Source organism: Nocardia sp. NPDC004604 (assembly GCF_040609795.1).
Taxonomy (GTDB): domain Bacteria; phylum Actinomycetota; class Actinomycetes; order Mycobacteriales; family Mycobacteriaceae; genus Nocardia.
The window spans coordinates 1-56,616 of record NZ_JBEXLC010000021.1 but is presented as its reverse complement, the minus strand read 5'-3'; the positions used below and the strand labels follow the sequence as shown (position 1 = coordinate 56,616).

The 56,616-nt window shown below is 65.6% G+C and carries 55 protein-coding genes and 1 pseudogene (1 of these 56 only partly in view); 30 read left to right on the top strand and 26 right to left on the bottom strand.

What is annotated here, in order from left to right:
- Both ABZW16_RS10695 and ABZW16_RS10690 read left to right on the top strand, forming a co-directional pair.
- Positions 1 to 1,309 carry the 3' portion of a LuxR C-terminal-related transcriptional regulator gene (locus ABZW16_RS10695; RefSeq protein ID WP_354954455.1) on the top strand. It extends 1,301 nt beyond the left edge of the window, so the window shows 1,309 of its 2,610 coding nt (coding positions 1,302-2,610); its start codon lies beyond the left edge, outside the window; it ends in the stop codon at positions 1,307 to 1,309.
- A 10-nt stretch (positions 1,310 to 1,319) separates the two neighbouring features.
- Positions 1,320 to 2,240, top strand: coding sequence for an AraC family transcriptional regulator (locus tag ABZW16_RS10690; RefSeq protein WP_354954453.1), 921 nt, complete (start codon positions 1,320 to 1,322; stop codon positions 2,238 to 2,240).
- A gap of 182 nt (positions 2,241 to 2,422) precedes the next feature.
- On the opposite strand, the gene ABZW16_RS10685 is transcribed toward ABZW16_RS10690, so the two are convergent.
- The 4 genes and pseudogenes from ABZW16_RS10685 to ABZW16_RS10670 form a co-directional block, all read right to left on the bottom strand.
- On the bottom strand, positions 2,423 to 3,175 hold the full coding sequence (locus ABZW16_RS10685) for a DUF427 domain-containing protein (protein ID WP_354954502.1): 753 nt from the start codon (positions 3,173 to 3,175) through the stop codon (positions 2,423 to 2,425).
- Positions 3,172 to 3,556, bottom strand: a pseudogene (locus ABZW16_RS10680) (hypothetical protein); the annotation flags it as partial. The pseudogene ABZW16_RS10680 and the gene ABZW16_RS10685, both read right to left, overlap by 4 nt.
- A gap of 43 nt (positions 3,557 to 3,599) precedes the next feature.
- Positions 3,600 to 4,073, bottom strand: coding sequence for an NUDIX domain-containing protein (locus ABZW16_RS10675; RefSeq protein ID WP_354954452.1), 474 nt, complete (start codon positions 4,071 to 4,073; stop codon positions 3,600 to 3,602).
- A complete protein-coding gene (locus ABZW16_RS10670) occupies positions 4,057 to 4,566 on the bottom strand; it encodes a hypothetical protein (protein ID WP_354954450.1) in 510 nt (169 codons plus the stop codon). Before ABZW16_RS10670 ends, ABZW16_RS10675 begins: the two co-directional genes overlap by 17 nt.
- A 632-nt stretch (positions 4,567 to 5,198) precedes the next feature.
- Between ABZW16_RS10670 and ABZW16_RS10665 the strand changes: the two genes are divergently transcribed.
- Positions 5,199 to 5,369 carry a hypothetical protein gene (locus tag ABZW16_RS10665; protein ID WP_354954448.1) on the top strand — a complete coding sequence of 57 codons (171 nt, stop codon included), beginning with the start codon at positions 5,199 to 5,201 and terminating at the stop codon, positions 5,367 to 5,369.
- Between the two features lie 143 nt (positions 5,370 to 5,512).
- Here the strand turns inward: ABZW16_RS10665 and ABZW16_RS10660 are convergent, their stop codons facing one another.
- From ABZW16_RS10660 to ABZW16_RS10635, 6 genes are all read right to left on the bottom strand, one after another.
- Entirely contained in the window at positions 5,513 to 5,971 is a 459-nt protein-coding gene (locus tag ABZW16_RS10660; protein WP_354954446.1) for a MarR family transcriptional regulator, read from the bottom strand.
- Positions 5,972 to 6,095: 124 nt separating this feature from the next.
- Positions 6,096 to 7,151, bottom strand: a complete 1,056-nt coding sequence (locus tag ABZW16_RS10655; RefSeq protein ID WP_354954444.1) for an acyl-CoA dehydrogenase family protein — start codon at positions 7,149 to 7,151, stop codon at positions 6,096 to 6,098.
- A 138-nt stretch (positions 7,152 to 7,289) separates the two neighbouring features.
- Complete coding sequence (locus tag ABZW16_RS10650) at positions 7,290 to 8,306, bottom strand: acyl-CoA dehydrogenase family protein (protein ID WP_354954442.1); 1,017 nt, start codon at positions 8,304 to 8,306, stop codon at positions 7,290 to 7,292.
- On the bottom strand, positions 8,303 to 9,520 hold the full coding sequence (locus ABZW16_RS10645) for an acyl-CoA dehydrogenase family protein (RefSeq protein ID WP_354954440.1): 1,218 nt from the start codon (positions 9,518 to 9,520) through the stop codon (positions 8,303 to 8,305). Before ABZW16_RS10645 ends, ABZW16_RS10650 begins: the two co-directional genes overlap by 4 nt.
- The gene (locus ABZW16_RS10640) at positions 9,520 to 10,446 is read right to left on the bottom strand and encodes an enoyl-CoA hydratase (protein WP_354954438.1); all 927 of its coding nucleotides are present in this window, start codon (positions 10,444 to 10,446) and stop codon (positions 9,520 to 9,522) included. Before ABZW16_RS10640 ends, ABZW16_RS10645 begins: the two co-directional genes overlap by 1 nt.
- Positions 10,446 to 11,972 carry a FadD3 family acyl-CoA ligase gene (locus ABZW16_RS10635; protein WP_354954436.1) on the bottom strand — a complete coding sequence of 509 codons (1,527 nt, stop codon included), beginning with the start codon at positions 11,970 to 11,972 and terminating at the stop codon, positions 10,446 to 10,448. Before ABZW16_RS10635 ends, ABZW16_RS10640 begins: the two co-directional genes overlap by 1 nt.
- Positions 11,973 to 12,105: 133 nt before the next feature.
- Here ABZW16_RS10635 and ABZW16_RS10630 point away from each other — a divergent pair, with 133 nt between their 5' ends.
- From ABZW16_RS10630 to ABZW16_RS10610, 5 genes are all read left to right on the top strand, one after another.
- The gene (locus ABZW16_RS10630) at positions 12,106 to 13,326 is read left to right on the top strand and encodes an acyl-CoA dehydrogenase family protein (protein ID WP_354954500.1); all 1,221 of its coding nucleotides are present in this window, start codon (positions 12,106 to 12,108) and stop codon (positions 13,324 to 13,326) included.
- The gene (locus ABZW16_RS10625) at positions 13,323 to 14,174 is read left to right on the top strand and encodes an SDR family oxidoreductase (RefSeq protein WP_354954434.1); all 852 of its coding nucleotides are present in this window, start codon (positions 13,323 to 13,325) and stop codon (positions 14,172 to 14,174) included. Before ABZW16_RS10630 ends, ABZW16_RS10625 begins: the two co-directional genes overlap by 4 nt.
- A gap of 544 nt (positions 14,175 to 14,718) precedes the next feature.
- Positions 14,719 to 15,450 (top strand): hypothetical protein, encoded by a 732-nt coding sequence (locus ABZW16_RS10620; protein ID WP_354954433.1) that lies wholly within the window; start codon positions 14,719 to 14,721, stop codon positions 15,448 to 15,450.
- A gap of 38 nt (positions 15,451 to 15,488) precedes the next feature.
- Positions 15,489 to 16,094 (top strand): TetR/AcrR family transcriptional regulator, encoded by a 606-nt coding sequence (locus ABZW16_RS10615; RefSeq protein WP_354954432.1) that lies wholly within the window; start codon positions 15,489 to 15,491, stop codon positions 16,092 to 16,094.
- A 122-nt stretch (positions 16,095 to 16,216) separates the two neighbouring features.
- The gene (locus ABZW16_RS10610; RefSeq protein WP_354954498.1) at positions 16,217 to 17,368 is read left to right on the top strand and encodes an acetyl-CoA C-acetyltransferase; all 1,152 of its coding nucleotides are present in this window, start codon (positions 16,217 to 16,219) and stop codon (positions 17,366 to 17,368) included.
- A 357-nt stretch (positions 17,369 to 17,725) separates the two neighbouring features.
- Here the strand turns inward: ABZW16_RS10610 and ABZW16_RS10605 are convergent, their stop codons facing one another.
- From ABZW16_RS10605 to ABZW16_RS10590, 4 genes are read right to left on the bottom strand one after another with little or no spacing between them, the layout of a single operon-like run.
- A complete protein-coding gene (locus tag ABZW16_RS10605) occupies positions 17,726 to 18,814 on the bottom strand; it encodes a nitronate monooxygenase (RefSeq protein ID WP_354954431.1) in 1,089 nt (362 codons plus the stop codon).
- Positions 18,811 to 19,620, bottom strand: coding sequence for a CoA-transferase (locus ABZW16_RS10600; RefSeq protein ID WP_354954429.1), 810 nt, complete (start codon positions 19,618 to 19,620; stop codon positions 18,811 to 18,813). The genes ABZW16_RS10605 and ABZW16_RS10600 overlap by 4 nt, the downstream gene beginning before the upstream one ends.
- A complete protein-coding gene (locus ABZW16_RS10595) occupies positions 19,617 to 20,489 on the bottom strand; it encodes a CoA-transferase (protein ID WP_354954427.1) in 873 nt (290 codons plus the stop codon). The genes ABZW16_RS10600 and ABZW16_RS10595 overlap by 4 nt, the downstream gene beginning before the upstream one ends.
- Positions 20,489 to 21,277 (bottom strand): enoyl-CoA hydratase family protein, encoded by a 789-nt coding sequence (locus ABZW16_RS10590; RefSeq protein ID WP_354954425.1) that lies wholly within the window; start codon positions 21,275 to 21,277, stop codon positions 20,489 to 20,491. The genes ABZW16_RS10595 and ABZW16_RS10590 overlap by 1 nt, the downstream gene beginning before the upstream one ends.
- Positions 21,278 to 21,330: 53 nt before the next feature.
- Here ABZW16_RS10590 and ABZW16_RS10585 point away from each other — a divergent pair, with 53 nt between their 5' ends.
- The 5 genes from ABZW16_RS10585 (at position 21,331) to ABZW16_RS10565 (ending at position 26,749) form a co-directional block, all read left to right on the top strand.
- Entirely contained in the window at positions 21,331 to 22,128 is a 798-nt protein-coding gene (locus ABZW16_RS10585; protein ID WP_354954423.1) for an SDR family oxidoreductase, read from the top strand.
- A gap of 37 nt (positions 22,129 to 22,165) precedes the next feature.
- The gene (locus ABZW16_RS10580) at positions 22,166 to 23,077 is read left to right on the top strand and encodes an SDR family oxidoreductase (RefSeq protein ID WP_354954421.1); all 912 of its coding nucleotides are present in this window, start codon (positions 22,166 to 22,168) and stop codon (positions 23,075 to 23,077) included.
- A 1,062-nt stretch (positions 23,078 to 24,139) separates the two neighbouring features.
- A complete protein-coding gene (locus ABZW16_RS10575; protein ID WP_354954420.1) occupies positions 24,140 to 25,216 on the top strand; it encodes a hypothetical protein in 1,077 nt (358 codons plus the stop codon).
- Between the two features lie 10 nt (positions 25,217 to 25,226).
- A complete protein-coding gene (locus tag ABZW16_RS10570; RefSeq protein ID WP_354954418.1) occupies positions 25,227 to 25,742 on the top strand; it encodes an ImmA/IrrE family metallo-endopeptidase in 516 nt (171 codons plus the stop codon).
- Positions 25,739 to 26,749 carry a hypothetical protein gene (locus ABZW16_RS10565; protein WP_354954417.1) on the top strand — a complete coding sequence of 337 codons (1,011 nt, stop codon included), beginning with the start codon at positions 25,739 to 25,741 and terminating at the stop codon, positions 26,747 to 26,749. The genes ABZW16_RS10570 and ABZW16_RS10565 overlap by 4 nt, the downstream gene beginning before the upstream one ends.
- A 312-nt stretch (positions 26,750 to 27,061) precedes the next feature.
- Here ABZW16_RS10565 and ABZW16_RS10560 read toward each other — a convergent pair whose 3' ends face one another.
- Positions 27,062 to 27,478, bottom strand: a complete 417-nt coding sequence (locus ABZW16_RS10560; protein WP_011207048.1) for a helix-turn-helix domain-containing protein — start codon at positions 27,476 to 27,478, stop codon at positions 27,062 to 27,064.
- A 362-nt stretch (positions 27,479 to 27,840) separates the two neighbouring features.
- Positions 27,841 to 29,004 carry a steroid 3-ketoacyl-CoA thiolase gene (locus tag ABZW16_RS10555; RefSeq protein WP_354954415.1) on the bottom strand — a complete coding sequence of 388 codons (1,164 nt, stop codon included), beginning with the start codon at positions 29,002 to 29,004 and terminating at the stop codon, positions 27,841 to 27,843.
- Positions 29,005 to 29,145: 141 nt separating this feature from the next.
- Between ABZW16_RS10555 and ABZW16_RS10550 the strand changes: the two genes are divergently transcribed.
- Positions 29,146 to 30,411 carry a cytochrome P450 gene (locus ABZW16_RS10550; RefSeq protein ID WP_354954413.1) on the top strand — a complete coding sequence of 422 codons (1,266 nt, stop codon included), beginning with the start codon at positions 29,146 to 29,148 and terminating at the stop codon, positions 30,409 to 30,411.
- Between the two features lie 122 nt (positions 30,412 to 30,533).
- On the opposite strand, the gene ABZW16_RS10545 is transcribed toward ABZW16_RS10550, so the two are convergent.
- The 5 genes from ABZW16_RS10545 to ABZW16_RS10525 all read right to left on the bottom strand — a co-directional run bounded on the left by ABZW16_RS10545 (position 30,534) and on the right by ABZW16_RS10525 (position 35,180).
- Positions 30,534 to 30,950: a nuclear transport factor 2 family protein gene (locus ABZW16_RS10545; RefSeq protein WP_354954411.1), complete on the bottom strand. Its 417-nt coding sequence runs from the start codon at positions 30,948 to 30,950 to the stop codon at positions 30,534 to 30,536.
- Positions 30,947 to 31,837, bottom strand: a complete 891-nt coding sequence (locus tag ABZW16_RS10540; RefSeq protein ID WP_354954496.1) for a TIGR03619 family F420-dependent LLM class oxidoreductase — start codon at positions 31,835 to 31,837, stop codon at positions 30,947 to 30,949. Before ABZW16_RS10540 ends, ABZW16_RS10545 begins: the two co-directional genes overlap by 4 nt.
- A 137-nt stretch (positions 31,838 to 31,974) precedes the next feature.
- The gene (locus ABZW16_RS10535) at positions 31,975 to 33,144 is read right to left on the bottom strand and encodes a thiolase domain-containing protein (protein WP_354954409.1); all 1,170 of its coding nucleotides are present in this window, start codon (positions 33,142 to 33,144) and stop codon (positions 31,975 to 31,977) included.
- Positions 33,141 to 34,181 (bottom strand): thiolase domain-containing protein, encoded by a 1,041-nt coding sequence (locus tag ABZW16_RS10530; RefSeq protein WP_354954407.1) that lies wholly within the window; start codon positions 34,179 to 34,181, stop codon positions 33,141 to 33,143. Before ABZW16_RS10530 ends, ABZW16_RS10535 begins: the two co-directional genes overlap by 4 nt.
- 9 nt (positions 34,182 to 34,190) lie before the next feature.
- Complete coding sequence (locus tag ABZW16_RS10525) at positions 34,191 to 35,180, bottom strand: OB-fold domain-containing protein (protein WP_354954494.1); 990 nt, start codon at positions 35,178 to 35,180, stop codon at positions 34,191 to 34,193.
- 232 nt (positions 35,181 to 35,412) lie between these two features.
- On the opposite strand from ABZW16_RS10525, the gene ABZW16_RS10520 reads away from it, so the two are divergent.
- Together ABZW16_RS10520 and ABZW16_RS10515 are read left to right on the top strand one after the other, a co-directional pair.
- Positions 35,413 to 36,450: an LLM class F420-dependent oxidoreductase gene (locus tag ABZW16_RS10520; protein WP_354954406.1), complete on the top strand. Its 1,038-nt coding sequence runs from the start codon at positions 35,413 to 35,415 to the stop codon at positions 36,448 to 36,450.
- 70 nt (positions 36,451 to 36,520) lie between these two features.
- Positions 36,521 to 38,071, top strand: coding sequence for an acyl-CoA synthetase (locus tag ABZW16_RS10515; RefSeq protein ID WP_354954404.1), 1,551 nt, complete (start codon positions 36,521 to 36,523; stop codon positions 38,069 to 38,071).
- A 195-nt stretch (positions 38,072 to 38,266) separates the two neighbouring features.
- Here ABZW16_RS10515 and ABZW16_RS10510 read toward each other — a convergent pair whose 3' ends face one another.
- Positions 38,267 to 39,268, bottom strand: a complete 1,002-nt coding sequence (locus ABZW16_RS10510; RefSeq protein WP_354954402.1) for a sigma-70 family RNA polymerase sigma factor — start codon at positions 39,266 to 39,268, stop codon at positions 38,267 to 38,269.
- Between the two features lie 183 nt (positions 39,269 to 39,451).
- Between ABZW16_RS10510 and ABZW16_RS10505 the strand changes: the two genes are divergently transcribed.
- Positions 39,452 to 39,868, top strand: coding sequence for a VOC family protein (locus ABZW16_RS10505; RefSeq protein ID WP_354954400.1), 417 nt, complete (start codon positions 39,452 to 39,454; stop codon positions 39,866 to 39,868).
- A 67-nt stretch (positions 39,869 to 39,935) separates the two neighbouring features.
- On the opposite strand, the gene ABZW16_RS10500 is transcribed toward ABZW16_RS10505, so the two are convergent.
- Positions 39,936 to 40,718 carry a crotonase/enoyl-CoA hydratase family protein gene (locus ABZW16_RS10500; protein WP_354954398.1) on the bottom strand — a complete coding sequence of 261 codons (783 nt, stop codon included), beginning with the start codon at positions 40,716 to 40,718 and terminating at the stop codon, positions 39,936 to 39,938.
- A gap of 105 nt (positions 40,719 to 40,823) precedes the next feature.
- On the opposite strand from ABZW16_RS10500, the gene ABZW16_RS10495 reads away from it, so the two are divergent.
- Positions 40,824 to 42,473 (top strand): acyl-CoA synthetase, encoded by a 1,650-nt coding sequence (locus tag ABZW16_RS10495; protein ID WP_354954396.1) that lies wholly within the window; start codon positions 40,824 to 40,826, stop codon positions 42,471 to 42,473.
- 158 nt (positions 42,474 to 42,631) lie between these two features.
- On the top strand, positions 42,632 to 43,453 hold the full coding sequence (locus ABZW16_RS10490) for a thioesterase family protein (protein WP_354954492.1): 822 nt from the start codon (positions 42,632 to 42,634) through the stop codon (positions 43,451 to 43,453).
- 29 nt (positions 43,454 to 43,482) lie between these two features.
- Here ABZW16_RS10490 and ABZW16_RS10485 read toward each other — a convergent pair whose 3' ends face one another.
- On the bottom strand, positions 43,483 to 44,235 hold the full coding sequence (locus ABZW16_RS10485; protein WP_354954394.1) for a helix-turn-helix transcriptional regulator: 753 nt from the start codon (positions 44,233 to 44,235) through the stop codon (positions 43,483 to 43,485).
- A 6-nt stretch (positions 44,236 to 44,241) separates the two neighbouring features.
- Entirely contained in the window at positions 44,242 to 44,832 is a 591-nt protein-coding gene (locus ABZW16_RS10480) for a TetR/AcrR family transcriptional regulator (protein WP_354954392.1), read from the bottom strand.
- An 89-nt stretch (positions 44,833 to 44,921) separates the two neighbouring features.
- Here ABZW16_RS10480 and ABZW16_RS10475 point away from each other — a divergent pair, with 89 nt between their 5' ends.
- From ABZW16_RS10475 to ABZW16_RS10450, 6 genes are all read left to right on the top strand, one after another.
- Positions 44,922 to 46,067: a cytochrome P450 gene (locus ABZW16_RS10475; RefSeq protein WP_354954390.1), complete on the top strand. Its 1,146-nt coding sequence runs from the start codon at positions 44,922 to 44,924 to the stop codon at positions 46,065 to 46,067.
- A complete protein-coding gene (locus ABZW16_RS10470; RefSeq protein WP_354954388.1) occupies positions 46,061 to 46,960 on the top strand; it encodes an SMP-30/gluconolactonase/LRE family protein in 900 nt (299 codons plus the stop codon). The genes ABZW16_RS10475 and ABZW16_RS10470 overlap by 7 nt, the downstream gene beginning before the upstream one ends.
- A 46-nt stretch (positions 46,961 to 47,006) precedes the next feature.
- Complete coding sequence (locus tag ABZW16_RS10465) at positions 47,007 to 48,140, top strand: cytochrome P450 (protein ID WP_354954386.1); 1,134 nt, start codon at positions 47,007 to 47,009, stop codon at positions 48,138 to 48,140.
- A gap of 70 nt (positions 48,141 to 48,210) precedes the next feature.
- Positions 48,211 to 49,002 carry an alpha/beta hydrolase gene (locus tag ABZW16_RS10460; protein WP_354954384.1) on the top strand — a complete coding sequence of 264 codons (792 nt, stop codon included), beginning with the start codon at positions 48,211 to 48,213 and terminating at the stop codon, positions 49,000 to 49,002.
- Between the two features lie 191 nt (positions 49,003 to 49,193).
- Positions 49,194 to 50,168: a hypothetical protein gene (locus ABZW16_RS10455; protein ID WP_354954382.1), complete on the top strand. Its 975-nt coding sequence runs from the start codon at positions 49,194 to 49,196 to the stop codon at positions 50,166 to 50,168.
- Complete coding sequence (locus ABZW16_RS10450; RefSeq protein ID WP_354954380.1) at positions 50,165 to 50,932, top strand: SDR family oxidoreductase; 768 nt, start codon at positions 50,165 to 50,167, stop codon at positions 50,930 to 50,932. Before ABZW16_RS10455 ends, ABZW16_RS10450 begins: the two co-directional genes overlap by 4 nt.
- On the opposite strand, the gene ABZW16_RS10445 is transcribed toward ABZW16_RS10450, so the two are convergent.
- Positions 50,929 to 51,513, bottom strand: coding sequence for a TetR family transcriptional regulator (locus ABZW16_RS10445; protein ID WP_354954378.1), 585 nt, complete (start codon positions 51,511 to 51,513; stop codon positions 50,929 to 50,931). The two genes, ABZW16_RS10450 and ABZW16_RS10445, sit on opposite strands and share 4 nt — an antisense overlap.
- Positions 51,514 to 51,613: 100 nt before the next feature.
- Between ABZW16_RS10445 and ABZW16_RS10440 the strand changes: the two genes are divergently transcribed.
- From ABZW16_RS10440 to ABZW16_RS10420, 5 genes are all read left to right on the top strand, one after another.
- Entirely contained in the window at positions 51,614 to 52,795 is a 1,182-nt protein-coding gene (locus tag ABZW16_RS10440) for an FAD-dependent monooxygenase (protein WP_354954376.1), read from the top strand.
- Between the two features lie 357 nt (positions 52,796 to 53,152).
- Positions 53,153 to 53,455 carry a hypothetical protein gene (locus ABZW16_RS10435; protein ID WP_354954374.1) on the top strand — a complete coding sequence of 101 codons (303 nt, stop codon included), beginning with the start codon at positions 53,153 to 53,155 and terminating at the stop codon, positions 53,453 to 53,455.
- Entirely contained in the window at positions 53,452 to 54,729 is a 1,278-nt protein-coding gene (locus tag ABZW16_RS10430) for a hypothetical protein (RefSeq protein WP_354954372.1), read from the top strand. Before ABZW16_RS10435 ends, ABZW16_RS10430 begins: the two co-directional genes overlap by 4 nt.
- A gap of 1 nt (position 54,730) precedes the next feature.
- Complete coding sequence (locus ABZW16_RS10425) at positions 54,731 to 55,387, top strand: hypothetical protein (RefSeq protein ID WP_354954370.1); 657 nt, start codon at positions 54,731 to 54,733, stop codon at positions 55,385 to 55,387.
- 9 nt (positions 55,388 to 55,396) lie between these two features.
- Positions 55,397 to 56,616: RDD family protein (locus ABZW16_RS10420; RefSeq protein ID WP_354954368.1), on the top strand; the 1,220-nt coding region annotated here is incomplete at its 3' end.

The following is a 56,616-nucleotide window of genomic DNA, read 5'->3' as shown; positions in this document are numbered from 1 at the left end:
TGCCGAGCGGGCCGATGAGGTGCTCGCGATGTTGCGGACCAAGGTGCGGCATCCGAAGATCGTCGCGACCTTCGATGGCCTGGCCTCGGCGTGTGCGGTCAATGAAAATCGGCTCGAGGACGCGTTTTCCGCGGCCGAGGCGGTGATGGAGTCCAAGGGCGCACCGCCGTGGGCGGTTTGGTGGGCCTCCTTCGGCGGCGGGCTGGCGCTGGCGCTGATGGGCAAGGGCGAGGCGGCACGGCAGTACGCGGCCCGCGGGCATCAGGTGGAGTCGCATATCGACGGGCTCAACCGGTACATCTCCACCCACGCCGAGGTGCTCGCGCTGACCTTCACCGGTGATCTCGAGGCCGCACGCCGTTGTGCCTCAGGGCATTTCGGCTATTCGTCGGCAGGTCAGTACCTGGCTTGGGGCATGTCGAAAATCCTGCAGGGGACCGTCGACGTGGCACAGGGCCGCTTCCTGGACGGGATCGAACATCTCGAACAGGCAGTGGCCGCGCTCACCGCGGAGGGCGCCGCCGCCTGGCACATTCCGGCGAGAATCCGTTTGGCCGAAGCATATTCGGCACTCGGCCGGGCGCCGGAGGCCGCCGAATCCATTGCCGAGGCGATTGCGCGCGGCGGCAGGCACAGCGCGGTCTACGACCCGCAGTTGGAGATCGCACGGGCCTGCGTCGCCGCCGCGGAGGGCACCGTCACCCCGGCCATCCGCCTGGCCTTGGGCGCCGCCGATGCGGCGGCGCGCTCACATCAGCACGCCATCGAGGCCATGGCACTGCATGCGGCCGCCCGCTTCGGCGACCATTCCGCGGCAGGCCGACTCGCCGATCTGGCGGTTCGGGTCGACGGCGGTTTGGTGCAGGTCCAGGCCAGCCATGCGGTGGCCTTGGCCGCCCACGACGGACCCGGCCTGGATGCGGCCGCGGCCCAATTCGAGCGCATCGGTGCCTTGCTCTCGGCCGCCGACGCCGCCGCCCAAGCGGCATCGGCCCATGAACGAGCCGGAGACCGCCGCCGCCTGCTGGAATCTGCCGCCACCGCGAACCGCCTGGCCGCGGCCTGCGGCGGTGCGAGCACCCCCGCCCTGCGCCAAGCCGCCCAGCCCTTACCGCTCACCTCCCGCGAACGTGAAATCGCGAATCTCGTTGCGGCAGGACTGTCCAACCGGCAGATCGCCGACCGCCTGACCGTTTCGGTCCGCACCGTGGAGGGCCACCTCTACCGCGCCTGCATCAAGATGGACGTGACGGACCGGGAAACCCTCGGAGCGCTCATGCGCGGTGAGTCCTCCGGCGGAGCCAGCTGAGGGCGAGCAGGTGGACATCCTCAGCGAGACCATCGCGGCCATCCGCACGGGCAACCCGACCTCCGGGCTGTTCGTCCGGCACGCGCCGTGGGGCCGCGCCTATCCGGTGGTTCCCGGCGCGGGTTTCCATGTGGTGCTGCAGGGTTCGTGCCTGGCAGTGCCCTATGGTTGGGAACCGATCGCCCTCGGTGTGGGCGACGTCCTGTTCATGCCGCGTGGTGCCGACCACGATCTGGTCGACCGCCTCGACAGTCCGGTCACCGAGAAGGCGCAGCCGGGTGAGCCGCGCGAGATCATCGGACCCGGCGTCCGCACCGCATTGCTGTGCGGCGCATACGAACTCGGCAGGCAGCGCAGCCACCCGCTGCTCGACGAACTCCCCGAATTCATCCATCTCCCGGCACGTCCCGGTCGGCACCCGTCCCTGCGCGCCGCCGTCGACCTGCTCGCCGCTGAGGTCGCCGAACCGAAACAGGGCAGCGATGCCGCCGTTCCCGCCATTCTGGAGACCCTGCTCCTGTTCATCCTGCGCGCCTGGTTCGACGAACAGGCCACCGGCGAACCGGCAACGGGTTGGGCTGGTGCGTTCGCCGATCCGGCGGTCGTCGCCGCCCTGCGCGCCGTGCACGAAGAACCCGGCCGCAGCTGGACCGTCCCCGACCTCAGCGATATCGCTGGCGTATCGCGCGCCACCCTGGCCCGCCGCTTCGCCGCCACCATCGGCGAACCGCCCCTGGCCTACGTCACCCGCTGGCGCATGCTCATCGCCGCCCGCCTGCTGCGCGATACCGACAGCCCTCTCGGCGCCGTGGCCCGAAAGGTCGGCTACACCTCGGAATTCGCCTTCGCCAAGGCCTTCAAACGCGAATACGGCCTGCCGCCGGGGCAATACCGCCGCGCCGATGATCAGCCACCGCTGATCGCGGTCTGAAGCTCACCCGGCCTCGGGGCCAGCCCTGTGCGCTGGCGGCGCAGTCGAGCTTCCTCACGAACCTGCGGCGCTCCGGCCGAATCGGTCGGATGTGATGCGGCACGGAGCGACCTGCGCAGCGCGCCGACAGGTTCGGCCAGCAGCACGGATTTCCGCGGCTTCGAGAGCCGGCTCGAGGTAAATCAGCTGAATGGGGTGTGCGGGCGGGGCTGGAGTTCGCCGTCCACGAAGATATCGACCTTTTCGTTGTAGAAGCAGGCCAGGCCCGTGATCTTCTGGCTTTCCGGGAGTGGGGTGCGGTAACCCCAGACAATGTCCGGGTAGTCCTTGTCCGCGATGCGGACGGTCCAGTACTCGGCGGTGCCTTTGTACGGGCAGCTGGTGTGGGTTGTGGAGGGGCTCAGCAGGTCCATGCGGACATCGGTCAGCGGGAGGTAGTACCGCGCGGGAAGTCCGGTTTCGAAGAGGATGCGCGGTGAGTGGGAGTCGGCGACGGTGACACCGTCGATCTCGACGCGGATGTGGCGCGAGCTGGCGAGGATATCGACGCGCGTATACGGATCGCGTGGGTGGACGTAGACCGGCTCGTCTTCCTCGAACCACTCGTCCATCGAATTCCAGTCCAGCCGCACCAGTTCGTCGAGTTCGGGAATCGGCGAATCATGGTGGCGCAGTGCGGCGCCCGGCGCGGTCACACCGTCGAGCAGCACATCGTATTCGGTCGCATCCCCGCGACTGGGGGAATGTTTGGTCCTGCCATTGGGCTCGAGCTTCGCGTGCAGATCCGCGACCGGTAGGTAGTAGGTCGGATAGTGCGGTCCTTCCCATACCAGCACCGGTCGTATGGTGTCGGCGACCAGCTGTCCACGCAGGTACACCCGCACCCGTTTCTGGCCGGTCTCGACCTTCACCCGGCCCCGCGTCTCATCAGTCATACCTTCCGACCGTACTCCGCGCCGGTTACCGGGCAGGTCGTTCGCCGACTGATCGCCTGCGCCTCATCGACGCCGTGCGGCACTGGGGCGTGGTCATCGGCACGGGCCAGCGCGGAATGCCCGGTGAGCAGCATGAGCACCGCCGCCGGGTGCTCGCCGCGCCCACCCAGAACGGCAGGCCAGGTTCGCCGAGCTTGCCTTCCAGGTAGGGGCTGCGGCGCCCCCCAGCGAGGTGGACGAAACTGTACGCGGCGGATGCGGTCGCGCGTTCCACCGGCGCCGAGATCATGACGGTCTCGGTGATCGGGGTGTTGTTGATGCCGAGGAACAGACCCCCAGGACGGTCCCGACGATCAGCACCGGCTTGTCTTCGGATAGCAGGCCAGGTCGGCGGCGAACGATGCCAGCGCGGCCTATGCGTCGCTCATCCCAGATACGGCGTCGAGCGTTGTTCGGCGTGGTGCTGCAACCGGAGCCGAACCGTCTGGTGTACCGGCAGTTTGTCGAGTTCTTCGAGCCGAAGGAATTTCACTTCCGTTGACTCGGAACTAACCTCGATCCGGCCACCGATCACCCTGCCGTAGAACGTGATGTTGAACTCTTGGCGGATCTCGCCGTCCGCGTATGCGATCACGTGTTGAGGGTCGGTATAGATGCCGAGTATCCCGGTGATCTCGATATCCAGTCCGGATTCCTCTTTGGTCTCACGGATCACGCACTGTTCGAGCGTTTCTCCGATCTCCATGATTCCTCCGGGGAACGACCAGTTCCCGGAGTCGCTTCGGCGTTGCATGAGGACGGCCCCCCGGTCGTCGACGACCAGTGCCGAACCTCCGGGAACCAAGCTGTTCGGCCTGGGTGCGTTCGGATCTCGGTAGTAGTCACGCCGTGAGCCCATCGGGATTCACCTCCTGCAGGTACGGGGTTACGGTTCCCCAGATCTGTTCGAATTGGTCTTCGAACGATGCGAACAGCCCATACGGGGAGAGCTTTCGGAGGTAGAGCGCGGGGTGCTGATAACCCCTCGCTCGAACCAGGTACGGCGTCACCAACATCAGGTCATCGAACCTGAACACCGAGTTGTATAAGTGCGTTGTGTGTAGCCCGATTCGGCATCCGGGAGTCTCGGCAAGGGGGCCGATCATGCTCAGCGCGTTTCGTATCCGTCCGGGCAATGTCCCTTGCATCTGTTCGAGCGCGTCACGCTCGGCTACGTGTGCGGACTCCGGGTCTGCGAAGGCCAAGCGGACGCTCGCGCCGGTGCGGCATTTGTCCGCGATCAGATCGGCGGCATCGGGCAACAGCTCGAGGACGAACGGGTAGGCGTAACCGATGATGTCTATTCGCTGAGTAGCGCTGAGCAGCACTGATGTCCAAACCTCGTTGGGCACGTCGGCTCGGTGTGCGTAGGCACCGATGACTTCGGCTGTCGCGGGGGCTCCCGCGCTGATGTCCGGACGAGTGGCAGGCCAGAGACTCGACTCCGATTCGTCGAGCGCACTTGCCACAGCGGCCCGAGTTCGTTTGTGCGGCACCCGACCAGCTAGCCATCGGTTCACGGTTTTCACGTCTACGTTGACGGTCTTTGCGAGCGCGGCGGAGTCGATTTGTGCTCGCAACATCGCCGATTGGAGGCGGTGACTCATACCGAAACGATACCGGGACGTTTAGATGATTTGAAGTGTCCGATGAAACGTCCTCCGCGAAGTTCAGGTGTCTGCGGATTGTCCATAACGTTTGATTCGGCCCCCGTGACATGTGGCGACAACCGGTCACGGGGTGCCTACCAACATCGGACTACAGGAGTCGAGATGGGCAGGCGCACAAGACTGTTCGTGTTCCCAGGCGGGGTATTGGAGGTCGCAGACAACGGCGACGCAGACGGTTCGCTATACCTGGAGTTGACTCCAGTTGATCGTGCTCTACCGCAACGGGTTCCGGGTGCTGCCATCGTGAATCACGCTGCCAGCCCTGCCGACGCCGAGACGTGCGCCAAGGTACTTCGATTGCTCCGGGACCTGCCGTGATCGCGCTCGGCTGGGTTGTCGCGATCGGGCTGCCGCTGTCGGTGATCGTCGGAGTGATCGTGTGGCCCGAGCGGATACCGAAGGATCGTACGGTCTGGGGAATACGCGAGCGGATCGAACACGAGGGCACGGGTCGGATGAAGTCCGATGCGTCACGGGAGTACTGATCGGGCTGGTCAGGGTATTGGAATGGGGAAGACCGCGCGGTACAACATTTCTCGGCTCGGCTCGGCTCGGCGCTGCTGTTGCCCCCTCGGCGCAGCGTTGCCTTGCCTCGCGGCCCCGGCCACGGCGGCACACGTCGCTCACCTCAGGCCGAATAGTGCTGCGGCGCAGCCTTCTTCAGGGCGTCCAGCAGTTCTGTCAGATCTGTCTCCATGCGGGCGAGGCGGGCGGTATCGAATTCGGGCAGTCTGGTCGCGAGTGCGGTGCCGAAGGCGCGTCGCGCGCGTTGCAGGCGGTCACGTCCGGCCGGGGTGAGTTCGACAACGACGGCCCGCGAATCCTGCGGGTCCTTGCGTCGGGTAGCGAATCCGTCCGCGACGAGTCGCCCGATCAGCGCCGTTGCCGCCGGTTGCGAACATCGATCGATGCGGGCGAATTCGCTGACCCGCACGGCGCCGTGTTCATCGAGCACCGCCAGTGCCCGCATAACGGCCCGTGGTAGGTCCTCGCCGCTGATCACCCCGGCCAGCCGGGTCAGCCGACCGGCGGTGACAAGTAGATTGACGACGCTGTCCTCTGCGGATGTCACCGGTGTCTGCTGCACACCGTTATTATTGCATAACCTAACTATCTATCTCGATGAAGTGCGCTACGACCCGCTCTATCTGCGGAAAAGGCAGCGCCCCGGAGAGTGGGAGAGCTCCGTCGGGGCGCTGCCGGTGTGGTGACTACGCGGGCTGGACGACCGGCCGGTGCGGCGTGCCGAACAGCTGGGCGTCACCGTGTGCGCGCTTGAAGAACAGGTGCGCGTCGTGCTCCCAGGTAATGGCGATGCCGCCGTGCAACTGCACCATCTCGGCGACGATCGTGCTGAACGCCTCCGAACAGTGCAGGCGAGCCGCCCAGACATCCTCGGCCGCCGATGACGATCGCTCCGCAACGGCGGTGGTCGCCGCATAGGAGGTGGACTTGGCCGATTCCACCAACACGTACATATCCGCCATGCGGTGCTTGAGGGCCTGGAAGCTGCCGATCGCGCGACCGAACTGCACCCGTGACTTGGTGTACTCCACCGTCACCTCCAGGCAGCGCTCGGCCGCGCCCACCTGCTCGGCCGCGACGGCGGCCCAGGCGATTTCGTGCAGTCGCGCGGTGACGGCGGCGGGATCGCCGGTCCGGAGCCGTCGCCCTGCGACGCCGGTGAAGGTGATTTCGGCGAGCTTGCGGGTCGGATCCATGGTCGGCACCGAATGCCGGGACACGCCATCGGCCGCGGCATCGACCTCGAAAAGTCCCGTCGGCGTCACCACTACGAGAGTGTCGGCGTGCAGCCCATCGAGTACATAATGTGCTGTGCCGGACAGTATTTCGCCATCGGCATGCACGCCGGGCGCATCCCAGCCGTCCGGGCCCGCCCAGCAGAGGGCGATCGTTCTCGCGCCCTCGGCGACCTCCGGCAGCAGCCGCTCACAGGCATCGGCGTCACCGGACAACAGCACCGCCTGCGCACCGAGCACGGCCGAACCGAGCATCGGAACCCCGGCGAGTGTGCGGCCCAATTCGGTGACCACCAGCAGGGATTCGACCAGACTCGCGCCGAATCCGCCGTACTCCTCCGGAATCGCTAGCGCGGCGACGCCGACCTGCTCGCACAGTAGCCGCCACAGCTTCTCGTCGTAGCCGAGCTCGGTATCCATACCCGCGCGCACCGCCGCGGAGCCCGCGTGCTTGGTCAGCAGTGCCCGCACCGATGCGATGAATTCCTGATGTTCAGTGCTGGTCATGCGAAACCTCGTATGGGCGATCGCACGATAGGTCGCGAGCGCGCGAGTCGTTCGAGCGATGGCGGGTCGGATATGGGACACGGCTGCGACGCGGTGTGCGGCCGAATCCGGCGGCGGGTTGATGGATCTCGACGCTGATCACGCGGACCCCCGCAGGTCGCGATCCCGCAGCGCCGCGGCGATCCGTGCGCGATGCAGATCCGGTGTGCCCCACGCCGATCGAAGCGCGGTCACCCTGGTCAGCCACAGCGACAGGTCGTACTCGGCGGTGTAGCCGATGGCGCCGTGTACCTGTAGCGCCGCACGCGCGGCGCGATAGGCCGCATCACCGCAGGCGATCACCGCTGCCGAAACATCGCGGCCGCGGGTGGTATCACCCATGGTCAGTGCCGCCCGGTAGAGCAGCGGCTCGGCCAGATCCAGCCCGATCAGCACATCGGCCAACTTCTGCTTCACGGCCTGGAACTCACCGATCGGCTGGCCGAACTGCTTGCGCTGCTTGGCATATTCGGTCGCGGCGGCCAACAGCGCCCGACCCGCGCCGAGCAGCTGTGCCGCATTGGCCAGCGCCCCGGCATCGAAGGCGGCGGCAATGGCGTCGCGGACATGATCGCCCTCGGCAACCACCGCATCGGCCTCGACTGTGAACAGTCGTCGCGCCGGATCGACCGACCGCACCAACTCCGTCCGGTGCGCGGTGCGCAGCTGATCACCGTCCGCGATCAGCACCACCTCGGCGATATCCGCGTCCAATGCGACCGTGCCGTGCGCGGGTGACGCGAACGCCAGCGTGCCCAGCGTCGCACCGTCGGCGAAGCCGGGCAGCCAGCGCGCGGCCAGTGTGGTATCCGGAAGGGCCTGCAGCAGTGCGGGTATCGCGGCGGCCGTCGCCACCAGGGGGCCGGGCGCGGCGGACCGGCCGATCTCCTGGAACGCGACGACCAGATCGATCGGCTCCGCGCCCATGCCGCCGTGCCGTTCCTCGATGGCAAGGCCGAGCGCTCCCGCACCGGCCAGCTGCTGGATGAGCCCGCGGCCGGGCTGAGGATCTCCACTGGCCCAGGACCGTACGGCCGCGGGGGTGCGTCCGGCATCGAGCAGCTTGCGCAGGCTGGTGCCGAAGTCGAGTTGTTCCGGGCTGAGCGCGAATCTCATCGGCTGCTCCCTCTCGGTAGTCCGAGCAGTCGCTCGGCGATGATATTGCGCTGAATCTCGTTGGTACCGGCATAGATCGGACCGGAGAGCGAGAACAGATAGCCATCGGTCCACGGTCCGGACCGTTCGGCCGCGCCGCCAAGTACGTCCAGTGCGGTTTCGTGCATGGCGATATCGAGTTCGGACCAGAACACCTTGGTGATCGACGATTCCGCGCCCAGTTTGCCGCCCTCATTGAGCCGGGTGACCGTGCCGAAGGTGTGCAGCCGGTAGGCCTCACTGCCGATCCACGCATCGACCACCGCATCGCGCTGTGCGGTATTGGTGTGATCGCCGGTGTCGAGCCACAGGTCGATCAGCCGCTGCGCGGTCGCGCTGAAGCGGCCCGGACTGCGCAGCGACAGGCCGCGCTCATTGCTCGAGGTGCTCATCGCGACCCGCCACCCCTCACCGGGCTCGCCGATCACATCGCGATCCGGGACGAAGACGTCGTCGAGGAAGATCTCCGCGAATCCGGGCTCACCGTCCAACTGCGGGATCGGCCGCACCGAAACACCATCCGCCGAGAGCGGGAACATCACATAGGTGAGTCCGCGATGCCGCCCCCGGCGGTTGCGGTCAGGCCCGGAGGCGGCAGCCTGCGTAACCACGGAGGGCCCCGCATCCGCCGTATCGGGCAGAGCCTCGGGATCACTGCGGAACAGCCCGAAGGCCCAGTCCGCGAACGACGCCCGCGAACTCCAGGTCTTCTGCCCGCTCAGCAGCCAGCCGCCGGTGGTGCGGCGCGCGGTCGAGCGGATACCGGCCAGATCGCTGCCCGCCTCCGGCTCGGACCAGGCCTGCGCCCAGATATCGTCGCCGCGCGCCATCCGCGGCATGATCCGGTCCAACTGTTCCGGGGTGCCGTGCTCGAAAAGCGTCGGCGCCAATAGGAAGATGCCGTTCTGGCTGACCCGCCCCGGTGCACCGGCGGCGTAATACTCCTGCTCGAAGAGCACCCACTCCAGCAGCGAGGCATCGCGTCCGCCGTACTCCCGCTGCCAGGAGACGACCGACAGGCGCGCGTCGGCGAGGGTGCGTTCCCATTCGCGATGTGCCTCGAAGCCGGCCTTGGTATCCATGGAGGGCAGCGGTTTCGCGGGTTTGTTGGCGGCGAGGAATTCGCGAACTTCCTGTTGGAATTCGCGGGTCGCCTCATCGAGATCCAGATCCACTACGTTGTCCCGTTCTGCTCGGACGTCGACTCGGTGGTCACCGAGGCCGACGCGGATGCCGAAGCGGTCGCCGTGCTCTTCATCGACTTGGCGGTCATGCCGCCGAGCGAATCCGCGCCGACCTCGGCATTGTGTGCGTGCGCGAAATGGTGCAGGCCGAATGCCGAATCCATGCCCGCGCGCATACCCATCAGATCCTCGGCCTGGTTGACCGCCTTCTTGGTCAGCGCCAGCCCGAATTGCGGCATGGTGGCGATCTTTTCGGCCAGCGCCAGGGTTTCGGTTTCGAGTTCGGCGCGCGGCACGACGCGATTGACCATGCCCCATTCCTTGGCCTGGGCCGCATCGAAGCGGTCCCCGGTGAACAGGAATTCCTTGGCCGCGCGCGGCCCCATCACCCACGGGTGCGCGAAATACTCCACACCCGGAATACCCATGCGGACAACGGGATCGGAGAAGAACGCGTCATCGGAGGCGATAATGAGGTCGCAGACCCAGGCCAGCATGAGCCCGCCCGCGATACACGCGCCCTGCACCATCGCGATGGTCGGCTTGGGGATTTCCCGCCAGCGGCGGCACATCCCCAGGTACACCTCGGTCTCGCGGGCGAAGCGCTGATCGCCGCCGACCCGGTCCACATGGTCCCACCACAGCGCGGCCTTGTTCTGATAGCGCACATGGTGATCGCGTCCTGGCGTGCCGATGTCATGGCCAGCGCTGAAATGCTTTCCGTTGCCCGCCAGGACGATCACCTTGACCTCGGCGTCTTCGACGGCACGCTCGAACGCGGCATCGAGGGCATAGGTCATCACCGAATTCTGCGCGTTGCGGTAGTCCGGCCGGTTCAGCGTGACGATCGCGATCGGGCCGCGCCGCTCATAGGTGACGACGTCTCCCTCATCGGGAACACCGTTCTCGTCGGACATTACGACTTCTCCTCACGTAGTTGACGCTTGAGCACTTTCCCGGCCGCGCTATAGGGCAGTTGGTCCCGGAATTCGATGAATCGGGGCACCTTGAAATTGGCCAGCACGGTGCTCGCGTGCGCCCGCACTTGCTCCTCGGTGAGCGCGGCGCCGGGTTTGCGCACTACAAATGCCTTGCCCACCTCACCCATTCGGGTATCCAGAACCCCGATGACTGCGGATTCGGCCACGCCGTCGAGCCGGGCCAGCGCCTGCTCGATCTCCGCCGGATACACATTGAAACCGCCGGAGATGTACATATCCTTGAGCCGGTCGGTGATCTTCAGGTACCCGCGCTCGTCGAGCGTGCCGATATCGCCGGTGTGCAGCCAGCCTTCGGCATCAATGGTTTCGGCGGTGCTTTCCGGATCGTTGAGATAGCCGAGCATCACATTCGGCCCGCGCAGCAGTACTTCGCCTTCCGGGCTGAGCCGCAATTCGAAATCGGCGATCGGGCGGCCACAGGTGCCCGCGATGGTGGCGGCATCGTCATCGGCGCGGCACATGGTGCCGAATCCGGCGGCCTCGGAAAGGCCGTAGCCGGTGATGACCACAGTGAAATCGAGTACCGAGCGCATGCGTTCGACCAGTACCACCGGCACCGTCGCGGCACCGGTCACGGCGACGCGCAAGGTGCTCAGGTCGTAGCTGTCCCGGTCCGGGAAGTCGAGAATGGTCTGGTAGATGGTCGGCGGTCCGGGCAGCACCGTGATCTTCTCGTCGCCGACCAGGCGCATGGTCGCTGGCACATCGAAGGTCGCCTGCGGAATGATCGTCGCACCGGTCACCAGGCAGGCGAGTATGCCCGCCTTGTAACCGAAGTTGTGGAAGAACGGGCTGACAACCAGATAGCGATCGGAGCCGGTCAAGGTGGTGCATTCGGCCCACGCCCGCACCACCGACAGCGCCTGCCGATGCGCGACCAGGGTGCCTTTGCTGCGTCCGGTGGTGCCGGAGGTGAACAGGATGTCGGAAATATCCTCCGGGTCGACGCCCTCGGCGCGCTGCACGGCATCGGCCACGGAGGCCGATTCGGCAATACCGGCGAGCTGCGACCAGTTGACGGCCACGGCGTCGGTGGTCTCGGTTCCCGGCTCCACGGGGATCACCACCACCGTGTCGATGCACAATTCTGGTGCGGCGGAGCGTAATTCGGCCAGTCGATCCCGGCCGAGGAAGGTTCCGGCGATGAACAGCGCCTTGGCCTCGACGCGCGCGAGCACATCGGCGGCCTCATCGGCGACATAACGGGTATTGAGCGGCACCAAGGCCGCGCCCGCGTAGTGCGCGCCCAGCGCGGCGACCACCCAGTGATAGGTGTTCGGCGCCCACATGGCGACTCGGTCGCCCGACTGCACGCCGCGGGCGATCAGCGCCCGCGCCACCTCCTGCACCGCCGCGAGCAACTGCGTCCAGTCGAGCCGAACCTCGCCGTCGCCGAGGGCGGGTGCGGCGCCGAAGGTGCGCGCGGCATCGTGCAGTGCCATGGGTGTCGTTTGTGCAGGGGTTGTCACGGTTGTCCTCACCGTCGGCGGGGTCTTTTGCTGCCTTTGCTCGATCAAAGTGGTCAGCCTCTAACAAAGCAAGTGCTTGGTAGGTTATCCTACCGGCGTGGGTGCGATCCAGACATCAGATTTCGACAAGGGGGGCGGGCCCGAAGGGCAGGGGGGTGGGGACAATACTGCCGCACAGGACGCGCGGTTTTCCGCAGAAGTGCGCGAGTGGTTGGCCGAGAACCTCAATGGCGAGTTCCGCGCACTGCGCGGACTCGGCGGACCCGGCCGCGAGCACGAGGCCTTCGAGGAGCGCCTCGCCTGGGACCGGCACCTGGCCGCGTCCGGATGGACCTGTCTCGGCTGGCCCAAGGAATGGGGCGGCCGCGAGGCCTCGGTGCGCCAGCAGGTGATCTTCCATGAGGAGTACGCCAAAGCGAATGCGCCGGCCCGGGTTTCCCATGTCGGTGAGGAACTGCTCGGTCCGACCGTGCTCGCCTTCGGGACCCAGGCGCAGAAGCAGCGCTTCCTGCCCGGGGTCCGGAATGTGACCGAGCTGTGGTGTCAGGGCTACTCCGAACCCGGCGCGGGGTCCGACCTGGCGGCCATCACCACCAGCGCCCATCTCGACGGCGACGAATGGTCGATCAACGGCCAGAAGATCTGGACCTCGCTGGCCCATGTGGCCGACTGGTGCTTCGTGGTCGCGCGCACCGAAAAGGGGTCGACCCGACACAAGGGCCTGTCCTACCTGCTGGTTCCCATGCATCAGCCGGGCATCGAGGTCCGCCCGATCATCCAGTTGACCGGCACCTCGGAATTCAACGAGGTCTTCTTCGACGATGCGCGCACCGCCGCGGACCTGGTCGTCGGCGATCCGGGCGACGGCTGGCGCATTGCCATGGGCACGTTGACCTTCGAGCGCGGCATCTCCACCCTCGGCCAGCAGATCCGCTTCGCCCGCGAACTCGCCGATATCGAGGCGCTGGCCCGCCGCACCGGCGCGGCCGACGACCCGCTCATCGCCGACCGGATCGATAAGGCGTGGGTCGGCCTGCGCGTGCTGCGTGCGCATGCGCTGCGCACCATGGCCGATACGACCGCCGATGATGGCGGACAGGCCTCGGTCTCCAAACTGCTGTGGGCCAACTGGCATCGCGGCTTGGGCGAACTCGCCATGGCCGTGCTCGGTCCCGCCGGACTGGTCGCCGATGCGAACGATCTCAATGAATGGCAGCGGCTGTATCTGTTCACCCGCGCCGATACGATCTACGGAGGTTCGAACGAAGTGCAGCGCAATATCATCGCCGAGCGTGTGCTCGGGTTGCCGCGGGAGGCTCGCCCATGAGTGCAGCATCGCATGGCGATTCCGTGGGGGCTGGCGGTCGGACGACGGGTGGGCGGGGTCCGCTTTCTGTTGCACCCCAGCCGATTCCGGGCCACGGGCTGCTGACCGGACGCACCGCCGTGATCACCGCCGCCGCGGGCACCGGCATCGGCTCGGCCACCGCGCGCAGGCTGCTCGCCGAGGGCGCCGATGTCGTCGTGTCCGACTGGCACGAGCGGCGACTGGCCGAAACCGAGGTCGAACTGAAGGCCGAATTTCCGGATCGCCGGGTCGCATCGATCGCCTGTGATGTGCAGAGCACCGAACAGGTCGATGAGCTGATCCGCGGTGCGGCAACGGCATTGGGCCGCATCGACATCATGGTCAACAATGCCGGACTCGGCGGCGAGACCCCGGTCGTGGATATGACCGACGAGCAGTGGGATCGCGTCCTCGACATCACCCTCAACGGCACCTTCCGCTGCACCCGCGCGGCCCTCGGCTACTTCCGCGACGCGGGCCACGGCGGTGTCATCGTGAACAACGCCAGCGTGCTCGGCTGGCGCGCGCAATACGGCCAGGCCCACTACGCCGCGGCCAAGGCGGGCGTGATGGCCCTGACCCGCTGCAGCGCCGTCGAGGCCGCCGAATTCGGTGTCCGGATCAATGCGGTCGCCCCGAGCATTGCCAGGCACGCCTTCCTGGACAAGGTCAGTTCGACCGAACTGCTCGACCGCCTCTCCGAGGGCGAAGCCTTCGGCCGCGCCGCGGAACCATGGGAAGTCGCCGCCACCATCGCCATGCTGGCGAGTGATTACACCACCTATCTGACAGGCGAAGTGGTCTCGATCAGCAGCCAGCGCGCCTGATCGACCCAACACTACGGAGCGAGTTCGACGCGCGAGGAGTTCGCGGCCGTCGCGCGTTCGTGCGAAGGCGCGGCCATGAATTCGGCCGAGTCGCCAAAGCGTATGCGCCACGGTGCCCTCGCCGGGCGTTCGTCAGGTGCGGAACGATCCGCACCTTGCCGACCCCAACGGAGCGAGTCTTACGAGCGACCGTTCGCGGCCCGTCTCGCGTCCGAGCCGAAGGCTCGGCCATCGAACTCAGCCGAGTCGTCGAAGCGCATGCGACGAAGTCGCGAGTCTCGACGGCTCGGACGCGAGGCCCACCCGTCGCCCGACCGCCACCCCTCATCGAATCGCTGCGCGATGCTGACATTTGGGGGCCGCGAACCTGCCGCGCGTACGCGCGGCAAATTTGACAGAGCGCAGTAGTGCGATCGCCTTTCGGCCACTGCGACCTTGGACCTCTAGTGGGCGTCTGATCAGGTAAAAAAGGTCGGGACGTGGCGCATCCAGGTGTGCCATGCTGGATATGGTCGGATCCCGCACTCCCTAAGGGGCGATGGCTATGGGCCCGGATCGCCCACATGCCCGCGAACAACTGGAACTCGAGTTGGTACGCGAAGTCGTGCTGGCCAGGCGACGGCTGGACAGCTTGGTGCTAGCGGCGCTCACCCTTGGCGCCGAACTCATAGACCACACCTCCGAACGCGCGACCGCGACCAGGGCGGCCCAAATTCTCGAACAGTACGCCATTGACGAAACCGCGGTCGCCCGCGATCCGCGTGGCGCGTTGCGTGCCGATATGGCGCGAGATCACGAGCGTGCCAGCCGAATCGGACTCACCGCCGAATCGGGTGCCGGTTCGGAACAGGACCGGCGACGGCGACAGCAGACGGAATTGTTGTGTGAAGTGCGAGCAGATCTGCTCGACGTTGTTCGCAAATGCCGCAAATTCCGCTTCGATCGCGTCGCATTGGCCGATGAGATCGCGCAGGGTCTCTGCGCCGCCACCGACAAACTGGTCGTCGGCGCGGATATGGACACCTACCGCGCCTGGCAGCGCGGCATGGTCCTCAAACTCATCGAGGAACCGGTCCAGTTCGGTCCACCGCGGGTAATGGCCACCGTCGACGCAGGACCCGATCGCGGCCCGCTGACCGTCGAATGGGACAGCTGCGAGCGCCGACTCGCATTGGTCGCCCGGATGGCGCGTGCGGGGATCTCACCGGTGGTGATCTGCGATCGACTGCTGGCGGATCTGTCCGTGTCCTCACCGCTGCGCTATTCCATGCGCTGATACCTCCCGGGTTCCCCAAGCAAATGCTTGGTTGTATTATGGCCCGTGTGACCGCATCAGACGCCTCGAAATCAGCACGGCGCAATGAACTGCTCGCGCTCGCGGCCCAACTGTTCGCCGAGCGTGGACTGCGTGCGACGACCGTGCGCGATATCGCCGATGCGGCCGGGATTCTATCGGGGAGCCTCTATCACCACTTCGATTCCAAGGAGTCGATGGTCGACGAGATTCTGCGCGGCTTCCTCGACGATCTGTTCGGGCGGTACCGGGAGATCGTCGCTTCCGGGCTGAGCTCGCGAGATACCTTGGAAGCCTTGGTGATCGCGTCCTATGAATCCTTCGACCGCTCGCACGCGGCCGTGGCGATCTATCAGGCCGAGGCCAAGCGCCTACGCGATTCGGAGCGGTTCACCTATATCGCGGACTACAACCGCGAATTCCGCGAGCTGTGGCATCGGGTACTGATCAATGGCGTCGAGGACGGCACCTTCCGGCCGGAACTCGACGTCGAACTGGCCTACCGATTCCTGCGCGACACGGTGTGGGTTGCGGTCCGGTGGTACGAGCCCGGCGGCGCGATCACCGTCGAGAATCTCGCCAAGCAGTATCTGACCATCGTGCTCGACGGCCTCACCGTGCCGTAAGTCCACTTCGGCGGTCGGTGGTAATCCGAGCACCGCCTCCGGGCCCGTCGCTTCCGGCCGGGCAGCACACCAAGTAGGAGTTCTAGATGTCAGCACCATCCGCTCGCCGCCCATACGCCCCGCTGCGGGATGCCTATGTGATCGATGCCGTGCGCACTCCGGTCGGCAAGCGCAATGGCGCGCTGGCCGCGGTGCATCCGGCCGATCTCGGCGCGGCTGCGCTGCGAGGTCTGCTGGACCGCAATCCGATCGATCCGGCGGTAGTCGACGATGTGATCGTCGGCTGTGTCGACAATATCGGCCCGCAGGCGGGCAATATCGGCCGCACCATGTGGCTGACCGCCGGATATCCGGAGGAGGTTCCCGGAGTCACCGTCGACCGGCAGTGCGGATCCTCCCAGCAGGCCATCAATTTCGCCGCGCAGGCCATTATGAGCGGCACGGCCGAGGTGGTCGTCGCGGGCGGTGTGCAGAATATGAGCGCCATTCCGATCTCGGCGGCCATGCTGGCGGGCAAGGAGTACGGGTTCGATTCGCCGTTCGTCGGTGCGCAGGGCTGGGACCATCGCTATGGCACGGGCGAGGTTTCGCAGTTCAACGGCGCGCAGATGATCGCCGATAAGTGGAATATCAGCCGAGAAGAGATGGAGCGCTGGGCATTGCGCAGCCATGAGCGCGCCCGCGATGCCATCAAGAACGGCCGCTTCGATCGGGAGATCGTGCCGGTCGGCGAATTCTGGATCGACCAGTGCCCGCGCGAGACCACACTCGAGAAGATGGCGTCGCTGCCGGTGCTCGCCGAGGGCGGCACGCTTACCGCCGCGGTCGCCAGCCAGATCTCCGACGGCGCGAGCGCGACCCTGCTCGCCTCCGAATGGGCCGTCGAGGCATACGGATTGCGCCCGCGCGCCCGCATCCACCATGTCAGCGCCCGCGGCGCCGACCCGATCATGATGCTCACCGGCCCCATCCCCGCCACCAAGTGGGCGTTGGAGAAGACCGGCCTGACCATCGACGATATCGATGTCATCGAGATCAACGAGGCCTTCGCCCCGGTCGTACTCGCTTGGCTGCGGGAGACCGGCGCCGATCCGGACAAGGTGAACGTCAACGGCGGCGCGATCGCCCTCGGCCACCCCCTCGGCGCCACCGGCGCAAAGCTTTTCGCCACTCTCCTCAACGAACTGGAACGCGTCAACGGCCGCTACGGCCTGCTCACCATCTGCGAAGGCGGCGGCACCGCCAACGCAACCATCATCGAGCGCCTCAACTAGCCCTCCCGGTCACCCCATCGAGCCGAGTCAAATGGTCGCTCGACCCCACACCACAGCAACCTTTTGACTCGTCTCGACTAATAGTGCTCGTGAACGCAACCACAGCCGGTCGACTGGGCTGGAAGCCGTGGGCCTGCGTGCACGAACTGCGGGAGGTAAGCCGGGTACTGCACACAAAGTGCCCAGCATGGCCGGTTGAACCACTGGACGACAGAACATCCTGGGACAGCCGAAACCCGAGATGTCTGTGCAGGACAACAGGACCCACCGCAGCCCAACGAATCCGAACCGGCGTGAAAGGCCGCCCCGGTCAGGAGGACTCGGGGCGGCCTTTGGTGGATCTAGGTGGCGCTTCGGTTAGGGCGTGATCGGGGGTGTGCCGGGATCTGTGGTGAGGGTGGCGATGGTGTCGATTCGGGTGACGGCTTCGGCGACTATGCGGTCGATGAGTTCCTTGCAGGTTGGGAGGTCGTCGATGATGCCGGTTACCTGGCCTGCAGCCAGAACACCGGCCTGGGTGTTGCCTTCGACTAGACCAGCGCGCAGGAGCATGGGGGTGTTGGCGGCCATGATCACCTGGGACCAGGTGAGGTCCTTCGCCTTTCGCATGGCCAGGCCGTCGCGGACCATGGTCGACCACTTCATGCCGGTCATGCCCTTGAACTTCGCCGCGTTCGATACCGCGGCGGTGAGGCCGCGCCAGCGGCCGGAATGTTCCAGACGGTCGACGAGTTCGGTGTTCAGCACGCGATGTGGCATACCGTCGACCTTGAGCGAGACGACGGTGTCCTGTAGTTGCCGCCTCAGGTATTCCTGTTTGACGGCATCGGGGACGGTGCTCTCCTTGGTGAGCAGGAAGCGCGTACCCATCGCGACACCCGCTGCGCCGTAGGCCAGCGCAGCCGCCAAACCACGGCCATCGAAGAATCCGCCCGCCGCTACGACCGGAATATCGACCGCGTCCAGCACCGAGGGCAGCAGCAGCGTGGTGGCCACCGGACCGGTGTGCCCACCGCCCTCGCCGCCCTGCACGATCACCGCGTCGGCACCCCAGGAGGCCACCTTCACCGCGTGTTTGGCGGCGCCGATCGACGGAATCACTACCACGCCAGCATCTTTCAGCTTGGCAATGAGCTCCTGCTTGGGTGCGAGCGCGAACGACGCGACGGCGACCCGCTCGCGGATCAGCAGATCGATCCGTTCGGGTGCGTCCGTGGCGTCCGCGCGGATGTTCACGCCGAATGGCTTGTTGGTATGCGCCTTGGTCTTCGCGATCGCGGCTTCCAATTCGGCGAAGGTCATGGTCGCCGAGGCCAGAATCCCGAGCCCACCCGCCTCGGCGGTGGCCGAGACCAGACTCGGCCCGGCCACCCAGCCCATACCGGTCTGCACGATCGGATGTTCGATGCCGACCAGTTCGGTCAGCGGTGTCCGCAGCACGCTCACGACGGGACCTCCGATTCCCGAACCTTCTTGGGATCGAGCACATCCCGGATCAACCGCAGCTCTTCCGCGGTCGGCAGCCGGGTCTCACCCGCATCGCCGAGACCCGCGATCTCGAACGAGGTGTTCTCGGCGACCTCGGCGGCGGTGACGCCCGGATGTAGACTGCGTGCCCGCATGGTGTGCTCGGGCCCTTCGAAATCGAATACGCCCAGATTGGTGACCACCCGGTGCAGGTGGTGGAACCGATACGCCGGATTGGCCGGATCGACCTTGTCGTAGCCGACGCCGGAGACGATATCGACCCGATCCACGAAGACCCGGCGGGTATGCCGCGAAACCCAGTAGCTGGTCGGATGATTGATGGTGTTGCCCGGTGCGCCGCGCACACCGAACATCTGCCTGGTCGGCTGCTGCAATGGGCCGAATGCCGACAGGTTCTGATTGCCGAACCGATCGATCTGGTTGGCCCCCATCACCACATGGCGGCGACCGGAGGCCACCACATCGAAGACCTTGCGGAACGGAATCCACCCCTCGGTCGGCGCCTTGCCGCCCAGCGGGGGAGTGTCGGCGAAGAACAGCGCTTCGCCATCGGAGAGCAGCAGATCGGGTTCGGTGGTCAACTTGGCAAGGCGCGCACCGATGATCGACATCGGCGACATCGGCGAGGCCATGATTTCCCCCGCGCCGCTGAAGATCTCGGCACAGGCCACCGCGCAGATCTCGGCCCGGGTAACTGTTTCAGTTGTCGGCCCACCCGTCGCCCGACCGCCACCCCTCACGGAATCGCTACGCGATGCTGTCATTTTTGTACCTCCTGTGCGAACTCGCGAACGGCGGCCTGATACTCGTCCTCGGAGACCGCGAGATATTTGTCGACGAACCGCTGCCAGGACTCCGGCGTCTTGGCCGCTTCCGCATAGTGCTTCTGGAACTTCTCGTCCCGGCCGTAGCTGTCCGCGGCCAGCGTGAAGTGCGCGCCGCCGGGCGCCTCGACCACGCCGTCGACCAGCATCCGGTTGAGCAATAACGACTGCAGTGGAACGGCTTTCACCAGTTCCTCGGTCTCCACCACCCGCTCTACCGATACATAGCGACGCTCGGCGGCCAGGCAGTACAGATCGTCGAAGTACGGATCGACACCGGTATAGGCGGCATTGCCGTGCTTATCGCCGATATTCAGATGGACAAGTGCCGCATCGAGATTCAGCGCGGGCATTGCGATGAGTGTTTCGCCGTCCGAGTAGGGCGAAGCGACGGTCTTCAGCTCGCCATCCCAGAAATTGACGACATCGGATCCGAGCCCGGCCCGGATCGGCAGGAACGGCAGTCGTGCGGCCGCGGCCTCCAGTCCGCACTTCAACATGCCCTCGTCCATCTCTCGCGCCACCAGCGCGCCGGAGGTGCGGGCCGTGGCGAACCACGGATCGTAGAACGGCGGCGAATCCAGGGATACGAAGCCGTAGTACGCCTTGCGCACCTTGCCCGCCGAGCACAACAGACCGAGATCCGGTCCGCCGTAGCTGACCACGGTCAGATCCGTGATATCCGAGCGCAGGATGGCCCGCACCAGCGCCATCGGCTTGCGCCGCGAGCCCCAGCCGCCGATGCCGATGGTCATCCCGCTGCGCAGTTCGCCGACGACCTCGTCGAGCGACATTCGCTTGTCCCGCATCAGTTTTCCCTGCCCTCTTCCGTGGAGCTCTCTTCCTTGCGCGCGGCCAGATCGTCGTCGAACCGCGCCCGGATCTCATCCGCCACCCCGGCCAGATTCAGTTCGAAGGTGAAACCCTGTTCGTAGCGGTAGCTGCGGTGCACGTCCTGCACATCGATGCCGTTGAGCGCCCGCTTCGCCGCGCGGATCACCCGACCATCCTTGGCTGCGATGTTCTTGGCGAGTTCCAGTGCGGCGGCATCGAGTTCGGCGCGCGGCACCACCTGATAGACCGATCCGAAGTGCTGTAGCTGCTGGGCGGTGATGGTGCTCGCGGTGTAGAACAGCGCGCGCATCAGATGCTGCGGCACCAGCCGGGACAGATGCGTGGCCGCGCCGAGCGCACCGCGGTCGACCTCGGGCAGGCCGAAGGTGGCGTCATCGGAGGCGATCACCACATCGGCGTTGCCGACCAGGCCGATGCCGCCGCCGAGGCAGAAGCCCTGCACCGCGGCGATGACCGGAACCGGGCAGTCGTAGACCGCCGCGAACGCCTCGAAGCAGCCGTGATTGGCGTCGATCAGTGCCTGATGGCCCGGGGTGCGCTGCATCTCCTTGATATCGACACCGGCATTGAAGCCGCGGTTCTCGGCGCGCAGCACCACGACCTTGGTCTCCGGATCGCGCCCGGCCGCGCGGATCTCATCCGCCAGGGTGAACCAGCCGTCGGACGGTATGGCGTTGACCGGCGGATAGTCGACCGTGACCACGGTGATGCCGGTTGATTCGGAGTGACGGTTGATCCCCATCGCGTATCCATTCGTGGTTGGCAAAGCAAGCAGTTGCTTGGTAGGTTAGCACGGTGGCACTCGAAATCGATCTCACCGGCAGCGTCGTTCTGGTCACCGGTGGTGTGCGCGGGGTGGGTGCAGGCGTCAGCAGGGCCTTTCTCGCCGCGGGCGCGACCGTTATTGCCTGCGCGCGACGTCCAGCGGACGCACCTGTGCGCCATGACGGTCGGGAGATCGAATACCTGCCCTGCGATGTGCGTGACGCCGGCGCGGTACAGGGACTGGTCGATGCGATCGTCGCGCGCCACGGCCGCCTCGATCACCTGGTCAATAACGCGGGCGGCGCGCCGTTCGCCCTCGCCGCGACCGCGAGCAAGAACTTCCACAGCAAGATCGTCGAACTGAATCTGCTCGCGCCGCTGCTGGTTTCGCAGGCCGCCAATGCGGTGATGCAGCAGCAGCCGGGCGGCGGCTCGATCGTGATGGTGTCCAGCGTCAGCGGTCACCGGCCCTCACCGGGCACCGCCGCCTACGGCGCGGCCAAGGCGGGTATCGACAGCCTGACCGCCACGCTTGCGGTCGAATGGGCCCCGAAGGTCCGGGTGAATTCGCTGGTCGTCGGCCCGGTCGAGACCGAACAGAGTCAGCTGCACTATGGCGATCAAGATGGTGTCGACGCGGTCGGCGCGACCATTCCGCTCGGTCGGATGGCTCGGCCCGACGATATCGGCAGCTGCGCCGTATTCCTGACCTCACCGCTGGCCGCCTTTGTCAGCGGCGCGACGTTGCTGGTGCACGGCGGGGGTGAGCGCCCGGCATTTCTGGCCGCGTCGAATGCCAATGTCGCCGAGCAGCCCGCCGAGGCCTGAACAACCGAACCCGAAAACGAAGAGGACACAACAGGTTATGGACACCGAGCAGATCTGCGCCGGGCGCGTCGTCATTGTCACCGGCGCTGGCCGCGGTATCGGCCGGGCGCATGCGCTCGCCTTCGCCGCCGCCGGGGCGCGCGTGGTGGTCAACGATCTCGGCTCCGCCCTGGACGGTGCGGCGACCAGCGAGACCCCCGCCGAACAGGTCGTCGCCGAGATCAAGGCACTCGGCGGGGAGGCCGTGGCCAATGGTGACGACATCGCGGACTGGGACGGTGCGCGCAACCTCATCCGCCAGGCGGTCGACGCCTTCGGCCGTCTGGACGTGCTGGTCAACAATGCCGGATTCGTGCGCGACCGGATGCTGGTGAACCTCGGCGAGGACGAGTGGGATGCGGTGATCCGAGTGCACCTCAAGGGCCACTTCGCGACCATGCGCCACGCCATCGAGTACTGGCGCGGTGAATCCAAGGCCGGTCGTGCGGTCGATGCCCGCATCATCAACACCAGCTCCGGCGCGGGCCTGCAGGGCAGCGTCGGCCAGGGCAACTATGGCGCGGCCAAGGCTGGTATCGCGGGCCTGACCCTCACCGCCGCGGCCGAATTCGCGCGCTACGGCGTCACCGTCAATGCCATCGCCCCCGCCGCCCGCACCCGCATGACCGAGACCGTCTTCGCCGAAACCATGGCCGCCCCCGAGGACGGCTTCGACGCGATGGCTCCGGAAAATGTCTCGCCGATCGTCGTCTGGCTCGGCAGCTCACAGTCCTCTGCTGTCACGGGCCGTATGTTCGAGGTCGAAGGCGGCAAGGTGGCCCTGGCCGATGGCTGGCGGCACGGCACCGCTGTCGATCGCGGCGCGCGCTGGAACTCCGCCGAACTCGGTCCGGTGGTCGCCGACCTGATCGCCAAGTCCGTTCCGCCGGAGCCGGTTTACGGCGCCTGAGTGCACGGAACCGGCATGCTCATGCCGTTCTGACTGGCACGTCGTCGGTAATCAATTCGTCGGCGTGCCAGCTTCGACGCATTGCCCGTCCGGTTGCACCGGTCCGCTGCGCCGCACAGTGCGAGTCCGCCGTGCTGTGGCGAAGTCCGCGGTGTTGTGCTGATTTCGCTGTGCTGTGGCGAGTTCTCGGTGCTGTACTGAGTCAGCTGTGCATTGCGCGAGTTCGCTGTGCTGTGCTTAGTCCGCCGTGCCGTGCGTGAGTCCGCTGTGCCGTGGCGAGTTCGCCACGCCGTCGCGACTTCGCTGTGCCCCGGCGGCTTCGTTGTGCTGTGGCGAGTTGGCCGTGCCGTGCGTGAGTCCGCTATGCCGTGGCGAGTTGGCCGTGCTGCGCTGAGTTCGCCGTGCCGTGGGTGAGTCCGCTGTGCCGTGGCGAAGTCCGCCGTGTTGTGGCGAGTTCGTAGTGCTGTGCTGAGTTCGCTATGCCGTGGCGAGTTGGCCGTGCTGTGGCGAGTTGGCCGTGCCGTGGGTGAGTCCGCTGTGTTGTGGCGAGTTCGTAGTGCTGTGCTGAGTTCTCTGTGCCCTGGCGACTTCGCTGTGCTGTGGCGAGTCCGCGTTGCCGTGCCGAGTCCGCCATGCCGTGCGCGTGCACTGTTTTGTGCGCAATTCCGCCGTGCCGTCCGAATGGCGGTGCCGTCGCTGCGATTCCGCGCCATGACCGGTCGCCGGGGCGCGTCGGCATACGGACTGGTCCGCTGGTTTTCCTGGGGGTGCGCGTAGGGGGATTGACGCGGAAGTGTGTTCGGGATTACACGCGAAGTTCCGAAGGCGCGATCTGGGCGCTCGACCGGTTCCGGGCAGACGGCCGGTCGGGCGTGTCTTATGCCGTGCGTGGCCCGAGCGACTGCGCGGATTTGGGCTGCGGTTTACTATGGGCTCCCGTCCGTCGAAGTCCCGGAATTTGTGAGTTGCGACCGGGCAACAGATCTGCGCTATATCGAATCAGGGGAAGGCTGGCGCATGGCCGTTGGTCGCACGTCGCGTGTGGTTGCAGTGCTTGCGACTGTGGCTGGCTTTGCGCTCCTCGGGGGAGTGCCGGCCGAGGCGCAGCTCGGCAGCGCGTGCCCGCAGTGCGCGGATCCTGATTACCCTGCGTCGGATGCGATCGGCGATGTATGGGAGCCACTGGCGATTCCGGGCCGGTCGAGTGTCAGTTCACCGATTGATCCGACCGATGCCGCTGCGGGTGTCAACCCGGCCGCCGGTTCCGGTTCGGCGGCGGGTTCGGCCGCCGCTGGCTCCGCGGCCCTCGGCGCGACGGGTCTGCTCGGCGCACTCCTCGGCGGCGGCTCGGTCGGCGTGGGCACGATTATCGGCACCGGCTCCGCGGGCGTTGGCGCGATCATCGGCACTGGTTCGGCGGGTGTCGCCACCATTCTCGGCACCGGTTCGGCGGCGTTAGCCGGTACCGGTTCGGCGGCGCTGGGCGCCGGCTCCGCCGTCCTCGGAACGGGCTCCGCGGCAGTCGGTTCCGCCGCTGTCGGTACCGGATCTGTGCTGGGTGGTACGGGTTCGGCTGCGGTCGGCTCGGCTGGTGTTGGTACCGGATCTGTGCTGGGTGGTACGGGTTCGGCTGCGGTCGGCTCGGCTGGTGTCGGATCCGCAGGTGTCGGCTCGGCCGGAATCGGTTCCGCCGCAGTAGGTTCCGCGGCCGTCGGTTCCGCCGCGGTCGGCTCGGCGGCCCCGCTGCTCTTGCTGCTGATCCCACTGCCCGCGCCGCCCGCTCCGGCAGTGCCATCTGTCCCGATCATCGTCCCGCCAGCGCCACTCGCACCGGTGGCGCCACAACTCGCGCCGGTCCCGGTGGCCGCGCCGCCCGCACCCGCTCCGGAGCAGGCACCGCCACCGCCGCCCGTACCTTCGGCCGCCCCGCCCGCGGCTCCGGCCAGGCCGAATCCGGATATCCGGCCGACCAGTGCCGCCGACGACCTGCCCAAGCCCAATGTGCTCGGCGTGGTCGGCGGCCTGATCGCGCTCGCGCTGGCCGGAATCGGTTCCGGCGCAGTGAGTTTCCAGAGCGCATCGGCCGCACAGGCCCGCATCGACGCCGCGCGTGCCGAGTTCTTCGGACCGAGGACGTAAGGGGCGTTCGATGAGTGAGAGCAGAACGCAAACCGGACTCCGGGCCTACCGACGGGTTGCGGCGGCGGTCGACGCGGTGTGCGCCGTCGCCGCGGATTCCGATGCGACCACCCTGGACGAGGTTGTCGCCGCCATTGCCAGCGAGCGGCGTCGCGAGATCGAAATCGCCAGTGCGGAACTGGGTCCGGGCGTCTGCGGCCAGCGCCGATTCTATCCGGACCGCGATGTGATCGTGCTCGCGACCGCACTGCCGAGCCGTGAACACACCCTCGCACACGAACTGGGCCATATCGTCTTCGACCATGCGGGCGCGCCCGCGCCTGAGGTGACGCTGGAGGCCAGTGACGATCTGATCGCCTACATGCTCAGCCAACGAGCACATCAGCAGATCGTCGACGACGGTGCGGACGAACTCGCCGAATGGGAGGCCGAAACCTTCGCCGCCATGCTGATGACCCGACTCCGCGTGTTCAACAGCCGGGGCGCAGGCGTCTCGGTCCTTCGATTCGATGAGGCGCTCGGATGACGCTCTGGTTGACGGCCATGCTGGTCTGGGTCGCCGCCGGTGCGCGTGTCGGTCGCGTACTGGTGAAGCCCGCGACGACCGCGCGGGTGGCGATCGTCGTCGCGGTCGCGGCGGTCGCACTCGGGGCCACCATTGCGGTTCCCGAAATCGCGCTCGCCATAGCCGGTCTGCTACCGCGCGGTCTGCCTTCGGGCCCGCTGTCCGACGGCGTCGTGACCTCGGCCTGGATGCTGTTCGCGACCGCGACCTCGGTGGTCGCGTCGGCGGCGTGGCCGGTCGTCTCACGCCGCAATCTGCGTCAGATCGCGTTCGTGATCTATGGCATCGGCTCGGTCGCGATGGCGGTAAATCTGTTCTGGTCCACCACCTTCGGCTGGATCGCGGTCGCGCTCGGCTGCGTTTTCATCGTCATCACCGGTGTGCGCAATCTGGATTGGACGACGCTCGGTCGCGGTATCGCCATCTATACCGCCGGGACCGCGCTCGTCGCGGTGCTCGCCGTGCTGCAGATCCGCCGAGCCGTCATCGCCGCACCGGCCGCGAAGCCCGGCGAACCGGACTGGGGCTGGCCCGCCTGGGCGGCGGCGGCCATGCTCATCGCGTTCGGTGCGGTGTGGATCGTGGTCGAGCTGTGGATCCGTGCGCGAATCCTGTTGCGGCAGATCAAGGTTCTGCACCGCACCATGGTCGGGCGGTTCCCGGAAGTGGTCGCGCACGAGCAGACGAGTACCTCCACTCAGCTCAAGGCATCCGATCAGGTCGCGCAGATTATGGACGCGTTATATCTGCAATCCGGCGGCGGCGTCGAGCTGGTAAGTGCGGGTCCACCACCGCCGCTGGTGTCCGCGCGGGCCGACCGGGTCGCGCAGTGGGCGCGAAACCCATTGGGTGAGGTGGTAGTCGACGCGCGGTGGATTGCTCCGCCGGAGGGTATTAGTCCCCGCGGGTGGGTCCAGGCAATCGCGCGCGCCTACCAAGCGGGCGCCGCATCGTCGGTCCGAAATTGATCGAGTGACATCAAAACCCATCGGCTCGAGGCATTCCCAAGGACTCGCTCCGGGTATTCAATAAGGTTGACATAGCAAGGAATCCGGCACCGCTTCCGCAGTGCCGGATTCCTTGTGTCTGTTGACGTATCCGCGCAACTGATTTCGTCAGTAGCGGGTCTATTGAGGCGCGCTTTTATCGCAACCCTGTACGCACCACCAAGCCCACAACTTTAGGGGCACTGCGGGTGTGCCCGCGTTCTGGTGAGGCCATACCCATGACGCAGTACGGTGCGACCCTGTGGGTCGCACCGTACTGCGCTGCGGGAGAACCTATTCGGTGCCATCCGGAGGAATTTCGGGCAGACCTTCACTTGCCCGCAATTTCTCCGCCATGGAGGTGAGGAGGTTCTGTGATTCTTCGGACAGGTCGAAAGCCCTACTCGACAGCCGTCGCAGCCCGTAGCCCTGCAGCTGGGACAGCAACTCCAGATCATGATCGATCTTGGCGGCATAGATGTCGTTGAAGAAGTAGTCCGGCTTGACCTTGAAGAACTTGGCCAGTGCAGCCACCGTTTCGTCCGACGGATTGGTCCGCTGTCCCGACCTCAACTGTGAGAGGTACGGTTTCGAGATCGGATGTCCGGAGGCCGTCAGCGCAGCCGCAACCTCCGCGTTGGTGTGCGGCTTGCGCCCCGGGGGATGCACGGTTTCGAACAGCTTGTTCAGCCGCGCCGCGAAATCAGCCATTGTGAGCCGCCCAATTCCCTTCGCTGTACTAACAGTCGTTATCTCGGATACGTATCATTGATATTAGCGGCTCAGTAACTGAAAACCTACGCCTGATTCAGGATTTCCTTGAAGCTTCTAGGTGCCGCTCCCGGGAAGACACTGCGACGGTCGCGTTTGCGGGTCACGCCAACGGCTCTTGGGAAAACGTGGTGTGAACCGGTTCTTGCCCGTCGCGAGCACCTTCCCCGACGGACTGATGATAACCCCAAGATAGCTGACGAGTCATCTAGTGGCGTGTCCTGATGTTTGTGTGGCGTACGACACGTTTTGGGTTCATTGGGATGAACGTTCAACCAAGGCACCGGAATTGGTTGAAACTCTTACAATCTCTCGATGATGGTGCCTGTTGCGAGTGCGCCGCCCGCACACATGAGCACCATCGCGGTGCTGCCTCCGCTTCGCTCCAGTTCGTGCAAAGCCGTTGTGATGAGCCGGGATCCGGTTGAACCCACCGGATGTCCGAGTGCGATAGCGCCGCCGTTTACATTTACCCGGTCCATGTCCGGCTTGTGTACAGAGGCCCATGAAAGTGCAACTGCCGCAAAAGCCTCATTGATCTCGAAAAGGTCGATGTCGCCGATATTCATGCCGGACCGTTCGAGCAGTCGGGTGCACGCCTGCACCGGCCCGTCGAGGTGGAACTCGGGTTCCGAGCCGACCAGCACCTGCGTCACGATCCGGGCGCGCGGGCGCAAACCCGCTCGCTGCGCGGCCTTTTCGTCCATCAGCAGTACCGCGGCCGCGCCGTCGGAGATCTGCGATGAGGTGCCCGCGGTGTGGATTCCACTCTCCAGGACCGGCTTCAGCTTGGCCAGACCTTCGAGTGTGGTTTCGCGCAGACCCTGATCCCTTGTCACGTCCAGCTTCTCGCCGGTGAGATTGCCTTCCTTGTCGACCGCTGGCGCCGTCACGTGCAGCACCTCGCGGTCGAAGCGGCCCTCGGCCCAGGCCTGGGCGGCCAGGCGCTGCGAACGGACGCCGAGTTCATCGATATCGGCGCGAGTGATGCCGCGCCGCTTGGCAATACGCTCGGCCGCCTCGAACTGGTTCGGCAGATCGATATTCCAGGAGGCGGGCCGGCGCGGACCGGCGTGCTCGCCGACGTTGGCGCCCAAGGGAACTCGGCTCATCGCCTCCACGCCGCAGGCCATGCCGATATCGATGGCGTCGGTCGCGATCAGTCCGGCGATGAGGTGGTTGGCCTGCTGCGCCGAACCGCACTGGGCGTCGATGGTGGTGGCGCCGACCTGCCATGGCAGCCCGGCGTGCAGCCAGGCGACGCGGGTCACGTTATTGGACTGCTCACCGGCCTGGGTGACGCAGCCGCCGATAACCTGTTCCACCTGGGCGGGATCCAGATGTGCCTTATCGAGCAGCCCGCGCTGGGCGAGGCCGAGCAGTTCGGCGGCGTGTAGACCGGCGAGCCAGCCGCCGCGCTTGCCGATGGGGGTGCGAGCGGCCTCGACGATGACGGGTGTGCCCATGTCCAACCTTTCTTCAGGGACAGAAAAATGAAACGTGTGTTCATACCTGCGACAGGCGAATCTGTCCTGTTCTTCCCTCATTATGCAGCCTATGCTTCAATGATTGTAGAACGTGTTTCAGTTTGTCGAAGGAGACATCTGGTGGTTGACCCGCGGAATGCCCGGCCGAATCTGCCGGATGGGTTCGATGTCACGGACCCGGACATTTACGCCGAGCGTGTTCCGGTGGAGGAGTACGCCGAACTGCGTCGCACCGCACCGATCTGGTGGAATCCGCAGCCCGCCGAAATCGGCGGCTTCCACGATGAGGGCTTCTGGGTGGTGAGCAAGCATGCGGACGTCAAGGAGGTGTCGCGCCGCAGCGACGTGTTCTCCAACTTCGAAAACACCGCGATCCCGCGTTTCAACGACGACATCACCCGCGAGCAGATCGAACTGCAGCGCTTCGTGCTGTTGAACATGGACGCACCGCATCACACCAAGTTGCGCAAGATCATCTCCCGGGGTTTCACCCCGCGCGTGATCAACGGCCTGCGCGCCGAACTCAAGGCGAGAGCCGAGTCCATCGTGAAGGAGGCAGCGAAAAACGGATCCGGCGACTTCGTCACCCAGGTCGCCTCGGAACTGCCGCTGCAGGCCATCGCCGAGTTGATCGGCGTCCCGCAGGAAGACCGCGGCAAGGTCTTCACCTGGTCGAACGATATGACCGGCTATGACGATCCGGAGAACGACGCCGATCCGGTCGCCGCCTCCGCCGAGGTGCTCGGCTATGCCTACCAGATGGCCGCGGCGCGCAAGGAAAGTCCGGCCGATGACATCGTCACCAAGCTGATCCAGGCCGATGTCGACGGCGATGAGCTGACCCCGGAGGAGTTCGGCTTCTTCGTCATCATGCTGGCCGTCGCGGGCAATGAGACCACTCGCAATGCGATCACCCATGGTATGGCGGCCTTCCTGGAGCATCCGGATCAATGGGAGCTGTTCAAGAAGGAACGCCCGGCCACCGCCGCCGACGAAATCATCCGGTGGGCGACCCCGGTCACCTCGTTCCAGCGGACCGCGTTGGAGGACACCGAACTCGGGGGTGTGCAGATCAAGAAGGGGCAGCGGGTGGTCATGCTCTACCGCTCGGCCAACTTCGACGAGGAGGTCTTCGAGAATCCGGAGCAGTTCGATATCACGCGAAAGGACAACCAGCACTTGTCCTTCGGCGGTACTGGTGCGCACTTCTGCATCGGCGCGAATCTGGCCCGGATGGAGGTCGACCTGATCTTCAACGCCATTGCAGACGCCATGCCCGATATCACCAAGCTCGGTGATCCGAAGCGACTGCGCTCGGGTTGGCTCAACGGTGTCAAGGAGTTCCAGGTCGACTACAAGGGCTCGGGCTGCCCGGTCGCGCACTGAGACGTCGCGGACCCAGGCTTGTGTCGGCGGCCTGGGTCCACACGAAAGGGCCCTCGCACCGGTAGTCCCCTTGCCGGTACGAGGGCCCCTTTCGTGCTGCCCCGAGGGGGGAGGCAGCGTGCTCAGGTAGTGCGCTTCGCGGTCGCCATGGCGCGGTCGACCTCCCAAAATGCCCGCAGCGCAGCGATTTTGCCCGTTTCGTCCACCTTGTAGGTGAACACACCCTCGGCATCGATCTGGTGCCCGCCCATTTTGGTGCGGATCAGGCCGGTGAAGGCGATCTCATTGCCGCAGGCGAAGGAGTCCCCGAAGTGGAATTCGATCGAATCGGTCTTCGCGATCGCCATATCCCAGAATGCCGCGATGGCCTCCTTGCCGCGATGGCCCTTGCCCTCCGGATCGAAACCTGAAGGGCCGACGGGATCTTCGACAATGCCGTCGGTCGCGAACAGGTCGACCCACGCCTGCTTATCCCGCGCTCGCACCGCGGCCTGCGATGCGAGTCCAGCGGCCCGTGCTGAATGTTCGGTGGTACTCATACTGCTGCCTTCGTGACGATGGGTTCCTCGATATTCTTCGCGGCGAAGCGGCGCAGTGACTCCTGCTTGGCCGCAAGTTCACCGTCGAAGCCGATGCCATCGGCCAGCCATGGGATCACGATCGCATCGGTCACCCCGGCATCGGCCAGATCCTGATATCCGGAGCGTCCGAACTTGTCGACGCACACCGCCTGGATCTCGAACGGTACCTGTTCGCGGCCGAATTCGGCGCGCAGCGCGCCGAGCTTGCCGATGGTGGTGCACAGTTCGGCATAGGTCATCATTGCCGAGGTCCAGCCGTCACCGACCTTGGCCGCCCGGCGCAGTGCGGGTTCGGTGTGGCCGCCGATATAGAACGGGACCGGCTGGCTCGGCGCCGGGCTGATCTGCAGCGGATCGAAATCGAAGAATTCCCCGTGGTATTCGACCATGCCACCGCCGAGCACCAACTTGATGACCTCGATCATCTCGTCGACCCGCGTGCCACGCTTGGCATATGGCACCCCGCACCATTCGAATTCCTCTGGTGCCCAACCGATTCCGACGCCGAATCCGAAGCGGTTGCCGGACAGGTTGGCCACCGAGCCGACCTGCCTGGCGAGCAGCAGCGGATTGCGGGAACCGAGCTTGAGCACGTTGGTGTAGAACTGAATCCGGCTGGTCACCGCCGCCATGGCGGTCGCACCGATGAGCGGGTCGACCCATGGTGTCTCCGGTCCCCAGAACCGGCTGCCGTCGGCGGTATAGGGATACTTCGCCGACGCCGACTCCATGTAGAACAGCGAGTCGGGGAGTGCGATCGATGAAAACCCGCACTCCTCAGCAGTTTTCGCCAGTTCGGGCAACTGCTCCAGCGGACTCAGCGCGATGCCGAGGGTGAACTTCAATGTTCCTTGGCTCATATCAGCGGTCCTAGTAGACAAAGTTTGTATCGACGTGGTCATCGAATCGGTATACGTCGACCGGGGGAGCGAAGCGCCCCCGGTCGACCTTCGGAGTCCGTGGGCTCGGAGAGAGCCGAGCGTCAGCGAGGCTGCTCCGAGCCGACAACCCACATGGCGAAGTACTGCGACCCACCGCCGTACGCGTGTCCGAGCGCCTTCTTGGCATTCGCGACCTGATAGTCCCCGGCCCGGCCCATGACCTGTTTGGCGGCCTCGGCGAACCGGATGAGTCCGGAGGCGCCGATCGGATTCGAGGACAGCACGCCGCCGGACGGGTTGACCGGCAGCGTGCCGCCGATCTCGGTCTCGCCCTTATCGGTGAGCTTCCAGCCGTCGCCCGGCGCGGCGAAGCCCAGGTTCTCCAGCCACATCGGCTCGAACCAGGAGAACGGCACGTAGATCTCGGCCACGTCGATCTCGTTGAGCGGGTCGGTGATTCCGGCGGCCTGCCACAGCGCGGCAGCCGCATCCTGTCCGGCCTGCGGACTGACCTGATCGCGTCCGGCGAAGGTGGTCGGCTCGGTGCGCATGGCGGTGCCGTGTACCCAGGCGACGGTCTTGCCGGTGGCCTCGATGGCCTTCGCGGCTTCCTCGTCACCGATCACCACGGCGCAGGCGCCGTCCGAGGACGGGCAGGTCTCGTCGAATCGGATCGGATCCCACAGCATCTGGGAGGAGAGCACCTGCTCCAGCGTGATATCGGGCTGGTGCAGGTGCGCTAGTGGATTCTTCGCGCCGTTGCGGCGATCCTTCACCGCGACCATCGCACCGATATGGCCCGGCGCGTTCGACCGGCGAATGTAGGAGCGCACATGCGGTGCGAAGTAGCCGCCCGCGCCCGCGCCCACCGGCATGGTGAAGGGCACCGGAACCGACAACGCCCACATGGCATTCGATTCCGACTGCTTCTCCCAGGCGATGGCGAGCACCCGCTTGTGCACCCCGGCCTGCACCAGATTGGCGGCGACGATACCGGTGGAGCCGCCGACGGATCCGGCGGTGTGCACGCGCAGCAGCGGCTTTCCGGTGGCGCCCAGTGCATCCGCCAGATACAGCTCGGGCATCATGACGCCCTCGAAGAAGTCCGGCGCCTTACCGACCACCACCGCGTCGATATCGGCGATGGTGAGCCCGGCGTCGTCGAGTGCACGATCAATGGCCTCGCGGCACATGCCCGCCATGGACACATCGGTTCGTTTCGTCACGTGATGGGTTTGTCCGGTGCCGAGCACCGCAGCGGGGAAACTCATCGGCTCGCCTCCGAATCCAGTACGGCTACCAAGTTCTGTTGCAAAGCCGGGCCACTGCTGGCATGGGCGAGCGCCCGATTCGCGGTGCCCGCCATGATCGCCTCGGCCGCGAAGCCGATGCGCTCCAGGCCCGCCGCGAACATCGGATTGGCGGCGAGTGCGCCGCCGGACGGATTCACCTTGGTCTCGGGCCGCAACCCGATCGCCTCGGTGAGGATCAGCTGCTGATGGCTGAACTGCGCATGCAGTTCGGCGATATCGAAGCCGCTGGTATCGCCGCCGGTAACCGACTGTGCCGCGGCCGAAGTCGACGGTGAGACGGTCAGATCGCGGGCGCCGAGGTTGGGTGTGTCCACCCGGTGCGCCATACCGGTGATCCAGGCCGGGCGCTCGCAGAGTTCCCGGGCCCGGTCGCCGACCGCGAGCACAATTGCGGCGGCGCCGTCGGTGATCGGCGCGATATCGTGCTCGCGCAGCGGATCGGCGACATAGGGTGTGGCGAGCAGGGTTTTGATATCGCCCGAGTCACCGGCGGCGACCGCGGCCATATCGCGCTCGGTCCAGCGACCCGCGTCCAGTCCGGCCCGTGCCTGCAGACCGGCAATCGACCAGGCGTCCGGCCAGAGCGGAGTGACCAGATAGGGATCGAGCTGCATGGTGAGCACTTGGCGCAGCGTGCCCGCGGAGGACTTGCCGAAGCCGTAAACCAGCGCGGTCTTCGCCTGTCCGGAGCGCAGTTTCACGAACGCCTCGTACAGCGCCCAGGCGGCGTCCATCTCGACATGCGATTCGTTGATCGGCGGTACCGCGCCGATGGCGTCCACCGCCGAGATGAACGAGAAGGCGCGGCCCGCGAGGTAGTCCGAGGAACCGGAGCACCAGAAGTCGATATCGGACTTGGTGATGCCGAGTCGGGTGTAGAGCTGCTGGAAGACGGGCACCAGCATCTCGACACCGTTGGTGGTGCCGAAGGTCTCCGGCACATGCGGTGCGTGGGCGAATCCCACGACCGCGATGTCGGTGGCGTTGTTCGTCAACGTGGCCTCTCAGAGGTGGTGCTTGTAGGTGTCGTAGTCGGCATCCGGCTCGCCGGTGGGGCGGAAGTGGTCCACATTGCTGAGTCCGAAGCCCCACTCCTCGCGCGGTTTCCACACCGCCTCCACCCGCATGCCCATGCGCACCTCGCTGGCCTCGCAGCCGAGCACCAGGTGCAGCACCGGGATATCGGCGCCGTCGAGCAGCACATAGGCCGCGACATACGGCGGCTTGATGCGCTGGCCGAGGAACGGCACATTCACGATGCAGAAGGTGGTCACAATGCCGCGGTCGGGCAGTTCGACGATCTCGTCGGTCGGCCTGCCGTCGGTCGGATTGGCGCCGCGCGGCGGGAAGTACACCTTGCCCGCGGCGTCGGTGCGCCCGCCGAGCAGTTTGCCCTCGGCCAGGCCGCGCAGGTAGACGGTCTCCTGCGGGGAGGCGCTGTGCATGTAGTTCAGGTCGACCGGTGTGACGAGCATCGTGACCGGCTCGCCGTCCGAACCGGATTGCGATGGTGCGGTGGAGGTTTCGCCCGGTTCGAAGCAGACGATGTCCTTGATGCTGCCGGTGGGCTCGGTCGCCCACCGGGCGACCACGCGCTGTCCGGTGTGGATGTCCTCGGGTCCGGCGACGTCGACGGCGTGCAGCATGGTGGTGTCCGCGCCGTCGAGTTGGATCAGCGCCCAGGCGAACGGGCGGTCGAACGGCTGGCCGGGCAGCGGATCGCGGACCCAGGTCCACGACCGGACGGTGCCGGTATCGGCCACGTCGACGAATTCGGTCAGCGCCGCCGAGGTGACCGGATCGTATTCCGGCGGCGGTACCAGCACCCGGCCGTCCGAGCCGCGCACGCCCACGATCTTGCGGCCGCGCAGCTCGGTCAGGAAGGTGCCGATGACCGGCCCGACCGACCGCGTGTAGTCGAATTGCACCCGAAGGGGTGCACTGAGTACATCGGGCGGTGTGTGCCCACCCGTCTCCCGGCCGCCACCCCTCATCGAGTCGCTGCGCGACGCAGTGTTCAATTCCGGCCCTCTCTCATCCGCGATTGTGCCGGATGCGGTATGCCCACCCGTCGCCCGACCACCACCCCCCACGGAGTCGCTCCGCGACGCTCTATTTTCTTCAGCCACGAAATCGAGTAGAACAGGTTCTTATTCTGGTGGCAAGAACTTGCTGGCCCTTTCGAGCGACCTGCAAGCAATCGCTAGCGAGAGAAAGAGGTCGCGCATGAAGTTCGGATTGCAACTCGGGTATTGGATGGCGCAGCCGCCGCAGAACGCGGGCGAGTTGGTGATCGCCGCCGAGGCGGCGGGTTTCGACGCGGTATTCGCCGCCGAATCCTGGGGATCGGATGCCTTCGGGCCGCTGATGTGGTGGGGATCGGCCACGCAGCGGGTGCGGCTGGGGACCTCGGTGGTGCAGATGTCGGCGCGTACCCCCGCCGCGACGGCCATGCACGCGCTGACGCTGGACCATCTCAGCGGCGGCCGGGCCATTCTCGGGCTCGGCGTCTCCGGGCCGCAGGTGGTCGAGGGCTGGTACGGACAGCCGTTCGCCAAGCCATTGCAGCGCACCAGGGAGTATGTCGGCATCATTCGCCGCATTCTGGAGCGGCAGGCGCCGGTCACCAATGATGGGCCGCAGTACCCGCTGCCCTACACCGGACCGGGATCGACCGGACTCGGTAAGCCGCTCAAGCCGATCGTGCATCCGCTACGTGCGGATATGCCGATCTGGCTGGGCGCGGAGGGCCCGAAGAATGTCGCGCTGACGGCCGAGATCGCCGACGGCTGGCTCGCGATCTACTACGCGCCGCGACTGGCCGGGATGTACAACGACTGGCTCGACGAGGGCTTCGCCAGGGCGGGCGCGCGGCGTTCGCGGGACGATTTCGAGATCGCCGCGAGCTGTCAGGTGGTGATCACCGACGATCCCAAGAGTGAACTCGAGCGGATGCGCTGGATCATGGCGCTCTACATCGGCGGCATGGGTGCGCCGGAGTTGAATTTCCACGCGCAGGTCTACCGGCGGATGGGCTACGAACGCGAGGTGGACGAGATCGGCAGGCTCTTCCAGTCCGGCAAGAAGGCCGAGGCGGCGGCGCTGGTGCCGGATGAGCTGATTCTGGATACCGCGATCATCGGCGACGAGGAGCATGTGCGTAAGCAACTCGAAGTCTGGGAAGCCGCCGGGGTCACCGAGATGCTGGTGTCTGTTCCAGACATCGAGCAATTGCATCGGCTCACACCCCTTGTACAGATGTAGAACACGTTCTAAATTCGTAGAGGTGACTGATTCACCCACCCCGTCGGCTCCGCCTCCTCACCGTCCCCCTGTGCAGGAGTCAGTAGAAATTCTCGGTCTGTGGAACATCGCGAACGCGGAACCCGATCGGATCGCCCTGGTGGATCCATCCGGCCGCGAGGTGACCTATCGCGAATTGGCCACGCTCGCAAACCGTTACGGCACCGGCCTGCGGGCACTCGGCCTACAGCCCGGTGACGTGCTGGTCAGCATGGTGCACAACTGCGTCGAGGCGGTCGCCGCCTACTTCGCGGCCTACCAGGCCGGGCTGTACATCGTCGCGGTCAACTGGCATCTGACCGGCCCCGAGGTGGCCTACATCCTCGCCGATAGCGAGGCCAAGGCCTTCATCGCGAGCGACCGGTTCGCCGCCACCGCGATCGCCGCGGCGGATGAGGCCGGGCTGCCGGCCACCGCGCGCTTCTCGGTCGGCGAGATCGAGGGTTTCAAGTCCGTGGCCTGGCTGGGTGCCGCCGATACCGGTCGGCCCGACAACCGGACCACGGGTGCGCCGATGCTCTACACCTCGGGAACCACGGGGCGGCCCAAGGGCGTTCGGCGTCCGCTCACCGGCACCGACCCGGATGTCGTTCCGGTGGCTTCGACCGCGTTCTTCGGTCTGTTCGAGCTGAAGCCCTATGACGATCACGTGCACATCTGCGGTTCGCCGCTGTATCACACGGCCGTGCTGAACTTCGCGACCATCTCTATTCAGTTGGGGCACAAGCTCGTTCTGATGGATCGCTGGGACGCCGAGGAGATGCTGCGGCTCATCGACAAGTATCGGGTGACCCACAGCCATATGGTGCCGACCCAGTTCCACCGGCTGCTCGCGCTGCCCGCGGAGGTGCGCGCGAAGTACGACGTGTCATCGCTGCGCAGCATGGTGCACGGCGCGGCCCCGTGCCCGGCCGAGACCAAGCGGCAGATGCTGGAGTGGTGGGGACCGACGGTCACCGAGTACTACGCGGCGACCGAGGGTGGCGGCACGGTCATCAACGGCACCGACTGGCTGAAGAAGCCGGGCTCGGTGGGCAAGGCCTGGCCGTGGTCGGTCATCAAGGTGCTCAGCGAGGAGGACGGCTCCGAGTTGCCCACCGGGGAGCCCGGTCTGGTCTATATGAAGATGGGTGCGTCCAGCTTCGAATACCACCACGCCAAGGAGAAGACCGAAGAGTCAAGGGTCGGTGACCTTTTCACCGTCGGCGATATCGGCCACCTCGACGAAGACGGCTACCTCTACCTGCACGACCGCCGCTCCGACCTGATCCTGTCCGGTGGTGTGAACATCTACCCGGCCGAGATCGAGAACGTCCTCACCACCCACCCGAAGGTAGAAGACGTCGCGGTCTTCGGCCTGCCGCACCCGGATTGGGGCCAAGAGGTCAAGGCCGTCGTCCAGCCGGTATCCGGTGTCGACGGCAACGACGACCTCACCGCCGAACTACTGGCCTACGCCGCAACCCAATTGGCGAAATACAAAATGCCCCGCTCCATCGACTACCTCGACGAACTCCCCCGCGACCCCAACGGCAAGCTCTACAAGCGTAAACTCCGCGACCGCTACATCCCGGCCTCATAGCGTCCCGCGAGCTCCGTCGAACGCAGTCAAACGGTGGTCGCCACGCCGTATTCGACGGCCATATGACTGCGTTCGGCGAGCACCTGGGCCCGTGCGGATCGATTGCTCGACCTGTCTATCTACCCGCTGGGCCAGCTAAGGCTCCGAGCCGGCTGTTGTTTCACCATTCCGCCGCGGACCGCCGGCGGCGAAAGCTCAGGCGGGTTCGCGTAACTCCGATGCCAGCCCGAACAACGGGAACAGCTTCTCGGTGTCGAGGAAGAAGTTGAGTCCGGCGATGCTGTCGCCGTCCAGTTCGAGGACCGTGATCGACCACGGAACCCATACGCCCGCTTCGCTTTCGTGCGGTTTGTAGTGGCCGAAGGCGGGGTGGCCGTTGGCGCCTCGCAGGCGGATCATGCGGGAATCGCGGCAGCCGCTGCCGGTGCCGAGCATGAAGGCGGCCACATTCTCGGGGCCCGAGATCCACAGTTCGATCGGTGGCATGGACAGTGCCACATCGGCTTTCAGCAGGGTGGTCAGGGTGTCCATATCGTAGGCCTCGAAGGCCTTGACGAAATCGTCGACGAGTTTGCGCTGATTATCATCGGATTCGTCGTAGGTGTCGGTGTCGGCGGGCTGCACCTTCGACATGGTCGCCCTGGCGCGCTGGAGTGCGCTGTTCACCGATGCGGGGGACATGGTCAGTGCCTCGGCGGTCTCGCTGGCCGAAAATCGCAGTACCTCCCGCATGATCAGGATGGCGCGCTGGGTGGCGGGCAGATGCTGACAGGCGGCGACGAATGCCAGCCGCAGCGTGTCCTTGGCGGAGGCGTGGTCGGCCGGATCCGAGCCGAAGGCAAGCGCATTGGGGATCGGCTCGATCCAGACGTAATCCGGCTGCGGCATGGGCAGCGGCGAATCCGGCCGCGACGGACCGGACAGATCCATCGGCCTGGCCCGGCGCTGTGGGCCGTCGAGCATATCGAGGCAGACATTGGTGGTGATCTTGTACAGCCAGGACCGTAGGCTGGCGCGCCCCTCGAACGAGTCATAGGACCTCCACGCGCGGGTGAAAGTCTCCTGGACCGCGTCCTCCGCTTCGAAGGAGGAGCCGAGCATGCGATAGGCGTAGGCGCACAGCTCCCGCCGATGTCCTTCGAAGGATGCGAGGACGTCCGGGGTGAGGCCGACGGTCGAGCCGGACGAGTCGTTCATGGGTGTCACCCTGCCACAGCCCACCGACACATTCGAGACCCGAAGGCCCTCTACCTGCGGAATCAAGATCACCAAGGCGGGAACGTCGGCTTGGGCCCGAGTCCGCAGGCGTCGCCGCGATGAGTTCGCCGCGGTCGTTCCGTCTGTACATATAAACCGCCGAAGACGACGTTAGGACCACCCATGCCCAGCAAGATGATCTTCATCAATCTCCCCGTCGCAGACCTGGGCCGGTCCAAGAATTTCTACGAGGCCATCGGCTGGAAGGTGAACCAGGACTTCACCGACGAGAACGCCGCCTGCATCGTCATCGACGACAATATCTGCGCCATGCTGCTCACCAGGGACTTCTTCACGACCTTCGCCACGCGCCCGATCGCCGATACCGGCGCGACGGTCGGCGGCGCGTTCGCGCTATCGCTGGCGAGTGCACGCGAGGTGGACATCCTCACCGAAGCCGCGCTGGCCGCCGGCGCCACCGAGGAGCTGCACGAGGATCGCCGCGCCGAGGAGGCCCAGGTCGGCATGTTCGGCCGCACCTTCATCGACCCCGACGGCCACCAGTGGGAGCCCTTCTGGATGGACTATCCCGGCAATTGATCCCGCCGCGGCCGGTCGAATGGTGGCCCGGGTGCCACCATTCGGATCGCCTCGGCGAGAACGTAATTCAGCTGCCGGTGAAGGTGGGCTTGCGCTTTTCGGCGAAGGCCTTGGGGCCCTCCTTGGCATCGGCGGTCCGGAATACCGCCATGCCGAGTTTGGCCTCGATCTGGAAGGCGTCCTCTTCCGGCATGGCCTCGGTCTCCCGAATGGTGCGCAGAATCGCCTGCACCGCAACGGGTCCGTTCGCCGCGATCTGCGCGGCGAGTTCCAGGGCCTTGTCCAATGCGGTGCCGTCCGGGACCACATGCCCGATCAGCCCGATCTCCTTGGCCTCGGCGGCGGTCACATGCCTGCCGGTCAGCAGAATGTCGGCGGCGACGGTGTAGGGAATCTGGCGGACCAGCCGAACGGCCGAGCCGCCGAGCGGGAACAGGCCCCAACGCGCCTCGGACACACCGAATTTCGCACTCTCCCCGGCCACTCGGATATCGGTGCCCTGCAGGATCTCGGTGCCACCGGCAATGGCCGGACCCTCCACCGCCGCGATCAGCGGTTTGGTGAGCCGGCGGCCCTTGAGCAGCGCCTCCAATTTGGTCGGATCAAAACTACCCGCGGTCGAGGCGTCGCCGGGGTGCCGAGCGGACATCGCCTTGAGGTCCATGCCGGCGCAGAACGCGCCGCCTGCGCCGGTCAGGATCGCGACGCGGATATCGGGATCATTGTCCACCTGGTCCCAGGCGTCGCGCATGATCGCCATCATCTCGGCCGACAGTGCGTTGCGGGCCTCGGGGCGATTCATGGTGACGATGAGGACGTGATCGCGCTTCTCGACGAGGCAATCTGGCATTACTCGATCTCCTGACACTCCAGGGGGATGGCAGGCCGGCGGAGCCGGCCGGGGTGGGCAAATTCAGCCTTGTCAGAAACAGTAACACGTTCTATTTTTAGCTTTGTGAGCTACAACATAGCGGACCTAGTCGAACACGCCATCGATCTGATGCCCGACCGCGTAGCGCTGGCCGACGACGGCCGCGAGGTGACTTACGCGCAGCTGGAGGAGCGGGCCAATAAACTCGCCAACTACCTGCTGCAACAGGGTGTACAACCGGGCGACAAGGTGGGCATCTATTCGCGGAACACGATCGAGGCCGTCGAGGCCATGGTTGCGGTCTTCAAGGCCCGCGCCGTGATGATCAACGTGAACTTCCGATATGTCGAGAACGAGTTGCAGTATATTTTCGACAATTCGGATATGGTCGCGCTGATCCACGAGCGCCGCTACAGCGACCGGGTGACCGGAGTTCTTCCGAAGACGCCCCTGTTGAAAACGGTCATCGTCGTGGACGACGATACGACCGGCACCATCCCTACCGCAGCGGATTCGGTGGAATACGAGGCGGCGTTGGCGCAGTCCTCGGGCGAGCGGAACTTCGGTGAGCGCTCCGCGGACGATATCTTCATGCTCTACACCGGCGGCACCACCGGCCTGCCCAAGGGTGTGATGTGGCGGCACGAGGATTGGTGGCGCGTACTCGGCGGCGGCATCAACTTCCTCACCGGCGAATACGTCGAGGACGAATGGCACCAGGCCAAAACCGGCGCGGGCAATCCGCAGATGGTCCGGTTCCCGATTCCGCCGATGATCCACGGTGGCTCACAGACGGCGACCTTCCACAGCCTGTTCGACGGCGGCAAGGCCGTGATGATCCCGGAGTTCACCGGGCACGGGGTGTGGCAGCACATCGACCGACACAAGATCAACCTCATCTTCATCACCGGTGACGCCATGGCCCGGCCGATGGTCGACGCCCTGCTCGAGGGCAATCCGGAAACCGGTGCGCCGTACGACCTTTCGAGTCTGTACCTGATGGCGAGCAGTGCCGCGCTGTTCTCGCCGACGCTCAAGGACAAGTTCCTGGAACTGCTGCCGAACCGGATGATCACCGATTCCATCGGTTCCTCCGAAACCGGTTTCGGCGGTCTGTCCGTTGTCGCCAAGGGCGCCAACCACACCGGTGGTCCGCGGGTGAAGATCGACGCCGCCACCCAGGTGCTCGACGACGACGGCAATCCGGTGGTGCCGGGCTCCGGGCAGGTCGGATTCATCGCGCGCAGCGGCCACATTCCGGTCGGCTACTACAAGGACGAGGCCAAGACCAAGGCAACGTTCAAGGAGTTCAACGGAATTCGCTACTCCATTCCGGGCGACTACGCCCGGGTCGAGGAGGACGGCACCGTCACCATGCTCGGCCGCGGTTCGGTCAGCATCAACAGCGGCGGCGAGAAGATCTACCCGGAGGAGGTCGAGGGCGCGCTCAAGATCCACCCGGAGGTCTTCGACGCACTGGTGGTCGGTGTGCCCGACGAGCGCTGGGGACAGCGGGTGGTCGCGGTCGTGCAGTGTCGCGGCGATAAGCGGCCCACCCTGGAGGAACTGCGCCCGGTGCTCACCCAGGAGATCGCGCCCTACAAGCTGCCGCGCAGCCTGTGGTTCGTGGACCAGATCAGGCGCAATCCGGCAGGTAAGCCGGATTACCGCTGGGCCAAGGCACAGACCGAGGAGCGCCCGGCCGACGAGCATGCCGAGGCGAGCGGCAAATAGGACGGCGGGTACGAGCTGAGACCGGCAGGGCTGCCGCGAAAACGCGGCAGCCCTGTGTTGTGCACGGTCGTGCGGGCGAGGCTCGTTGGGGTGGGCGCGGCGGCATCATTTGTGACGGAGCCGTTCGCGCTGGCATGGAATAGGAGAACGAATTGGCAATGCGCTATGGATTTTTCGAGGCCACCGCGAATGGCTTCGCGCCGTTGCCGTTCGCGGCCAGCGCCTGGTCGCCGAAGATGCTCAACGGTCCCGCCATCTGCGGTCTCATGGCCAGGGCGCTGGAGCGGCAGCACTGTTCGGAAGGGTTCACGCCGGCGCGGCTGACCGTCGACCTGTTCCGTCCGACGCTCAATAAGCCGGTGACCGTGGTGACCGAACTGGTCCGCGAGGGTCGCCGGATCCTGGTTGCCGATGCCGCGCTGATGCAGGACGGCGAGGATATGGCCAGGGCGACAGCGATATTTCTGAAGCGATCCCAGCAGCCGCCGGGCAGCCTGTGGACCCGCGCCCGCGATCCGGAGCCGCCCTCGGTACCGGTCGCGACTGGCCCGACCGCACCGCTGTGGGGCAGCGACGCACATGCCGATGGCTGGTCGTCGAGCATGGGCGAGCATCAGAACGACAGTCGAAAGCGCATGTGGCAGGTTCCGATGCGGGTAGTGGAGGGGGAGACCCCGTCCGGATTCGTCGGCGCCGTGGTGATCGGTGAGTCGACCAGCCTGATGACGAACTGGGGCAGTGCCGGGATCGGATTCATCAATACCGATATGACGCTGGCACTGGCGCGCACGCCCGTCGGACTGGAGATCGGCGTGGAGGCCGACAATCACATCAGCGCGGACGGAATCGCCGTCGGCAGTGCGACACTATTCGATCGATCCGGGTCCTTCGGCACCTGTGTGGTGACCGCGCTGTCGAATGCCGAGCGTCAGGTGGACTTCTCCGACGATTCGGTGCTCCGGGCCAGAGTTGGGATCTGACTTTCGGTCAGCACGGGGTCGCGATGCCGTTACGCGGCCGTTTGGTCCCCGATCAACCCGACGAACAGCTGCCGGATCGGCTCGGGCGGTGTGGTGCGGAATCGTTGGACGTGAATTTCGAACGGCTTGCCGGTCTTGCGATTTCGCAGCCGGATCGTCGGGTCGCGGCGGCCGATGTATACCCGGCCGGCGTTCCACAGGCGGTGGAAGTCGGGCTGTGTGCCCAGCTCGTGCAGTAGCAGCTGGACATCGGCTCGGTCGCCGGTGTGGCCCGCGTAGCCGCGAAAACGCCCGACCATCAGATCGGCCTCGCGTTCCCATTCCTCGATCACCAGCCGCGCCCGCGGATCGGTGAACATCCAGCGCAGCACGTTGCCATTGGGCCGCAGGCCGGGAAATGCCTCGTCGAAGGCCGCGTTGCAGTCGATGACGTGCCAGCCGTCATCCAGAGCGGCGGCCAGATGCGGTGTCAGGGCGTCGAGTGTCCTGCGGACCGGCGGGCCGGGCTGCTGCGGCCCGGACTCGGTGAACCGTTGCTGCGCAAGGTGATACAGATGTACTCGCGCATCCGGATCCAGGCCGAAAACCTGGGCCAGGGCATCGAGTACGGATGGGCTCGGATTGAACGCCCCGCCCTGTTCGATCTTGGCGAGGTAGCCGACGCTGGAGTGGATCGCCTCGGCCAGTTGCTGTCGACTCAGGCCGCCCGGATTCGCCGCGGTCGGTTGCAGCCGTCGCGCGCGCACGAATTCGGCAAGCGTCGGCACCCGTAGCTCATCCATAGGACCTCAATCTTTTTGTGCCGCACCGCTTTGCGCAACCTCGATCAGTGCCAGCGCGGCACGGCTGATCCGCGCGGCGGCATCGTCGAGATCCGGTTGACCGACATCGAGCCAGGCGATCACCGCGTCCAGGATGAAGGCGGGAATGACCTGCGCCGCCCAGTCCTGCCACGGTCCGTCCGCGATCGCGGTGGTGAGATACCGCTGGGCCAGCAGCGTCGAATAGCTGCGGACCAGATCGGTGACATCGCGGAATTCGGGCTCGCGAACCGCGTGCCGGAACAGCAGGCGAAAGGCCTCCGGATCCGCGGCGGCCGCGGCCAGCAAGGCGGAAATGCTAGTGCCGTCGATATTTTCGGTGCCGACCGCATCGCCGAGTCGGCTGTAGGCCCGTTCGAGCACGGCTCCGTACAGATCGGCCTTGGAGGCGAAGTGCCGGTACAGGATCACATGGGTAATGCCCGCTTCGGCGGCGATGTCATCGAGACCCGTTGCGCTGAAGCCATTTCGGGCCACGGCGCGGGTGGCGGCGGCCAGGATCTGCTCGCGTCGCTCGGCGCGCGGCATGCGTCGCGCGGGCGTCGGGTCCTTCGGCAAGACATCACCTCCTTGTTCAAGTGGAATGATACAAGTGATTATGTTTAAGTTGACTTGTACAAGCTAGCGTGAAGCTCGAGGAGTGAGCCATGACCGCAGATTCGCCGGAACTCGTCTGCCCCTTCACCGGCGGCGATGCCACGCCCACCTCGATCAGCCGGGTCCGCACCGCCACCGGCGACGAAGCCTGGAAGGTCACCGGCTATCGCAAGGTCAAGGAGTTGTTCACCGACGTGCGGCTCGGACGCTCCCATCCGACGCCGGAAACCGCGGCACGGTCATCGGAATCGGTGTTCTTCGGTCGGCCGTTCGGCAACTTCGAGACCGAGCCCGCCGATAACGCGCGCATGCGCGGACTGCTGAATCCGATGTTCTCGGCCAAGCGGATGCGCGAACTGACGCCGCGGGTCGCCGCATTCACCACCCAACTGCTCGACGATATGGCCGACCAGGGCTCGCCCGCCGACCTGCACAAGGCATTCGCCGAACCGCTGCCCCTGCTGGTCATCAGCGAACTGCTCGGTGTGCCCTACGAGGATCGCGCACAGTTCCGCGCCTGGAGCGAGGCGCTGTTCGACACCAGCGACGGCGCGAAATCGGGACAGGCCGGGGCCGAATGGTTCCTCTATTGCAAGTCGCTGGTCGAACGGCGCCGCCGCGAGCCGGGCGAGGGCGTGATCGCGAAGCTGTGCGAGGTGCCGGACCTGCCCGACGATGCCATCGCGACGCTGTCCATGGGGTTGCTCTTGGCCGGGCACGAGACCACGGTCGTCGAAATCGGCCTGTGCACCGTGCAATTGCTGCGGAATCCGGCGCAGTGGCGGAAGCTGGTCGAGCAGCCGGAGCTGATACCGGGCGCGATCGAAGAATTGCTGCGAGTACACGACTCCACCGCCTTCGCCCGCTATGCGCGCACCGATATGGAGATCGACGGCGTCACCATCCGGACCGGCGATCTGGTGCTGCTGGACGTCGATTCGGCCAACCACGATCCGGAGATCTTCAGCAACGCGCGCCAACTCGACGTGACCCGCGCGGAGGGACAGCATCTGGCGTTCGGCTATGGCCTGCACTATTGCACCGGCGCACCGCTGGCCCGCATCGAACTGCAGGTCGCCTTCGGTCAGCTCATCTCCCGCTTCCCGACCCTGCATCTGACCGTGGATCCCGACACCCTGCCGGTCCGGGAGAACGTGGTCACCAAGGGCCTGACCGCATTGCCCGTCGCATGGTGAACGCGGCACGGATCTGCACCGCGATCGCCTGCCTCCTCGTCGGCGTGGCGGCTCCGACTTCCGCTGTGGCCGAGCCGGTTTCGTGTGCACCGGCCGCCGCGACCATTGCCGCCGCCGCGGTCGTGCGGGATGAGGACTGGGCGGAGGGCCTGGCCTATGACGCGCGGGGCGACCTGTGGGTCTCGCGGGTACGGCGCAATGAGGTGGTGCGCTATGACCCGTCCGGCCGGGTGACCGCCACCGTGGCCGTCCCGTATCCCGGCGCGGTGAAACTCGGTCCGGGCCAACAGATCTACGTGACGTACGGCAACTTCCTCACCAATCTGGTGCCCGGTGCAACCGGCGGCGGAGTCGTCCGCATCGACCCCGAAGCCGCGATACCGGAGGCCGAGACCTTCGTCTCCGGACTCGGGATGGCCAATGGCGCGGCCTTCGATGCGGCGGGCAACCTGTTCGTCGCCGATACTTCGACCGGCGTCATCCGGATCCGGCCCGATGGCAGCCTCGATACCGAATGGTCCGACCGGGCAAAGCATTTCGGTGCCGACGGCATTCTGGTCGATGGCAATGCCCTCTACGTCACGCTGTATCTCAGCCCGAACGGGCGCATCCTGCGCATCCCGCTCGACGACCCGGCACATGCCACCGTCGTCGCGGAGCTGGCCGCCGGACCCGGCGCACCACCGCTGCCCGACGATCTGGCCATCGGCCCGGATGGTCTGCTCTATGACGCCACCACCTCCGGGCGACTGGTGCGCATCAATCCCGCAGACCACTCGACCTGCACCATCCTGACCGGCGAGCCGATGACCTCGCTCGTGGTAACGCCCGAGCGTGAGTTCCTGGTCGGCACCGCGAGCGGAAACCTGCTGCGGGTGCGTCCGTCCGACTGAAATCGACTGTCCTGCCCGAGAACTCAGACACAGTAAGGAGTGCGCCATGACCGTCGAATCAACGCATGGCTGCCCGGTCACCGGTTCGGTCGACACCATCCGCCGGACGCGGACCGCACTGGGCGACGAAGGCTGGCTGGCCACCAGTTATGCGCAGGTCCGGACGCTATTCGCCGATCCACGGCTCGGCCGCGCGCACCCCACCCCGGAAACCGCAGCGCGGGTGTCGGATTCGGTGTTCTTCGGCGGTCCGCTCGGCAATTTCGAGACCGAGCCCGCTGATCAGGCGCGGCTGCGCGAATTGGTGGTGCCGTTCTTCTCACCACGGCGGATGCGCGATCTCGGGCCGCGGGTGGACGAGCTGACCACGCGGTTGTTCGACGAGATGGCCGCACAGGGCTCACCCGCGGATCTGCACACCGCGGTGGCGCTGCCATTGCCGCTGCTGGTCATCTGCGAGCTGCTGGGTGTGCCCTACGCGGACCGCGATCAGTTCCGCGCCTGGACCGAAGCGCTCGGCGACCAGCAGGACGGCGCGAAGGTGCAGCAGGGTGTCGCCGGGTTGTTCGAGTACTTCATGGCATTGGTGCAGCGCAAACGCAGCGATCCCGCCGATGATGTGCTGTCGCATCTGTGCGCGCGGGACGATCTGTCCGATCAGGGCATCGCGACCCTCGGCCTCGGATTGTTGTTCGGCGGCCATGAGACCACGGTGGTGCAGATCGGGGTCGGCGCCAAACGGCTGCTGGAGAATCTGACGCAATGGCAGGCGCTGGTCGACGATCCCGGCCTGGTGCCGACCGCGATCGAGGAACTGTTGCGGGTGGCCGACGCCACCCAGATGCCCCGCTACGCGCGCACCGATATGGAGATCGACGGCAATGCGGTGCATGCGGGCGATCTGGTCCTACTGGATCTGACCGCGGCCAACCATGATCCGACGGTCTTCGCCGATCCCGACCACGTCGATGTGACCCGGAAGAACGGCTCCCATGTGACCTTCGGATACGGCGCGCGCCACTGCATCGGCGCACCGCTGGCCCGCATCGAACTGCAAACCGTATTCACTCAGTTGGTGACCCGCTTTCCGACCATGCGGCTGGCCGTCGATCCGGCCGCGGTACCGATGCGCACCAATTCCTTCACCGGCGGTGTCGAGGAGTTGCCCGTGAAGTGGTGAAAAACGTTGGCGTAACCGGATCTTGTTAGGCTGCTCCCTTTGGGGGATGCAGGCTGACAGGAGTACGGTTATGCCCTTCGTAACCTCCGCTGGCGCGAAAGTCCACTTCTTCGACAGCGAAGGGACGGGGCCAGCGGTGGTGCTGGGGCATGCCTTCCTCATGGATCACGAGATGTTCGCGAAGCAGGTTGCCGCGCTGGCACCGAAATACCGTGTCATCTCGATAGATGCGCGCGCGCACGGACTGACCGAGCACGACGACAGCGCCTTCAGCTTCTGGGATCTGGCCCGCGACGCCTGGGCGGTACTCGACCGGCTCGGCATCGACCGGGTGGTCGTCGGCGGCGCCGGGCAGGGGGGATTCACGGCGCTGCGCATGGCATTGCTGTGCCCGCCGCGGGTGGACGGGTTGGTCCTGCTCGGCTGCTCGGCGCGGGCGTACAGCGAGGTGCAGCGCATCGGCTACCGGCAGGTCACCGATGCCTGGACCGGGACCGCGCCCTTGGCGGCGATCGCGAAGATGGTCGCGGGGCTGGTCATCGGCAGCGATCGGGCCGATCATCAACCGTGGCTGGCGAAATGGCTGAGCGGTGATCGGGAACGCATCGCCGCGGCGGCCGACTGTCTGGTCAATGTGGATGACATCACCGATCTGCTCGGCGATATCGCCTGCCCGGCATTATTGGTACGCGGTGCCGCCGACCCCGCCTTCGACCATGACGTCATGGACGCATTGGCACAGGGACTCGGCGGCCGGTCGGAATTGCACACCGTCGAGGGTGCGGCGCATACGCCGAATCTGACCCACGCGCGCGAAATCGATGAGCTGATGCTGGAATTCCTCGGTCGACTCTGCCGGTAGTACTACTGGCCGGTGGTACCACTGGCCGTGGGGTGACCAACGCCTGGTCCGGCGAAACTCTTGCCCATAGCGCGGCGCGCTTGTTGTATTCGATATGGCGGCGCCGCCAATTCCGTTCCAGTAGAACGTGATTCACATAATCGCTCTGGGGGTGTCGCCGTCGTGCGGCCCCGGCGTGGGTAGGAAATGCAATGAGGGTTTCTTTTCTGTTCGGTGGCCAGGTCAGCCTGACGGCAGAGGTCATCGATGAGTTCTGCGTGCGGTGTCCGGCCATCGCGTTCGCCTATGACGAGGCCGCCGCGGCGACCGGACTATCGGTGGATCGCCTGCGTGCCAGGGAAATGGCCGAAGAGCTGGCCGGCGCACCGGAGGATCGGCACAGTCTCGGCGCACTGCGCCAGGCGGCATTCGCGCTCGGGCTGGCCGAGGAGCTGGCCGCACGCGGTTTCGAGCCCGAGGCGGCCGGTGGTTTGAGCCTCGGCGCGCTGATCAGCACCTGTGTGGCCGGAGCCGTATCGCGACATGAGCTGTTCGGCATGCTGCACCACCGGCGACTGGTACCGGAATCGCCGGAAGGCGTTACCGCACACGGGATGGGACTGATGTACGTGCCGATCGAGGACGATCCGGCGAATTATTACGGTGCGCGACGCCCCGGTGTGCACCTGGCGGTGGATACCGGTCCGATCGATGAGGTGCACCGATCGTTCGTGCTGTCCGGCTACCTCACCTCGCTGCAGGAGATATTGGCCGAGGTCGAGGCGTCGTCCGATACCCGGCAGATGTTCGTCCTCGATGCATACAAGGGTGCGTTCCATTCGCCGCTGCAACGGCATGCCGCGGATTTCATGCGCGGTTTCGTCGACGGCATGACCTTCCTCGATCCGAAATTCCCGGTCTGCTCGCCGGTACGTCAGCGCAGCCTGACCACCGCCGACGATGTCCGGGATTTCGTACTGCACAACAACTTACTGCCCGCTCGGTATGAGCCGTTGATCCAGGAGATGGATCGCATCGGCGTGCGCGGCGGCCTGATCCTCGGGCCGGGCCTGCCGCAACCCGCGGTTCGCCCCTTCCCGGTCGAATTGGTCGCCGAGCCAACCGATCTCGACCGGCTGCCGGAATTGGCCATACTGCTCGGCGAGCGGGATGTGCAGAGCGTATGAAGCGTTTCGAACAGCGCCGGGTGCTGGTGACGGGAGCGGGTTCCGGAATCGGCCGGGCGATCGTATTGCGGCTGCTCGCGGAGGGCGCGACGGTGGTCGGTATGAGCCGGACCGGCGATGGCCTCACCAAGACCGAGCAGCTCGCGCTCGATCAGGGCGATGGCGACCGGCTCACCGTTGCGGTGCTGGATATTTCGGATGAGGCGGCCGTCGCGCATACCGTGCCCGCCGCGATCGCCGGGATCGGCGGCCTGGACGTTCTGGTGAATGCCGCCGGGATCGTGCGCATGTCGCATACCCACGAGACCGGCACCGAGCTGTGGAATACCGTCCTTGGCACCAATCTGACCGGATCATTTCTGGTCACCAGGACCGCCCTGCCCGCACTGCTGGATTCCGGGCGCGGTGTGGTGGTCAATATCAGCTCGAATGCCGCATCCTATGCCGCGCCGTATCGGGCGGCGTATGCGGCGAGTAAGGGCGGGCTGGAGGCGCTCACGCGGGTGCTGGCATTGGAGTACAGCAAGCGGAATCTGCGTGCGGTCTGTGTCTCGCCCGGCGGTATCGAGACGGCGATGACCTACAGCCTGTTGGATGTGCCGCCGGATATCGACCCGGGGTTGCTGAGCAAGATGGCTCCGGCCATCGGCCCGCTGCTCGGTGCACCCGAGATGGTCGCGGGCGTGGTCGCCATGGTTGCCTCCGATGATGGTGAATTCATCACGGGCACAACGATTCACGTCGATGGCGGCGCGCACATCTAGCTGGGCGAGGAAGTCAGGTAACGCTGGAGGGTCGGTGCGATGTCCGCGATGATCTGGTCGCGGGTCAGGCCGACCACCGGCGGCAGCTCGAGCACGTAGCGGCACAGTGCGAGCCCGAGCATCTGGGTGACGATCAATCCCCCGCGGCGCTGCGCATCGGCTGGATCGCCGAAGCGCAGCACCGCGGGGAGCACCTGTTCGGTGAAGATCTGCCGAAAGCGTTCGCTCACGGTCTCATCGGTGATCGATGAGCGCAGCAGAATCACCAGCACCTTGTTATCGGGCTGGTCCTCCCAGATCGCCAGGAATCGGCGAACCAGCAACTCGCCGAGGCTGCTCGGCTCGGCCGACGCCAGATCCGGCAGCTCGAGGCGCACATCGACGGCCGCCGCGAACAGTCCGTCCTTGCTGCCGAAATAGCGCATCACCATCGATGGATCGATGGCGGCGTCGGCGGCGATGGCGCGGATGGTCGCCTTGCGGAACCCCTCGGCGGCGAAGCGGGCGCGGGCGGCTTCCAGAATGGCCGCGCGGGTCGCGTCCGAGCGGCGCGCAGGCGGTTGATCAGTGTCGATACTCATGCCAACAAGTGTAGGCCAACAACTGTTGACGTTCCTAGTCGATCGGGGCTACAGTTATGCCAACGAGCGTTGGCCTACAGATGTTGACTTAGGAGTTCCGATGAACACCACCCCGCTGCCGGAGACCACTTCCGTCGTCATCGTCGGGGCCGGTCCGGCCGGATTGACCACCGCGATCACCCTCGCCGACGCCGGAATCGATTTCGTCCTGCTGGACCGGCTCACCGAGGGCGCCAACACCTCCCGCGCCGCCGTCGTGCACGCCAGAACGCTGGAGGTGCTCGACGGACTCGGCATTGCCGGTGAACTCATCTCTCGCGGCATCGTGGTGCCGACCTTCACGGTGCGCGACGGCGGCCGCACCCTGGCCACCGTGCGGTTCGACGGACTGCCCACCGAGTACCCGTACACGCTGATGGCTCCGCAGGACACCACCGAGGCGGTCTTGCTCGAGCGGCTGCACAAGGCGGGCGGCGAGGTGTACCGGCCCTACGAGATCACTCGCGTCGCCGACGAAAACGGCGGCGTCACAGTCGAATACACCGATGGCACCGGCGCACGCGGCCGCATTCGCGCGGACTATGTGGTCGGTGCGGACGGTATGCACAGCATCGTCCGTGAGCAGGCGGGCATCGGCTTCACCGGTGCGACCTATCCGGAATCCTTCGTACTCGCCGACGTCCGGATGGACTGGCCGATCGCGCGCAACGAAGTGACGCTGCACCTTTCACCCGAGGGCGTAACGGTGGTTGCGCCACTGCCCGACGACACCGAGCCCAACCGCTACCGGGTCGTCGCCACCGTCGCCGAGGCCCCCGAACACCCGACCCTCGAGGACATCCGAGCCATCCTGGACACTCGCGGCCCCGGCGGCGCCGTGCAGGTCCGCGAGGTGCAGTGGAGCTCGCGCTTCCGGGTGCACCACCGGGTGGCCGACCACTACCGCGCGGGCCGGGTGCTGCTCGCAGGCGACGCCGCCCACGTGCACAGCCCCGCAGGCGGACAGGGCATGAACACCGGCATCCAGGACGCCGCCTTCCTCGGCCCCTTGCTCGCCCGAGTCATCAACGGCGAGCCCGACACCGTACTGGACACCTACGAAACCACCCGCCGCCCAGTAGCTCTCGGCGTCGTCGCCTTCACCGACCGCATGACCAAGATGGCCACCCTGCGCCCACTGCCCGCCCGCCTGGCCCGCAACACCGCGATATCCATCCTGACCAGCATCCCCAGCGTCCGCACCAAGCTCGCCTACCAACTGGCCGAACTCGCCAACCGCTGAAGCCACCACGAACGCCTCCGCCCGCCAGCGGAGGCGTTCGTCATTCCCAGTCCACGGTTGGGTCTGCAGTGTCGATCGGGGGATTTCCAGTCGCCTCGACGCCTCAGGAGGCACACCGGTGACTATAGGGGCTCAACGACTCTCGAATCTCAGCCTTGACACGGTGGCCCACGATCTCGACGCAACGATCTACTGAACAGATTCCCCGCATGTGCGGGGGGTGCACGTAATCAATGGAACCGATCTTCGCGCAGTTGCGTCCAACTACTCAGGCGTGTGGTTTCCGCCGGTCCCGTCCCGGGACCGGGCCGAGCCATATCGGTATGAAGGAGCGTGGGCATGGCCAGTGTTCTAACCGTGGACATCGAAGTGCTGGCCAAGGCTGTCCAGTCGCTGAACAGCGCCGAACAGGTGCTGAACGAGGCGATGACGGCGATGTCCAAAGACAGCCACAAAGATATCGGTACCAAGGAACTCAACAACGCCGCCGACAGTTTTCAAACCCGATGGAAGTACGGCATCGAGCGCATCGGTGAGTCGGCCAGGGTGACCGCGGAGGGGGTCTCGCAGTGCCTCGCGGCCTACCAGGCGACGGACGACGCCTTCACGAAGGCGCTCGAGGCGGCCAAAGCCGTCGTTGACGCCGAGGAGAAGGCGTGACCGAGAACCCGTATCCCAACCTGGGCTTCAACCCGTGTCCCGGCGCGGTGAGCGACGTGGCCGGTTTGCAAGGGCAGATCAGCAAATCGTACGAGGCGGTCAAAGAGACCGATCAGCTGTTGAGCCGTTTGCGCAACAGCAACGACGATGCGTGGAAGGGCGACGCTGGCAATGCATTCCGGGCCAGCTTCGACGCCACGCTGGCGCAGGATCTCGGCTATGCGCAGAGCTCACTCGAAAGAGCGGTCGCGCTGATCCAAGAGTGGCACACGAACCTCGTCAGCTTCCAAGAGACCGCCAAGGGACTAGAGACCGAGGCGGCGGAAGCCAAGGGACAGCACACACAGGCTGTCGCGACTTTGAACCAGGCTAATTCCAATCCAGACCTGTTACTGGCGAACCAGCGTTTCTCGGACGCGGAGAGCTTGCAGGCAGCACAAACCCGCCTCAATGCTGCGGTCGCCCAGGTAAATTCCGCCAGTGCATCCGTTGATGATCGGCAAGCGAAGATCGAAGCGATCATCAAACGCGCACGCGAGCTCGAAACCACTCACGACACCCTCGCCCGTCGAATCGCCAGCGAATTGGATGCCGCCGCAAAGGATTTCGCTCCGAGTCCGCCCGACAAGAGCATCTGGGATCGGATCACCGACGCTGTCAAGAGCCTGGGCGAATGGATCGATGAGCACCGTGCGGGGATTCATCAAGCGCTGTCGATTGTCGCTGCGGTCGGCAGCGTTATCGCCGTGTGCACACCCCCGCCGATCGATGCGATAGGTTTCGCGGTCGCCGCAGCCGCGACGGTTGGTCTCGTAGGGCTTGATTTGTCTGATCCAGAAATACGACGCGGCCTCGCGAACGGCGAACTCAGCGCGTGGAAGACGGTTGGCCTGGACTCGTTGGGAATTGCTCCTGTCGGCGGCGCTGGTATTTCTGCGGCCAAGGTCGGATTGAATCTCCTCAAGGGTGGTGAGGCTGTTGCGGTCGGGGCACGTGCCGCGCAGACAGTTAGCACAGCCGAACGATTCGGCACTGCGGCACTCAACGCTGTGACGCACGAACCGCTGCTATCGTCCAAGATCGTTTCCGCACTCGGCGGTGCGAAAGTTGCTGAGGCGTTGAAGCTCGATGGCGCAGCGACCAAGGTACTGCAATTGACCGGAGTTGCCGGGCCGCACGCGTCCGTCTCCGCAGTTGAGGCGGTAGATGTGTTTGCCCGATCGGGTAAAGCGGTGAAGGCGATGGTCACCCCGCTGGTCGGAGGCGACGACTGAGATGTCGACAACCGCGGAATCCGCAAATATCTCCATCACTGTCGACGTACCGCAGGGGTACGTCGATCTGCCGCTCGACACAATTGATGATTCGATCGCACAAACGGAATCGTTGTTCGCGTCACTCGGACCCGGTGCAGTGAGTTCAGCTGCACCCGCAGTCCTCCAGGCATTGCGGGTCCTGCTTACCCGACTGGCGCAGCTCAACACCGTCTACTGTGGCCTCGGGAGACATATGTCGGCGGATGGTCAGCAGATCTCGTCGACGTTGACTATCACGGTAAGCGAGTATGGCGAGCGAAGAAATCCGCGGTTGACGCTGGGAGACGTACTTACCGGGCGGCTCGACGCTGGTGAGAAATACGAAAACGCAGAATTCTTGGAGATCTCGGGGCGATCGGTGCTGTTCCTCGACAGGGTGCGGTCCGTGCCGACCCCCGACCTGCCCGGGTACGACGCGTCCGAGCTCGAGCAGTCGGTCTATCAAATCGAGGCGGTCGTTTCTTCACCGGACGGATCCGCGATCGCTGTCATCGAATTGTCCACACCATTCGTAGATTACGGGGATGAATACCTTCTGCCGATTGTCGCGATGGCTGTATCGATAGAATTCACGATAACCCCGATACAGTCTGCGATGTTCTCGCTGGATCTATGAGGCGTGGTCATGTCCCACAACAAAGTTACCAGGGTGCCTCCGGCAATATCCTGCCCTGAAACCAAAGCGGCGGCACGGAAGGGGGCGGTCGGCCGTTGGTCGTTGATGCTGATCGGCTTGGTGTGCCTGCCGTTGACTGTGGTACTGATCGACGTTGGAGACCGTATCGAGTCAGCGACGCTATCAAGGCTTGTCGATTTCGTCAGGAATCTGGCGGCTGGCGGCATGACGGTGGGCCTCATCTTGGGCGGCGTCTTGTTCTGGATCAATCGGAGAAGACGCCGAGCGATCAGGCGGTACCCCTGGGTTGTCTGGCGAATAAACTACATCGCTACCGGCCGTTACGAATGGGTGGAACTGCTCGACCGGAACGGTCAAGTGGTTTCCGGTCTGATTTTGAGCACGTGGGCCAAAGATATCGGAAAGCTCGTAAATCACAACACATCAGAGATTTGGTTTGCCGGAGACCCGGCGAAGTATGGAGTAATTTCCCGACCGGGTGGCAGCGACCTCCGATACGCGTACGTCTCCAAACTGCGACCGCCACCGCGGTGGACTTTCCGGACGGACGAACCGAGGGGCGGCATCGGCGGAGGTGCACCGTTGTCAGGCGCTCCGGAGTACGAATTGGCACGAGAACGCGGTCAGTTGCTGATGAAGCCCGTTGGAGAGCTCGGCGCAGCCCCGGCGCGGCATGGTGCCAAGGGGGATAGCAGGTATCCGTCATCCCGTATGCTCCGGCGGGTCTTGGCATTCGCCTTCGACTGGGTCCTACACCTCGGCATCGGGCTCGGCGCGGCAATCGCTATCAGCCCCGAGTTCTCGTTCGAGGCCGCCACACGGTTTGATTGGAAGCATCTCGGCGTGAGCCCGATCATCGCGCTCGGGTTCTGGCTTTTGACCTCTGCGGTCGACCGAGTCTTTGTGCAAGCGATCTTCCATACGACGGTGGGCAAGGCGCTGTTCGGATTGGTCATCATTCGCCCCGGCGACGGCACCTACCCTCCGTTCGGAAGATTGCTGGCCGTGTGGTTGGTCAATGTGTATCTGGCAGTGGCAATTCCGATCGATGGACCGGGACCGGAGAGAATCGAAGACTACTTCCTGCCAGCTGTACGACGACGAGACCGACAGCCTAAATCTTTTAATGATACGACTGGAAACGGTAAAGGAGATTTGAATGGTATTATTGAAAAATTAGATTACATAAAGTATTTAGGCGTGGACTA

Excerpts from the sequence above, each read along its gene's own strand:
- ABZW16_RS10685 (WP_354954502.1), bottom strand. The coding sequence starts at position 3,175 with ATGACTGATGAGACGCGGGGCCGGGTGAAGGTCGAGACCGGCCAGAAA.
- ABZW16_RS10675 (WP_354954452.1), bottom strand. The coding sequence starts at position 4,073 with ATGGGCTCACGGCGTGACTACTACCGAGATCCGAACGCACCCAGGCCG.
- ABZW16_RS10655 (WP_354954444.1), bottom strand. The coding sequence starts at position 7,151 with ATGACCAGCACTGAACATCAGGAATTCATCGCATCGGTGCGGGCACTG.
- ABZW16_RS10650 (WP_354954442.1), bottom strand. The coding sequence starts at position 8,306 with ATGAGATTCGCGCTCAGCCCGGAACAACTCGACTTCGGCACCAGCCTG.
- ABZW16_RS10640 (WP_354954438.1), bottom strand. The coding sequence starts at position 10,446 with ATGTCCGACGAGAACGGTGTTCCCGATGAGGGAGACGTCGTCACCTAT.
- ABZW16_RS10635 (WP_354954436.1), bottom strand. The coding sequence starts at position 11,972 with ATGGCACTGCACGATGCCGCGCGCACCTTCGGCGCCGCACCCGCCCTC.
- ABZW16_RS10625 (WP_354954434.1), top strand. The coding sequence starts at position 13,323 with ATGAGTGCAGCATCGCATGGCGATTCCGTGGGGGCTGGCGGTCGGACG.
- ABZW16_RS10620 (WP_354954433.1), top strand. The coding sequence starts at position 14,719 with ATGGGCCCGGATCGCCCACATGCCCGCGAACAACTGGAACTCGAGTTG.
- ABZW16_RS10615 (WP_354954432.1), top strand. The coding sequence starts at position 15,489 with ATGGCCCGTGTGACCGCATCAGACGCCTCGAAATCAGCACGGCGCAAT.
- ABZW16_RS10600 (WP_354954429.1), bottom strand. The coding sequence starts at position 19,620 with ATGACAGCATCGCGTAGCGATTCCGTGAGGGGTGGCGGTCGGGCGACG.
- ABZW16_RS10595 (WP_354954427.1), bottom strand. The coding sequence starts at position 20,489 with ATGCGGGACAAGCGAATGTCGCTCGACGAGGTCGTCGGCGAACTGCGC.
- ABZW16_RS10590 (WP_354954425.1), bottom strand. The coding sequence starts at position 21,277 with ATGGGGATCAACCGTCACTCCGAATCAACCGGCATCACCGTGGTCACG.
- ABZW16_RS10580 (WP_354954421.1), top strand. The coding sequence starts at position 22,166 with ATGGACACCGAGCAGATCTGCGCCGGGCGCGTCGTCATTGTCACCGGC.
- ABZW16_RS10570 (WP_354954418.1), top strand. The coding sequence starts at position 25,227 with ATGAGTGAGAGCAGAACGCAAACCGGACTCCGGGCCTACCGACGGGTT.
- ABZW16_RS10565 (WP_354954417.1), top strand. The coding sequence starts at position 25,739 with ATGACGCTCTGGTTGACGGCCATGCTGGTCTGGGTCGCCGCCGGTGCG.
- ABZW16_RS10560 (WP_011207048.1), bottom strand. The coding sequence starts at position 27,478 with ATGGCTGATTTCGCGGCGCGGCTGAACAAGCTGTTCGAAACCGTGCAT.
- ABZW16_RS10555 (WP_354954415.1), bottom strand. The coding sequence starts at position 29,004 with ATGGGCACACCCGTCATCGTCGAGGCCGCTCGCACCCCCATCGGCAAG.
- ABZW16_RS10545 (WP_354954411.1), bottom strand. The coding sequence starts at position 30,950 with ATGAGTACCACCGAACATTCAGCACGGGCCGCTGGACTCGCATCGCAG.
- ABZW16_RS10535 (WP_354954409.1), bottom strand. The coding sequence starts at position 33,144 with ATGAGTTTCCCCGCTGCGGTGCTCGGCACCGGACAAACCCATCACGTG.
- ABZW16_RS10525 (WP_354954494.1), bottom strand. The coding sequence starts at position 35,180 with ATGAGGGGTGGCGGCCGGGAGACGGGTGGGCACACACCGCCCGATGTA.
- ABZW16_RS10520 (WP_354954406.1), top strand. The coding sequence starts at position 35,413 with ATGAAGTTCGGATTGCAACTCGGGTATTGGATGGCGCAGCCGCCGCAG.
- ABZW16_RS10510 (WP_354954402.1), bottom strand. The coding sequence starts at position 39,268 with ATGAACGACTCGTCCGGCTCGACCGTCGGCCTCACCCCGGACGTCCTC.
- ABZW16_RS10505 (WP_354954400.1), top strand. The coding sequence starts at position 39,452 with ATGCCCAGCAAGATGATCTTCATCAATCTCCCCGTCGCAGACCTGGGC.
- ABZW16_RS10500 (WP_354954398.1), bottom strand. The coding sequence starts at position 40,718 with ATGCCAGATTGCCTCGTCGAGAAGCGCGATCACGTCCTCATCGTCACC.
- ABZW16_RS10490 (WP_354954492.1), top strand. The coding sequence starts at position 42,632 with ATGCGCTATGGATTTTTCGAGGCCACCGCGAATGGCTTCGCGCCGTTG.
- ABZW16_RS10485 (WP_354954394.1), bottom strand. The coding sequence starts at position 44,235 with ATGGATGAGCTACGGGTGCCGACGCTTGCCGAATTCGTGCGCGCGCGA.
- ABZW16_RS10475 (WP_354954390.1), top strand. The coding sequence starts at position 44,922 with ATGACCGCAGATTCGCCGGAACTCGTCTGCCCCTTCACCGGCGGCGAT.
- ABZW16_RS10470 (WP_354954388.1), top strand. The coding sequence starts at position 46,061 with ATGGTGAACGCGGCACGGATCTGCACCGCGATCGCCTGCCTCCTCGTC.
- ABZW16_RS10465 (WP_354954386.1), top strand. The coding sequence starts at position 47,007 with ATGACCGTCGAATCAACGCATGGCTGCCCGGTCACCGGTTCGGTCGAC.
- ABZW16_RS10460 (WP_354954384.1), top strand. The coding sequence starts at position 48,211 with ATGCCCTTCGTAACCTCCGCTGGCGCGAAAGTCCACTTCTTCGACAGC.
- ABZW16_RS10455 (WP_354954382.1), top strand. The coding sequence starts at position 49,194 with ATGAGGGTTTCTTTTCTGTTCGGTGGCCAGGTCAGCCTGACGGCAGAG.
- ABZW16_RS10450 (WP_354954380.1), top strand. The coding sequence starts at position 50,165 with ATGAAGCGTTTCGAACAGCGCCGGGTGCTGGTGACGGGAGCGGGTTCC.
- ABZW16_RS10445 (WP_354954378.1), bottom strand. The coding sequence starts at position 51,513 with ATGAGTATCGACACTGATCAACCGCCTGCGCGCCGCTCGGACGCGACC.
- ABZW16_RS10440 (WP_354954376.1), top strand. The coding sequence starts at position 51,614 with ATGAACACCACCCCGCTGCCGGAGACCACTTCCGTCGTCATCGTCGGG.
- ABZW16_RS10425 (WP_354954370.1), top strand. The coding sequence starts at position 54,731 with ATGTCGACAACCGCGGAATCCGCAAATATCTCCATCACTGTCGACGTA.